This window comes from Aliiroseovarius sp. S1339, from assembly GCF_023195695.1.
GTDB lineage: Bacteria > Pseudomonadota > Alphaproteobacteria > Rhodobacterales > Rhodobacteraceae > Aliiroseovarius.
On record NZ_JALPQG010000006.1, the window covers coordinates 115344 to 170591 of the forward strand.

At 58.6% G+C, this 55248-nt stretch carries 61 protein-coding genes and 1 other RNA gene (2 of these 62 running past the window's edge); 19 read left to right on the plus strand and 43 right to left on the minus strand.

What is annotated here, in order from left to right:
- A protein-coding gene (locus MUY35_RS10485) for a hypothetical protein (protein WP_248367668.1) crosses the window boundary here: on the minus strand, positions 1 to 718 show its 5' portion. Its footprint begins 359 nt before the window's first position; 718 of the gene's 1077 nt are visible here — the first part of the coding sequence; the start codon lies at positions 716 to 718; its stop codon lies beyond the left edge, outside the window.
- A gap of 202 nt (positions 719 to 920) precedes the next feature.
- On the opposite strand from MUY35_RS10485, the gene MUY35_RS10490 reads away from it, so the two are divergent.
- A complete protein-coding gene (locus MUY35_RS10490) occupies positions 921 to 2198 on the plus strand; it encodes an acetylornithine deacetylase/succinyl-diaminopimelate desuccinylase family protein (protein ID WP_248367677.1) in 1278 nt (425 codons plus the stop codon).
- A 37-nt stretch (positions 2199 to 2235) separates the two neighbouring features.
- Here MUY35_RS10490 and panC read toward each other — a convergent pair whose 3' ends face one another.
- Positions 2236 to 3072, minus strand: a complete 837-nt coding sequence (panC, locus tag MUY35_RS10495) for a pantoate--beta-alanine ligase (RefSeq protein ID WP_248367683.1) — start codon at positions 3070 to 3072, stop codon at positions 2236 to 2238.
- The gene (gene panB, locus MUY35_RS10500; RefSeq protein ID WP_248367686.1) at positions 3069 to 3896 is read right to left on the minus strand and encodes a 3-methyl-2-oxobutanoate hydroxymethyltransferase; all 828 of its coding nucleotides are present in this window, start codon (positions 3894 to 3896) and stop codon (positions 3069 to 3071) included. Before panB ends, panC begins: the two co-directional genes overlap by 4 nt.
- A gap of 153 nt (positions 3897 to 4049) precedes the next feature.
- Here panB and MUY35_RS10505 point away from each other — a divergent pair, with 153 nt between their 5' ends.
- Positions 4050 to 5519 carry an ABC transporter substrate-binding protein gene (locus MUY35_RS10505; protein ID WP_248367688.1) on the plus strand — a complete coding sequence of 490 codons (1470 nt, stop codon included), beginning with the start codon at positions 4050 to 4052 and terminating at the stop codon, positions 5517 to 5519.
- A 46-nt stretch (positions 5520 to 5565) separates the two neighbouring features.
- Here the strand turns inward: MUY35_RS10505 and MUY35_RS10510 are convergent, their stop codons facing one another.
- From MUY35_RS10510 to MUY35_RS10520, 3 genes are all read right to left on the minus strand, one after another.
- Positions 5566 to 6474 carry a DMT family transporter gene (locus tag MUY35_RS10510; RefSeq protein WP_248367691.1) on the minus strand — a complete coding sequence of 303 codons (909 nt, stop codon included), beginning with the start codon at positions 6472 to 6474 and terminating at the stop codon, positions 5566 to 5568.
- Between the two features lie 92 nt (positions 6475 to 6566).
- Complete coding sequence (locus MUY35_RS10515) at positions 6567 to 7307, minus strand: YebC/PmpR family DNA-binding transcriptional regulator (protein ID WP_248367700.1); 741 nt, start codon at positions 7305 to 7307, stop codon at positions 6567 to 6569.
- Between the two features lie 91 nt (positions 7308 to 7398).
- Entirely contained in the window at positions 7399 to 7851 is a 453-nt protein-coding gene (locus tag MUY35_RS10520; protein ID WP_248367703.1) for an Lrp/AsnC family transcriptional regulator, read from the minus strand.
- Between the two features lie 73 nt (positions 7852 to 7924).
- Here MUY35_RS10520 and MUY35_RS10525 point away from each other — a divergent pair, with 73 nt between their 5' ends.
- Positions 7925 to 8518, plus strand: coding sequence for a LysE family translocator (locus MUY35_RS10525; protein WP_248367705.1), 594 nt, complete (start codon positions 7925 to 7927; stop codon positions 8516 to 8518).
- Between the two features lie 32 nt (positions 8519 to 8550).
- Complete coding sequence (locus MUY35_RS10530) at positions 8551 to 10332, plus strand: SLC13 family permease (protein ID WP_248367707.1); 1782 nt, start codon at positions 8551 to 8553, stop codon at positions 10330 to 10332.
- Positions 10333 to 10347: 15 nt separating this feature from the next.
- On the opposite strand, the gene MUY35_RS10535 is transcribed toward MUY35_RS10530, so the two are convergent.
- The 4 genes from MUY35_RS10535 to mgtE form a co-directional block, all read right to left on the minus strand.
- Positions 10348 to 12126, minus strand: coding sequence for an SLC13 family permease (locus MUY35_RS10535; protein ID WP_248367716.1), 1779 nt, complete (start codon positions 12124 to 12126; stop codon positions 10348 to 10350).
- 137 nt (positions 12127 to 12263) lie between these two features.
- The gene (locus MUY35_RS10540; RefSeq protein WP_248367718.1) at positions 12264 to 13088 is read right to left on the minus strand and encodes a TIGR00282 family metallophosphoesterase; all 825 of its coding nucleotides are present in this window, start codon (positions 13086 to 13088) and stop codon (positions 12264 to 12266) included.
- Between the two features lie 51 nt (positions 13089 to 13139).
- Positions 13140 to 13709, minus strand: coding sequence for a 5-formyltetrahydrofolate cyclo-ligase (locus MUY35_RS10545; RefSeq protein ID WP_248367720.1), 570 nt, complete (start codon positions 13707 to 13709; stop codon positions 13140 to 13142).
- Entirely contained in the window at positions 13709 to 15091 is a 1383-nt protein-coding gene (mgtE, locus tag MUY35_RS10550) for a magnesium transporter (RefSeq protein WP_248367734.1), read from the minus strand. The genes MUY35_RS10545 and mgtE overlap by 1 nt, the downstream gene beginning before the upstream one ends.
- Before the next feature lie 128 nt (positions 15092 to 15219).
- Between mgtE and guaD the strand changes: the two genes are divergently transcribed.
- Complete coding sequence (gene guaD / locus MUY35_RS10555; RefSeq protein ID WP_248367736.1) at positions 15220 to 16506, plus strand: guanine deaminase; 1287 nt, start codon at positions 15220 to 15222, stop codon at positions 16504 to 16506.
- On the opposite strand, the gene MUY35_RS10560 is transcribed toward guaD, so the two are convergent.
- The 4 genes from MUY35_RS10560 to MUY35_RS10575 form a co-directional block, all read right to left on the minus strand.
- Positions 16496 to 16807, minus strand: coding sequence for a 5-aminolevulinate synthase (locus MUY35_RS10560; RefSeq protein ID WP_248367738.1), 312 nt, complete (start codon positions 16805 to 16807; stop codon positions 16496 to 16498). The genes guaD and MUY35_RS10560 overlap by 11 nt on opposite strands.
- 115 nt (positions 16808 to 16922) lie before the next feature.
- Positions 16923 to 18254 carry an 8-oxoguanine deaminase gene (locus MUY35_RS10565; protein WP_248367740.1) on the minus strand — a complete coding sequence of 444 codons (1332 nt, stop codon included), beginning with the start codon at positions 18252 to 18254 and terminating at the stop codon, positions 16923 to 16925.
- Positions 18255 to 18362: 108 nt separating this feature from the next.
- A complete protein-coding gene (gene hisN, locus MUY35_RS10570; protein WP_248368209.1) occupies positions 18363 to 19169 on the minus strand; it encodes a histidinol-phosphatase in 807 nt (268 codons plus the stop codon).
- Between the two features lie 69 nt (positions 19170 to 19238).
- Complete coding sequence (locus MUY35_RS10575) at positions 19239 to 19607, minus strand: helix-turn-helix transcriptional regulator (RefSeq protein WP_248367751.1); 369 nt, start codon at positions 19605 to 19607, stop codon at positions 19239 to 19241.
- A gap of 317 nt (positions 19608 to 19924) precedes the next feature.
- Here MUY35_RS10575 and MUY35_RS10580 point away from each other — a divergent pair, with 317 nt between their 5' ends.
- Positions 19925 to 20896, plus strand: a complete 972-nt coding sequence (locus tag MUY35_RS10580) for an NADPH:quinone oxidoreductase family protein (protein ID WP_248367753.1) — start codon at positions 19925 to 19927, stop codon at positions 20894 to 20896.
- Here the strand turns inward: MUY35_RS10580 and MUY35_RS10585 are convergent.
- A complete protein-coding gene (locus MUY35_RS10585) occupies positions 20893 to 21747 on the minus strand; it encodes a LysR family transcriptional regulator (protein ID WP_248367755.1) in 855 nt (284 codons plus the stop codon). The two genes, MUY35_RS10580 and MUY35_RS10585, sit on opposite strands and share 4 nt — an antisense overlap.
- 124 nt (positions 21748 to 21871) lie before the next feature.
- Here MUY35_RS10585 and MUY35_RS10590 point away from each other — a divergent pair, with 124 nt between their 5' ends.
- From MUY35_RS10590 to MUY35_RS10600, 3 genes are all read left to right on the plus strand, one after another.
- Positions 21872 to 22081 carry a hypothetical protein gene (locus MUY35_RS10590; RefSeq protein WP_248367758.1) on the plus strand — a complete coding sequence of 70 codons (210 nt, stop codon included), beginning with the start codon at positions 21872 to 21874 and terminating at the stop codon, positions 22079 to 22081.
- 121 nt (positions 22082 to 22202) lie between these two features.
- Positions 22203 to 22976, plus strand: coding sequence for a Bax inhibitor-1/YccA family protein (locus tag MUY35_RS10595; RefSeq protein ID WP_248367760.1), 774 nt, complete (start codon positions 22203 to 22205; stop codon positions 22974 to 22976).
- Between the two features lie 65 nt (positions 22977 to 23041).
- Positions 23042 to 23743, plus strand: coding sequence for an SGNH/GDSL hydrolase family protein (locus tag MUY35_RS10600; RefSeq protein WP_248367762.1), 702 nt, complete (start codon positions 23042 to 23044; stop codon positions 23741 to 23743).
- 58 nt (positions 23744 to 23801) lie between these two features.
- Here MUY35_RS10600 and rpmG read toward each other — a convergent pair whose 3' ends face one another.
- The 6 genes from rpmG to gatC all read right to left on the minus strand — a co-directional run bounded on the left by rpmG (position 23802) and on the right by gatC (position 27763).
- Positions 23802 to 23969 (minus strand): 50S ribosomal protein L33, encoded by a 168-nt coding sequence (gene rpmG, locus MUY35_RS10605; protein WP_008034579.1) that lies wholly within the window; start codon positions 23967 to 23969, stop codon positions 23802 to 23804.
- Between the two features lie 155 nt (positions 23970 to 24124).
- Positions 24125 to 24515, minus strand: an RNA gene (rnpB, locus tag MUY35_RS10610) — RNase P RNA component class A.
- Between the two features lie 12 nt (positions 24516 to 24527).
- Positions 24528 to 25214 carry an N-acetylmuramoyl-L-alanine amidase gene (locus MUY35_RS10615; RefSeq protein ID WP_248367764.1) on the minus strand — a complete coding sequence of 229 codons (687 nt, stop codon included), beginning with the start codon at positions 25212 to 25214 and terminating at the stop codon, positions 24528 to 24530.
- The gene (locus MUY35_RS10620; protein WP_248367766.1) at positions 25215 to 25952 is read right to left on the minus strand and encodes a hypothetical protein; all 738 of its coding nucleotides are present in this window, start codon (positions 25950 to 25952) and stop codon (positions 25215 to 25217) included.
- Positions 25953 to 25994: 42 nt separating this feature from the next.
- Positions 25995 to 27476 carry an Asp-tRNA(Asn)/Glu-tRNA(Gln) amidotransferase subunit GatA gene (gene gatA, locus MUY35_RS10625; protein ID WP_248367768.1) on the minus strand — a complete coding sequence of 494 codons (1482 nt, stop codon included), beginning with the start codon at positions 27474 to 27476 and terminating at the stop codon, positions 25995 to 25997.
- A complete protein-coding gene (gene gatC / locus MUY35_RS10630) occupies positions 27476 to 27763 on the minus strand; it encodes an Asp-tRNA(Asn)/Glu-tRNA(Gln) amidotransferase subunit GatC (RefSeq protein WP_248367770.1) in 288 nt (95 codons plus the stop codon). The genes gatA and gatC overlap by 1 nt, the downstream gene beginning before the upstream one ends.
- 149 nt (positions 27764 to 27912) lie before the next feature.
- Between gatC and MUY35_RS10635 the strand changes: the two genes are divergently transcribed.
- A complete protein-coding gene (locus MUY35_RS10635; protein ID WP_248367773.1) occupies positions 27913 to 28611 on the plus strand; it encodes a metal-dependent hydrolase in 699 nt (232 codons plus the stop codon).
- 3 nt (positions 28612 to 28614) lie between these two features.
- On the opposite strand, the gene MUY35_RS10640 is transcribed toward MUY35_RS10635, so the two are convergent.
- The gene (locus tag MUY35_RS10640) at positions 28615 to 29067 is read right to left on the minus strand and encodes a nucleoside deaminase (protein WP_247033104.1); all 453 of its coding nucleotides are present in this window, start codon (positions 29065 to 29067) and stop codon (positions 28615 to 28617) included.
- A 71-nt stretch (positions 29068 to 29138) separates the two neighbouring features.
- On the opposite strand from MUY35_RS10640, the gene MUY35_RS10645 reads away from it, so the two are divergent.
- Complete coding sequence (locus MUY35_RS10645; protein WP_248367776.1) at positions 29139 to 30131, plus strand: pseudouridine synthase; 993 nt, start codon at positions 29139 to 29141, stop codon at positions 30129 to 30131.
- Between the two features lie 12 nt (positions 30132 to 30143).
- Here MUY35_RS10645 and xseA read toward each other — a convergent pair whose 3' ends face one another.
- Complete coding sequence (gene xseA, locus MUY35_RS10650) at positions 30144 to 31652, minus strand: exodeoxyribonuclease VII large subunit (RefSeq protein WP_248367781.1); 1509 nt, start codon at positions 31650 to 31652, stop codon at positions 30144 to 30146.
- An 80-nt stretch (positions 31653 to 31732) separates the two neighbouring features.
- On the opposite strand from xseA, the gene purD reads away from it, so the two are divergent.
- A complete protein-coding gene (gene purD, locus MUY35_RS10655) occupies positions 31733 to 32995 on the plus strand; it encodes a phosphoribosylamine--glycine ligase (RefSeq protein WP_248367784.1) in 1263 nt (420 codons plus the stop codon).
- A gap of 18 nt (positions 32996 to 33013) precedes the next feature.
- Here purD and MUY35_RS10660 read toward each other — a convergent pair whose 3' ends face one another.
- The 5 genes from MUY35_RS10660 to MUY35_RS10680 form a co-directional block, all read right to left on the minus strand.
- A complete protein-coding gene (locus tag MUY35_RS10660; RefSeq protein ID WP_248367786.1) occupies positions 33014 to 33772 on the minus strand; it encodes a VCBS repeat-containing protein in 759 nt (252 codons plus the stop codon).
- On the minus strand, positions 33772 to 34095 hold the full coding sequence (locus tag MUY35_RS10665; RefSeq protein WP_248367788.1) for a 2Fe-2S iron-sulfur cluster-binding protein: 324 nt from the start codon (positions 34093 to 34095) through the stop codon (positions 33772 to 33774). Before MUY35_RS10665 ends, MUY35_RS10660 begins: the two co-directional genes overlap by 1 nt.
- A 230-nt stretch (positions 34096 to 34325) precedes the next feature.
- Entirely contained in the window at positions 34326 to 34670 is a 345-nt protein-coding gene (locus tag MUY35_RS10670) for a hypothetical protein (protein WP_248367790.1), read from the minus strand.
- Between the two features lie 104 nt (positions 34671 to 34774).
- Entirely contained in the window at positions 34775 to 35644 is an 870-nt protein-coding gene (locus tag MUY35_RS10675; RefSeq protein ID WP_248367792.1) for a 50S ribosomal protein L11 methyltransferase, read from the minus strand.
- Between the two features lie 103 nt (positions 35645 to 35747).
- The gene (locus MUY35_RS10680) at positions 35748 to 36983 is read right to left on the minus strand and encodes an MFS transporter (protein WP_248367794.1); all 1236 of its coding nucleotides are present in this window, start codon (positions 36981 to 36983) and stop codon (positions 35748 to 35750) included.
- Between the two features lie 133 nt (positions 36984 to 37116).
- Here MUY35_RS10680 and MUY35_RS10685 point away from each other — a divergent pair, with 133 nt between their 5' ends.
- Positions 37117 to 38190 (plus strand): YeeE/YedE family protein, encoded by a 1074-nt coding sequence (locus tag MUY35_RS10685; RefSeq protein ID WP_248367796.1) that lies wholly within the window; start codon positions 37117 to 37119, stop codon positions 38188 to 38190.
- Positions 38191 to 38317: 127 nt separating this feature from the next.
- On the opposite strand, the gene MUY35_RS10690 is transcribed toward MUY35_RS10685, so the two are convergent.
- A complete protein-coding gene (locus MUY35_RS10690) occupies positions 38318 to 38650 on the minus strand; it encodes a metalloregulator ArsR/SmtB family transcription factor (RefSeq protein WP_248367798.1) in 333 nt (110 codons plus the stop codon).
- A 38-nt stretch (positions 38651 to 38688) separates the two neighbouring features.
- Between MUY35_RS10690 and MUY35_RS10695 the strand changes: the two genes are divergently transcribed.
- Both MUY35_RS10695 and MUY35_RS10700 read left to right on the plus strand, forming a co-directional pair.
- Positions 38689 to 39516 carry an alpha/beta hydrolase gene (locus MUY35_RS10695; RefSeq protein WP_248367800.1) on the plus strand — a complete coding sequence of 276 codons (828 nt, stop codon included), beginning with the start codon at positions 38689 to 38691 and terminating at the stop codon, positions 39514 to 39516.
- Positions 39517 to 39555: 39 nt separating this feature from the next.
- Positions 39556 to 39942, plus strand: a complete 387-nt coding sequence (locus tag MUY35_RS10700; RefSeq protein ID WP_248367803.1) for a nuclear transport factor 2 family protein — start codon at positions 39556 to 39558, stop codon at positions 39940 to 39942.
- Between the two features lie 78 nt (positions 39943 to 40020).
- Here MUY35_RS10700 and MUY35_RS10705 read toward each other — a convergent pair whose 3' ends face one another.
- Positions 40021 to 42216, minus strand: a complete 2196-nt coding sequence (locus MUY35_RS10705; RefSeq protein WP_248367806.1) for a primosomal protein N' — start codon at positions 42214 to 42216, stop codon at positions 40021 to 40023.
- 102 nt (positions 42217 to 42318) lie between these two features.
- Here MUY35_RS10705 and fsa point away from each other — a divergent pair, with 102 nt between their 5' ends.
- The 4 genes from fsa to MUY35_RS10725 all read left to right on the plus strand — a co-directional run bounded on the left by fsa (position 42319) and on the right by MUY35_RS10725 (position 45513).
- Entirely contained in the window at positions 42319 to 42972 is a 654-nt protein-coding gene (gene fsa, locus MUY35_RS10710) for a fructose-6-phosphate aldolase (protein ID WP_248367809.1), read from the plus strand.
- 140 nt (positions 42973 to 43112) lie between these two features.
- Entirely contained in the window at positions 43113 to 43820 is a 708-nt protein-coding gene (locus tag MUY35_RS10715) for a DUF484 family protein (RefSeq protein ID WP_248367813.1), read from the plus strand.
- Between the two features lie 17 nt (positions 43821 to 43837).
- Complete coding sequence (locus MUY35_RS10720; protein WP_248367816.1) at positions 43838 to 44752, plus strand: tyrosine recombinase XerC; 915 nt, start codon at positions 43838 to 43840, stop codon at positions 44750 to 44752.
- Positions 44753 to 44814: 62 nt separating this feature from the next.
- Complete coding sequence (locus MUY35_RS10725; RefSeq protein WP_248367818.1) at positions 44815 to 45513, plus strand: CDP-alcohol phosphatidyltransferase family protein; 699 nt, start codon at positions 44815 to 44817, stop codon at positions 45511 to 45513.
- 25 nt (positions 45514 to 45538) lie between these two features.
- Here the strand turns inward: MUY35_RS10725 and MUY35_RS10730 are convergent, their stop codons facing one another.
- The 13 genes from MUY35_RS10730 to ileS form a co-directional block, all read right to left on the minus strand.
- Positions 45539 to 45988, minus strand: a complete 450-nt coding sequence (locus tag MUY35_RS10730; RefSeq protein ID WP_248367820.1) for a molybdenum cofactor biosynthesis protein MoaE — start codon at positions 45986 to 45988, stop codon at positions 45539 to 45541.
- Between the two features lies 1 nt (position 45989).
- Entirely contained in the window at positions 45990 to 46238 is a 249-nt protein-coding gene (gene moaD, locus MUY35_RS10735; RefSeq protein WP_248367822.1) for a molybdopterin converting factor subunit 1, read from the minus strand.
- Entirely contained in the window at positions 46231 to 46905 is a 675-nt protein-coding gene (gene pgsA, locus MUY35_RS10740; protein WP_248367824.1) for a CDP-diacylglycerol--glycerol-3-phosphate 3-phosphatidyltransferase, read from the minus strand. The genes moaD and pgsA overlap by 8 nt, the downstream gene beginning before the upstream one ends.
- 18 nt (positions 46906 to 46923) lie before the next feature.
- Positions 46924 to 48807, minus strand: coding sequence for an excinuclease ABC subunit UvrC (gene uvrC / locus MUY35_RS10745; protein ID WP_248367827.1), 1884 nt, complete (start codon positions 48805 to 48807; stop codon positions 46924 to 46926).
- A 316-nt stretch (positions 48808 to 49123) separates the two neighbouring features.
- Positions 49124 to 49915, minus strand: coding sequence for an SDR family oxidoreductase (locus MUY35_RS10750; protein WP_248367830.1), 792 nt, complete (start codon positions 49913 to 49915; stop codon positions 49124 to 49126).
- Positions 49916 to 50902: a calcium/sodium antiporter gene (locus MUY35_RS10755; protein WP_248367833.1), complete on the minus strand. Its 987-nt coding sequence runs from the start codon at positions 50900 to 50902 to the stop codon at positions 49916 to 49918.
- 3 nt (positions 50903 to 50905) lie between these two features.
- Positions 50906 to 51070 carry a hypothetical protein gene (locus tag MUY35_RS10760; RefSeq protein ID WP_248367836.1) on the minus strand — a complete coding sequence of 55 codons (165 nt, stop codon included), beginning with the start codon at positions 51068 to 51070 and terminating at the stop codon, positions 50906 to 50908.
- Complete coding sequence (locus MUY35_RS10765) at positions 51071 to 51868, minus strand: S49 family peptidase (RefSeq protein WP_248368211.1); 798 nt, start codon at positions 51866 to 51868, stop codon at positions 51071 to 51073.
- Between the two features lie 79 nt (positions 51869 to 51947).
- A complete protein-coding gene (locus tag MUY35_RS10770) occupies positions 51948 to 52709 on the minus strand; it encodes an ABC transporter permease (RefSeq protein ID WP_248367839.1) in 762 nt (253 codons plus the stop codon).
- Entirely contained in the window at positions 52706 to 53632 is a 927-nt protein-coding gene (locus tag MUY35_RS10775) for an ABC transporter ATP-binding protein (RefSeq protein WP_248367842.1), read from the minus strand. Before MUY35_RS10775 ends, MUY35_RS10770 begins: the two co-directional genes overlap by 4 nt.
- Positions 53633 to 53694: 62 nt before the next feature.
- Complete coding sequence (locus MUY35_RS10780; RefSeq protein ID WP_248367845.1) at positions 53695 to 54153, minus strand: methylated-DNA--[protein]-cysteine S-methyltransferase; 459 nt, start codon at positions 54151 to 54153, stop codon at positions 53695 to 53697.
- Positions 54154 to 54218: 65 nt separating this feature from the next.
- Positions 54219 to 54989 (minus strand): AAA family ATPase, encoded by a 771-nt coding sequence (locus tag MUY35_RS10785; RefSeq protein ID WP_248367847.1) that lies wholly within the window; start codon positions 54987 to 54989, stop codon positions 54219 to 54221.
- 50 nt (positions 54990 to 55039) lie between these two features.
- Positions 55040 to 55248 carry the final stretch of an isoleucine--tRNA ligase gene (gene ileS / locus MUY35_RS10790; protein ID WP_248367849.1) on the minus strand. It continues 2698 nt past the right edge of the window, so the window shows 209 of its 2907 coding nt (coding positions 2699-2907); the start codon falls outside the window, past its right edge; its stop codon occupies positions 55040 to 55042.

Consider the following 55248-nt stretch of genomic DNA (forward strand, 5'->3'; position numbering starts at 1 on the left):
CGACCCAGGTCTTGCCCTTCTCGATATAGCGCTCCAACGTCTGCGACTTGGCAAGCTTCACTTGCTCTTCCTGCACCATCTCGTTGTATTGTGAGTTCAGGTCGGCCAGCTGGGTTTCCAGCTGCGTGCGCTTGGCGGCGTCCTGTTCGTTGGCAATCTTGCCCTCAAGCTCGATGATCTTGGGGTCCAAACCAAGGATCTCGGCGCGTAGGGCTTCCAGTTCGCCCACCGTCATTTCACGCTCGTCCAGCGTGGTGGTCAGGTTGGCGCCCACCTTTTCCTTTTGCTCATTGAGCATCGCCAACTGGCCTTCCAGCAGGTTCACGATGCTGTCCGACTGCGCGATCAACTCTTGCAGCTTGTCGTCTATGGACGCGGTGCGCATCCGTTCCTGCCGCATGCTTTCCGACTTCCCCTTCGAGAAGATCCCGACAAAGGATTCCCACCCGGTTTTCGACCGCATCTGGTCGAAATCCTGCGAAAAGCCCGAGGTCACATCGTCCAGCCCCATGATCAACTCGGCGATATTGGCGTTCATCGCTTCGGTATGGGCGTGCACATCTTCCAGCGTCGCGTTCTCGATATCGATCGAGATATCTTCGCCAGCCTCCGCCTTTGCACGCGCGGTTTCGATCCGCGTGGTCAGTTCAGCAATCTTGGACTGCGCTTCCTGAACCTGTGTTTGGCTTTCACGAATCTGCTTATCAAAACTGGACATACGCCCTCCTTAGTTCCACCAAATACCCCGTCTGGATCTTACCGTCCGCACGAGAAAGTTAATCACTGTTACATTAGCATTTAGGTTGAGTTTAGCGCGATTTAAAGTGCCGCAACAGCGTTTTCGCGTGCGGCATCCTTGAAATGCATCTGACGTCTTTTCCACCATTGAGATGTTTGGCGATGACGCCTAGATTTTCAACATGACCGACAAAACTGACCCGCTGCTTGCTGAGATTGCGCGCCGGCAGGATGATCTGATCACCCTGACGCAAGATCTGATCCGCATTCCTACACTGAACCCGCCGGGACGGGATTATCGGGCGATTTGCTCTTTCATCGCTGAACGCATGGGCGCGCAGGGCTGGCGTGTCGAAATGATCCGCGCCGAAGGCACGCCGGGCGACAGCGCCCAACATCCGCGTTGGAATGTGGTTTGTCGCCACATTGGGACTGCCACAGGCGACTGCGTGCACTTCAACAGCCACCACGACGTGGTCGAAGTCGGCCATGGCTGGACCAAAGACCCGTTCGGCGGCGAGTTGGAAGACGGCCGCATCTACGGGCGCGGGGCGTGCGATATGAAGGGCGGTCTGGCGGCCTCAATCATTGCGGCGGAAGCCTTCGTCGCGCTTTACCCCAACCACAAGGGCGCGGTTGAAATCAGCGCAACGGCAGACGAGGAGTCCGGCGGATATGGCGGCGTCGCCTATCTGGCCGAAAAAGGTTATTTCGACCCGGACCGCGTGCAACACGTCATCATCCCCGAACCGCTCAATAAAGACCGCATCTGCCTTGGTCATCGTGGTGTCTGGTGGGCCGAGATCGAGACCAAGGGGCGCATCGCGCATGGATCCATGCCATTCCTAGGCGACAGCGCGATCCGCCATATGGGCGCCGTGCTGGAAGAGATCGAGACGTATCTTTACCCGCTTCTCGCCACCAAACGCACCGATATGCCGGTCGTCCCCGAAGGTGCGAAACAGTCTACGCTGAACATCAATTCGATCCATGGCGGCGAGGCTGAACAAGACGTGGATTTCACCGGATTTCCCGCCCCCTGTGTCGCTGACCGCTGCCGCATCATCATCGACCGTCGCTTTCTGATCGAAGAGGATTTGAACGAGGTGAAGGCCGAGGTCCACCGGATGCTCGAAACCATCCGCGCCGAGCGTCCAAATTTCGAGTACGAGATCCGCGATATGCACGAGGTTATCCCGACGATGACCGACAAGGATGCCCCCGTGGTCACGTCCACCGCTGCCGCCATCGAGAAAGTGCTGGGCCAGCAGCCGTCCTATGTCGTCTCACCCGGCACCTATGACCAGAAACATATCGACCGGATTGGGCGGCTCAAGAATTGCATCGCCTACGGCCCCGGGATCCTTGACCTTGCCCACCAGCCCGACGAATGGGTTGGTGTCGACGACATGGTCGACAGCGCGGGTGTCATGGCCTTGGTGCTGAAAGAACTGCTTTAAACCGCAGGCGCAGCCGCTGGTGACAAAGCCCCTTGGCCTAGACCTCGATATTGTCGATCAAGCGCACATCGCCCAGCATTGCCGCGACCAGCAACCGGGCAGGTTTGCCCAGCGTCTTGAGGGGGGTCAGGTCGCGCGCATCGCGCAGCTCCAGATATTCAACCGCGTCAAATCCAGCGTTTTTTATCTGCGCCTTGGCACTGTCCAGCACCACGCGAATGTCCGCACCGCGACGGATCGCGCGCGCCGCCCGGTCCATTTCGGTCTTCAAAACGGGTGCAATCGCTCGTTGCTTCGGTGACAACCGGACATTGCGCGACGACATCGCCAAGCCGTCCTCTTCGCGGATGGTCGGGCAACCCAGCACCTCTGTCTCGATGTCCAGATCTTCGGACAAGCGGCGCACCAACAGCATCTGTTGGTAATCCTTTTCCCCGAAACAAGCGACGTCCGCGCGCGATTGGAGGAACAGCTTGGACACGACCGTCGCAACACCATCAAAGTGACCCGGGCGGTGTGCGCCTTCCAGGTCTTCAGTCAAACCTTTCACGCGCACATTGGTGGCAAACCCGTCCGGGTAAATCTGGTCCGGCGTGGGGACATACAGCGCGTCAATGCCGTAAGGGGCAAGCTTCGCGGCGTCCTCTTCTTCAGTGCGCGGATAGTTATCCAGATCGCCGGGATTGTTGAACTGTTTGGGGTTCACAAAGATGGTGACGATCACCCGGTCCGCGTGCTGTTTTGCAACCTCGACCAGTGACAGATGGCCCGCATGCAGCGCGCCCATCGTGGGCACGACGGCCACACGCTCGCCTTTGAATATCCAAGAGCGGCGCAGGGTGCGCAGGTCATCTTTCGTGCGAACAAGCTTCATGTCTTGGTAACCTCATCGGCAAACACATGCTCCGGGCCGGGGAACGTCCGCGCGCGCACCTCTTTTGCATAGGCTTCAATCGCTTTTTCGCCATCAGCCGCCAAAGTGCCATAACGCTTGGCGAATTTGGGCTTGAACGCGGTGAACAGGCCCAACATGTCATCGACCACAAGGATTTGCCCGTCACACCCGACCGAGGCACCGATTCCAATGGTTGGGATCGACAGCGCACGGGTGATTTCATCCGACAGGCTTTCTGGCACTTTTTCAAGCACGACCGAGAATGCGCCGGCGTCCTCAACGGCTTTGGCGTCCGCCAACACCCGCGCGCGATCTTCGCCGCGACCCTGCACTTTGTAGCCACCCAGCGTGTTGATCGCCTGCGGGGTCAGGCCCACATGCGCCATCACCGGGATCGACCGGCTGGTCAGAAAGCGGATCGTGTCCGCCATCGCCACGCCGCCTTCCAGCTTCACAGCCGCCGCACCGGTCACGCGCATCAGGCGGGCAGCGTTGCGAAAGGCTTGTTCGGGGCTTTCTTCATACGATCCAAACGGCATGTCGACGACCATCATGGCCTGCGTCAGCCCGCGTTTGACGGCGGCACCATGCAACTCCATCATCTCCATCGTGACACCAAGCGTATCGGGCAAGCCATGCACGACCATGCCGACGCTGTCGCCCACCAGAACGATGTCGCAATGCGCGTCCATCATCTGCGCGGTCGGCGTCGCATAAGCCGTCAAACAGACCAAGGGCGTGCCGCCTTTTCGCGCCCGAATGTCCGACGGTGTCGGCACCGTAATCTTTGCAGAAGCGCTCATGGTTTCTCCTCCCCTGATCCTCTTCTTTCGAGCACTATAATGCTGCATCGCAGAAAATCAAAGGGGAGTTGCCGCGACGGCTCCCCCTTGCGTTGAAAAAGAATCCCGCGTTTCATGGGGCTTGTCCCGCTTTTCGGGAAAGGAGGACCGACCATGACCAATCTGAAACTCACCGCCGCCGCTTGGGCGCTTATGGCGTCAACCGCGCTTGCCGGAAGCGACGCAATCACGCTTGGCATGGTGCTTGAGCCGCCAAACCTTGACCCGACCGGCGGCGCGGCTGCCGCGATTGACGAAGTGGTCTATGCCAACATTTTTGAAGGTCTGACCCGATTTGGCCCGGATGGATCGGTCCAACCCGGCCTTGCCAGCGAATGGTCGGTCAGCGACGACGGCCTGACCTATACGTTCAAACTGCGCGACGGCGTGACCTTCCATGACGGCACCACGATGGATGCGGAGGACGTCATCTTCTCGCTTGATCGCGCCCGCGCTGAGGATTCGACCAACGCCCAGAAAGCATTGTTCAAGGATATCGAGGCTGTCACTGCCCCCGACCCCCTGACGGTCGAGGTCAAACTGTCCGCCCCCAACGGCAACTTCCCGTTCAACATGGCTTGGGGTGACGCAGTAATCGTCGCGCCGGAAAGCATCGACAGCGCCGCCACTGCGCCCGTGGGCACCGGCCCTTTCACCTTCGTTGAATGGGCCAAGGGCGATCATGTGACCGTCGCGCGCAACGATGCCTATTGGGGCAACGCGCCCGCGCTGACCACGGCCACGTTCAAATTCATCTCGGACCCCAACGCCGCCTTTGCTGCGATGATGGCCGAGGACGTGGACGCCTTCCCCAACTTTCCCGCACCCGAAACCCTGTCGCAGTTCGAAGCGGACCCGCGGTTCAACGTGATCGTCGGCTCGACCGAGGGCGAGACGATCCTGTCGATGAACAACAAATCCGGCCCGTTGGCAGATGTCCGCGTGCGCAAGGCCATTGCCCACGCAATCAACCGGCAAGACATCATCGATGGGGCCATGCATGGCTATGGAACGCCCATCGGCAGCCACTTTGCCCCGCACAACCCGGACTATGTGGATTTGACCGGCAACTCTGCCTTCGACCCGGACATGGCGAAATCCCTTCTCGCGGACGCTGGGGCCGGGGGTCTTACGCTGCGTCTGATGCTACCCCCCCCCGCCTATGCTCGTCGCGGGGGCGAGATCATCGCGGCACAGCTTCGCGATGTCGGGATCAACACCGAGATTTCGAACCTCGAATGGGCGCAGTGGATCGAACAGGTGTTCAAGGGCAAGGATTTCGACCTGACCATCGTCAGCCATACCGAGCCCGCCGACATCAACATCTATGCGCGGCCTGATTATTACTTCCAGTATGACAACGCCGATTTTCAGGCGTTGATCGACAAGCTGTCGGTCACATCTGATCCGGCCATGCGCTCAGAGTTGAACAAAGACGCACAGCAGATGATCGCCGATGATTATGTGAACGGGTATCTGTTCCAACTGGCGAAGACCGGCGTCGCCAACGCGAAAATTCAGGGCCTGTGGGAAAACGCGCCCACGCAGGCCAATGACCTGACCGGGGTCAGGTGGTCGGATTAAGCCTTGATTGAAACACGAAAAAGGGCGTCCGCAGCGGCGCCCCTTTTCACGACTTCGCGGCGTTGGGGTTGGGCGTGATGCGTCGGTTCAACATCGCCTCGCGCCACGTGATGTAACTGACGGCGGCTATGATCACGCCCGCGCCTGCAACCACCCATATGTCCACCGGTTCGGCAAACAGCCACGCTCCCATCGCAGCGGCCCAGATGATCTGCACGAATGTGACAGGTTGCGTCACCGACACCGGAGCTTCGGCAAAGGCGCGGGTCATGGCATAGTGTCCGGCGGTCGCGAAAAAGGCGACCAAAACGAGCCATCCCAACTGGGTTATCGTCGGCGCGACCCAAACCACCCATGCCACAGGTGCCAAGCCAATGGTCACAGTGATTGACATCATCGCCACGACCACGGCGGCAGTGGTTTCCTGCGACAACCGCTTGGCGATCAGATACGACGCGCCAAGGAATATGGCGGTGAACACCATCGAAAGATGGCCCGGCCCAAGCTCGCGCAGACCCGGTCGCAAGATGATCAACACACCCAGAAATGCGAAGGCGACCGCGATCATGCGACGGGTCGAGAATGTCTCACCCAGAAACAGTGCGGCCCCCAACATCACATAGATCGGGTTCAGGTAGTTCATTGCCACGACTTCGGCCACGGTGATCTGCGTCATGGCATAAAACCAGCACAGCACCGCGCCGCAATGGACCAGCCCGCGCAGGGCAAACAGCCGCCAGATTTTGCGTGAAAACTGGGCGCGTCGCAACTGCCCCAGCGCTGGCAGCACAAAAGCCAATCCGAACGCGAAACGCAGAAACGCCGCCTGTGCGGAGGGCAACCCCTGCCCCACATGTTTCACCAGCGCGTTCATCAGAACAAAGAACAGCCCTGCCGCCAGCATCCACAGGATACCGTAGAGAGGGCGTTGATCTGATTGGGTCGCGAAGCTCATCCGGCGACCTGACCCGAGATTGCCGCCAAAGACAAGAGACCCCGGCGCGGGTTTCCGAGCCGGGGTCTTAATATTTCATCCGATGGGTCGGATTAGAGCTGGGCCAGAACCTCGTCGGTGGCCTCGAAATTAGTGGTGACGCGCTGCACATCGTCGTCATCCTCCAACGCATCCACTAAGTTCATCAGCTTTTGCATACCTTCCAGATCAAGCTCGGTGGTCATGTTGGGCTGCCAGATCAACTTGGTCGACTCGCTTTCGCCCAGCGCGGCTTCCAGCGCGTTCGAAACATCGTTCAGGTCGGTGTCAGCACAGACGATCCGGTGGCCGTCCTCAGAGCTTTCGCAATCTTCCGCGCCTGCCTCAATGGCGGCTTCCATCACGGTGTCTGCATCGCCAGCCTCAGCCGGGTAAGTCACTTCGCCTTTGCGATCGAACATGAACCCCACCGACCCGGTTTCCCCAAGGTTGCCGCCGTTCTTTGAGAAGGTCGAGCGCACGGTGGATGCCGTGCGGTTCTTGTTATCAGTCATTGCTTCGACGATCACGGCAACACCGTTCGGACCATAGCCCTCATACCGGATTTCGTCATAGTTCTCGGCGTCGCCACCGATGGCTTTGTTGATCGCGCGTTCAATGACGTCCTTGGGCAGAGACTGACTTTTGCCTTCTTTCACGGCCATACGCAGACGCGGATTTTTGTCAGGATCGGGATCGCCCATCTTGGCAGCTACGGTGATTTCTTTGGCGAGCTTTGAAAACAGCTTCGAGCGCAGTTTGTCCTGACGCCCCTTGCGATGCTGAATGTTTGCCCATTTTGAGTGGCCAGCCATGCGCCCTCCGATTTATTTCAAATATTGGTATGTTGCGCGGTTCAATACAGCAGGGTTTGGGGGGGCCGCAAGGGCGTTGCTGATCCCATGGTCACGCGCGTTCATCCTTGGACGATCCCATGACAACATGCGTCACGATTTGGTGCACCTGTGGCAGTGTGCCCAGCTTGTCGGTGTGAAAGCGCTTGTAGGCGATCAGGTCATCGGCCTCGACCCTCAGCAGATATTCGACCGTGCCGGTGATGTTGTGACACTCGCGCACCTCGTCATACAGCGCGACAGATCGTTCGAAACCTTCTTGCGCTGCCTTGGTGTGATCGGACAGACCGACGGTGACATAGGCGACAAAACCAACACCCATCGCGACCGGATCAAGCACAGCGCGGTAGCCTTTGATCACGCCGTGCCGCTCAAGTTCTTGCACGCGTCGCAGGCAGGCCGAGGGCGACAGGCCGACCTTATCCGCAAGTTCAGTGTTCGGCAGACGTCCGTCACGCAGCAATTCCCGCAATATCTGGCGATTTATTCGATCTATCTTCAACATTTATTGCAAATGAACCTTTCATAGCTGCAATAATGCAATCTTGCGGCGTCAAAATGCGGTAATTATTGCTTTCATGTCAATCGAACTTCTCTCGGCTTTCGTGGCCTTCGCCTTCGTATCCTCGATCACACCGGGGCCGAACAACCTGATGCTGATGGCATCGGGCGCGAATTTCGGGTTTCGCCGTTCGATCCCGCACATGTTGGGGATCGGGATCGGCTTTACCTTCATGATCGTGCTGGTGGGCGTCGGTCTGATGACGCTCTTTGACCTTTATCCGGTCAGCTACACGATCCTGAAAACCGGCAGCGTGATCTATCTGCTGTGGTTGGCATGGAAGATCGCAAATGCGGCACAACCCGGCACCGGTAAAGCCGGAGGCACGCCCATGACTTTCCTGCAAGCGGCCGCGTTCCAATGGGTCAACCCCAAGGCGTGGGCGATGGCCCTGACCGCGATCAGCGTCTATGCCCCTACTCGCGGCATATCGGCCGTCATCTTGGTCGCCATCATTTTTGGCATCGTGAACCTGCCTTCGGTTTCGGTCTGGACCATGCTAGGTCAGAAAATTCGCGTCATCCTGACCAACCCGGTACGCCTGCGGACGTTCAACGTGACGATGGCGCTGTTGTTGGTGGCGACACTTTTCCCCGTAATCTACGGGTGACGTTCCGGCCCACAGGCGGTAAGTCTTGAGCCATGACAACAGATCAAATCATCCTCTTTTCGCTTTTCGGTGCGGTGTTCGGCATGCTGCTGTGGGGCCGTTATCGCTATGACCTTGTGGCATTTACAGCCCTTATGTTGGGGGTCGTCTTGGGCGTTGTGCCAACCAAGGACGCGTTTTCGGGCTTTGGTCATCCGGCCACGCTGATCGTGGCGCTTGTGCTGGTGGTATCGGCCGGGCTGGTGCGATCTGGCGCGGTATTCCTTATCACCCGCACGATGGTTGATGCCTCGCGGTCGCTTGGGGCACATATCGCCCTTATGGGAGCCATTGGCGGCGTTCTGTCGGCGTTCATGAATAACGTGGCGGCTTTGGCTCTGCTTATGCCTGTGGATGTCCAGACCGCCCGCAAGGCTGGCCGAGAGCCGGGGTTAAGCCTGATGCCCCTGTCCTTTGCGACGATCCTTGGGGGCATGGTGACGCTGATCGGAACGCCACCCAACATCATCATCGCGTCCATTCGTGGCGAGGCGTTGGGCGAACCCTTTCATATGTTCGACTTTGCGCCGGTTGGCGGAGTGACCGCGATTGCCGGTCTGATTTTCGTTGCCCTGATCGGCTGGCGCCTGATCCCGCAGCCCGAAAACATCGAAAACGGCTCGGACCCGATGGAGGAATTCGGCCTGTATGTCGCCGAACTGGCCCTGCCCGAGGATTCGAAACATATCGGCAAGCGACTGAAAGACCTGCTTGAAACGGCGGAAAAGAATGACGTCGCGATCCTTGGCCTCGTGCGGGGCGGGAAACGCCGTTATGGCACCCAGCACGCAACCAAGCTGCAAGCGGGGGATGCGTTGGTGCTGGAAGCCCGGCCCGAGGCACTGGACGAATTTCGCGCAGCCCTAAGCCTGACATTCGCCGAAGCAGGCAACGAAGAAAAGCTGCGCGCAGAAGGCGACGGGCTGGCAAAGATCGAAATCGTGGTGCCGGAAAACGCGCGGATCGTCGGTAAAACGGCGCAATCCGTCGGACTGAACTGGCGACAACGGTCCGTCCTGCTTGGCATCTCGCGCGCGGGTAAACGGATCACCAAGCAAGTTCGCAAAACCGAAGTGCGCCCCGGCGACATCCTGCTTGTGCTTGTGCCACAGGGGTCCGAGGCCGATGTTACCGAATGGCTGGGCGGCCTGCCCTTGGCCGAACGCGGGTTGAAGGTAACGCGAGACGAAAAAGTCTGGCTCGCCATCGGCTTATTTGGCGGTGCAGTTGCCGCGGCAAGTTTCGGCCTTGTATATCTGCCCGTCGCTCTGGGACTAGTTGTCGTCGCCTACGTGTTGACCAAGATCGTGCCCCTGTCCGAGCTGTATACCCACATCGAATGGCCGGTCGTTGTGCTTCTGGGGTCGATGATCCCACTAGGCGCGGCGCTGCAAACCTCAGGTGGCACCGAATTGATCGCCGGCGCTTTGGTCGGGATTACCGAAGGCATGCCGGCGTGGGCAGTGCTGACTGTTCTGATGATCGTTACGATGACTTTGTCGGACGTGCTGAATAACACGGCCACCACCATCGTCGCCGCCCCTGTCGGCATCCAGATGGCGCAGACCCTTGGGAAGAACCCTGACCCCTTTCTGATGGCCGTCGCTGTCGCGGCAAGCTGTGCGTTCCTGACCCCTATTGGGCATAAGAACAACACACTGATCCTTGGCCCCGGCGGATACCGGTTCGGGGACTATTGGCGCATGGGTCTGCCACTTGAGGTTCTGGTCGTCGCCGTCTCGATCCCTGCCATTCTGGTGTTCTGGCCATTGTGATCCGCGCGGGATCGCCTAGAGCGGCCAGATGAATGGGATCAGAGCGGAGGCAAGAAGCCCAACCGACAAGTTCAGCGGAATACCCACCTTTAAGAAATCCGAAAACTTATACCCCCCCGGACCATAGACCAGCGTGTTCGTCTGATACCCGATGGGCGTGGCGAAACTGGCCGAGGCTGCCACCATCACAGCCACCACCAATGGCCGCGGGTCCAACCCCAACGCGTTGGCAAGACCGATTGCAATCGGCGTCACAACCACGGCGACCGCATTGTTTGACACAAGCTCGGTCAGGACAGAGGTTAGCAAGTAGATCGCCCAGATGATCAGGAACGGAGGCAGGTTGCCCAAAAGGGGCGCGACCCCTTCGGCGATCAGGCGGACAGCGCCAGAGTTTTCCAACCCGGCCCCGATGGCCAACATCGAAAAGATCAGAACAAGAAGGCGGCCATCGACCGACCCGAACGCCTCGTCCGCGTCGATGCACCGGGTCAGCAGGATCAACGCCACAGCAAGAATGGCCAGAAAGAAGATCGGGGCGACACCAAAACCCGCCAGAACCACCAACCCGACCAGCGCGCCAATGGCGATGGGCGCATGGCTGCGGCGATATTCACGCCCGGATGGTCGTGAGACATCCAGCAAGTTCATATCCTGCGCCAGCCTGTGAATATCCTCCGGCGCGCCTTCCAGCAGCAGGGTGTCACCAACGCGAACCACCAGATCGTCAAGCTGGCGCCCGATATTCTGGTTTTTCCGGTGCACGGCCAAGGGATAAACACCATAACGGCGGCGCAAACGCATCCGCCCCAACTGTTTTCCGACCATCCCGCAATCGGGGGTAATCAACACTTCAACCGTGGTCGTTTCGACCGCTGACACCTGATCAACACGTTTCAGGCTTTTGTCGCGTTGCAGGCTAAGAAGCTCGGTCATGGCTGTGCGCAGAACGACGCGGTCGCCGACCTGCAATGTCACACCTTCCAGATTGCGCCGCAGTGAAGCGTCGCCGCGGATCAAATCGACCAACCGCACGCCGTCGCGTTTGAACAGCTGCACGCCATTCACCTCGCGCCCGATCAAGTTGCTGTCCGGCGGGACAACAGCCTCGGTAAAGAATTTCTTGCGAGATCGGTCCGACAACAGCGTCGCCATGCTGTCGCGGTCTGGCAGAATCTTGGGGGCGATGAAGTAGATATAGAACATGCCCCAAGCAACCAGAGCGATGCCCAAAGGCGTGACCTCGAAGATCGTGAACGGCTCAAGCCCATTGGCGCGCGCCACACCATCGACCAGCAAGTTGGTGGATGTCCCGATCAGCGTCAGTGTGCCACCTAAAATCGCACCATAACTCAGCGGGATCAGCAATTTCGACGCCGAGCTGCCAATCTTTTTGGCAAGCTGTACAAAGACCGGAATCATCACGACCACCACCGGAGTATTGGACACGAAGGCGGACGCGACTACCACAAATCCCATCAAAGCCGACAGGGCCATGACAGGATTTTTCTCGGCCCGCCGTTCCGCAATCTGGGTAAACCAATGAAGCGCGCCGGTGCGCACCAAGCCCCCCATGACGATAAACATGGCGGCAATGGTCCACGGAGCGGGGTTGGACAGAACCGCCAGACCCTGTTCATAGTTCAGAATTCCGGTAATCAGCATGATCGCCACGCCGCCGACCGCCACGACCTCGGTCGGGAATGTCTCGCGCAGAAACATCACAAACATTCCAAAGACGACAAACAGCGACAGAACTGCCAGCATCGTATCGCCGAATTCAAAAAGACCCATCAGTTGTCCCCGTCAGGTTCATCACGACAGTCTTGCCCGGTGTGGACGCAGTCGGCAAGCGTGGTTTTTCGCAGGCTATGTGCTTTGCTGAATTAGATAGGGGGCAAGAACGGTGGCCGCACGCCCGACAGATCGGGTTAGCCGTGGTCTAACGGTGTCGATTGCGCCAGTCGTCCGCCCTCGCGGATCATCTGAACACGCGTGGCCTTGCCGGTCCGATCATCGGTTTCGATAAAAAGCCCCGACAACGTCGCCTCGCCCGCCGCGGGGGTGAACCGCGATTTTGACATACCGGTAATGAAACGGCGCATTGGTTCTTCTTTCTGCATCCCGATCACGCTGTCATAGTCGCCGCACATCCCCGCATCTGATTGAAACGCCGTGCCTTTTGGCAGAATCTGGGCGTCTGCTGTCGGGATGTGCGTGTGTGTGCCAACCACAATGCTGGCGCGCCCGTCGCACCAATGACCCATTCCCATCTTCTCGGACGTCGCTTCACAATGGATATCGACCAGCGTTGCCTGAACCGCGCCGCCAAGAGGGTGCCGCTTCAGAACCGCGTCGACGGCAGAAAACGGGTCGTCAAATGGCCGCTTCATGAAAACCTGACCCAGCGCCTGCATCACAAGGATCTTGCGCCCACGCGCATCTGTAAAGACCCGCGCGCCCGTTCCTGGACAATCTTTCGCATAGTTCAGCGGGCGGATAATCCGAGGCTCCTGTTCGCAGAATGTCAGCATCTCACGTTGGTCAAACGCATGATCACCAAGCGTGATCACGTCCGCGCCAGCCTCAAGAAACGTACGTGCGTGGGCGGCGGTCAGGCCCGCCCCGCCGGTTGCGTTTTCGCCGTTTACCACAACGAAATCCAGCTTCCACGCCTCGCGCAGCGCTTTCAGCCGCTCGGTCACAGCACGTCGGCCAGCGCGCCCCATAATGTCGCCAAGAAAAAGTATCTTCATGGCCCAAGCCCTAGGACGGAAAAGCAAAAAGGGCAAGTCAAAGCGTTTGGGTCAGACCCAATGCACGCCGCTATCAGTGACGATGGCATCCAGCCGCTGATCGGTTGGCTCTAACGGAACCGCCTCGACCTCTTGCGCACTGTATGCGTAACCGATGGCCAGAGTGGGGCGTTTGGCGCGCAGCCCTTCCAGCGTGCGGTCATAGAAGCCGCCGCCATACCCCAAACGCCCGCCTTTACGGTCAAACGCCAACAAGGGCACAATCAGAACTTCCGGGTCGACGAATTCAAGCTTTGCAGGAATGTAGGCACCAAATGCGCCCTCGGCCATCTCGCAATCTGGTGTCCATAGGGCAAAGCGCAATGGCTGGCCCAGCTTTCCAATCACCGGAACGCAAACCGGCCCATATGCAGCCATGGCCGCCATTACCGGCACGGGGGTTATTTCTGTGCGGATCGGCATGTAGCCGGACAGCACCTTGCCCTTATGCTGGGTCACAATCGACAACAGATGCGCAACACCAGCGGCAGACCGTGCCTCCCCATGCGCCTCTTTACGGCGTGCAAACGCGGCCTTGCGAGCTACCGCTTTCGTTTCCTTTAGGTCGTTCTGGTCGTTCATCAAAGAAGCATCACCGCTGCAAGTCCGAGAAAGGCAAAGAAGCCCACAACATCCGTGACCGTGGTCACAAACGCCCCCGAGGCAAGCGCGGGGTCGATATCAAGGCGTTCCAACACAACCGGAATGATAACGCCCGCCAGCCCCGCCACCACCAAATTCACGACCATCGCAATGGCGATCACGACGCCAAGTACGGGCGTTCCAAACCAAACCACGCCGACGATCCCCATGACGACCGCAAAGATAAGCCCGTTGATCAGCCCGACGGCGGCCTCACGACGGATCACCCGCCAGACGTTCGCCGAGGTCAGGTCTTTCGTGGCCAGTGATCGCACCGCGACGGTCAGCGACTGGGTACCTGCATTGCCCCCCATTGAGGCCACGATTGGCATCAACACCGCCAGCGCCACAAACTGCGCTATCACTTCCTCAAACTGCGCAATCACCAGTGAGGCCAAAATCGCCGTCACAAGGTTAACCGCCAACCACGGAAAGCGGCGTTTGGTGGTGTCTATCACACGGTCTGACAGGCTGCTTTCGCCAACCCCAGCCAGACGCATAATGTCTTCTTCATGTTCTTCATCCAGAATGACCATCGCGTCGTCGATGGTGATCACACCGACAAGGCGGTCATCTGCATCGACAACGGGCGCTGAAATCAGGTGATATTGGTTGAACGCATAGGCCACTTCGCCTTCGTCCTGCAGAACCGGGATGGTGCGGAAGCTTTCTTCCGCAATCTCGGTCATCTTGACGCTGCGCGCGCTGCCCATCAGTCGGCCCAGCGTGACATATCCGGTTGGGCGCATTCGCGGGTCGACGAGGATGACGTGATAAAACGTCTCGGGCAGGTCATCTTGATCTCGCAGGAAATCAATAGTTTGCCCAACATTCCAATATTCCGGCGCAACCACGAGTTCGCGCTGCATCAAGCGGCCAGCGGATTCCACGGGATAGGACAGTGATTGTTCGACAACGACCCGGTCGTCGTCATCCAGCGCGCCCAGAACCGCCTCGGTCTGCGGCGCGTCAAGGTCTTCGATCAGGTCGACAACGTCGTCGGTTTCCAGATCACGGACGGCTTCCGCCAGCACGTCGGGCAACATCGCGCCGACGATCTCTTCGCGCAGGCCTTCGTCAAGTTCTGACAGGATTTCGCCGTCAAGTTCTCGCCCATATAGGCGCACTAATGCGACGCGTTCTTCGTGGCCCAACTGTTCCAGAAGGTCGGCAATGTCAGCCGCGTGCACCGGTTCCAAAGCCTGAACCAGGGCGTCTGCATCTTCGGCTTCCAAGGCTGCAAGAACTGGTTGGAACACGTCCTTATCCAGTTCGTAGTCACCTTCTTCGGGCGCATCGTCGCTTAGTTGATCGTCCAGCATCACGCGGCCCTCCGGGTTGGTCAGCGCGAACATAGGACAAGGTGGACACCAATGGAACCGCAAGAAACCCATTGCCACGCTAAATCTCGGGTCATAGTCTGGCCGCTGGCTTTCAAGCGAGGCAAGAAATGGACCTTCTTCTGGGACAGACGATCAGTTTTTCGGCGGACCCGTTCAAGCGACCGTTGGCGGACTGCGTTAAGCATGAACGGTGCGGTGGCCTGGTGATCGAAAATGGCAAGATTGCGGATATCGGGACGGCAGACAATCTGCGGGCTAAATATCCGCAAGCACGCATTACGAACTATGGTGATGCGTTGATTTCGCCCGGCTTTGTCGACGCCCATGTTCACTATCCGCAGACGGCCATTATCGCCTCTTGGGGCAAGCGGCTGATCGACTGGTTGAACAGCTATACCTTTCCCGAAGAAAGCCGGTTTGGCGACGCGAACCATGCAACCGAAATCGCCGAGACCTATTTCGACCTTGTCACCGCGTCCGGCACCACGACCACGGTCAGCTATTGCACCATCCACCCCGAAAGCGTCGAGGCCTATTTCACGGCGGCTTCAAAGCGTGGATTACGGGTTCTGGGCGGCAAGACCTGCATGGATCGCAACGCGCCGGACAACCTGCAAGACACGGCCCAAAGCGCCTATGACGACAGCAAGGCGCTGCTTGAGCGTTGGCACGGACAGGATCGCTTGTCTTACGTGATCACGCCGCGGTTTGCGCCGACATCAACGCCCGAGCAGTTGGAGGCGCTTGGCGCTTTGTGGGCGGAAAACCCTGACCTTCTGATGCAAACCCATATCAGCGAACAGCATGAAGAAATCGCGTGGGTCGCCGACCTGTTCCCGGATGCGAAAGACTATCTGGACGTCTACGAACGCTTTGGTCTTTTGGGTCCCGGCGCGCTTCTGGGGCACGCCATCCACCTGACCGACCGCGAACGCGACCGCATTCGCGAAGTGGACGCCAGCTTGATCCACTGCCCGACCTCGAACATGTTCATCGGCTCTGGGCTGTTTGATATGGATGGTTTGATGGAACAGGGGCACCGTATCGGCCTTGCGACCGATACGGGCGGAGGGTCGTCCTTTTCCATGCTGCGCACAATGGCGGCAGCTTATGAGGTGGGCCAGTTGAGCGGCCATCCACTGCACCCGGCGCAGCTGTGGTGGCTGGCAACCGAAGGATCGGCGCGTGCGATCCGCATGCACGACAAGATCGGCACTCTTGCACCGGGAACCGAAGCAGACCTTGCGGTGATCGACCTGGCTTCGACACCAGCCATCGCCCAGCGCACAGCGCGCGCCGGGGATATTTGGCAAGCGATCTTCCCCACCATTATGATGGGTGATGATCGGGCGATCAAAGCCGTCTGGACCAACGGCAAATGTCTTAAAAGCTGACCAGGGCCACGCCGAACAGAACAAATACCGCTCCGGCCATTTCCTGCCGTGACAGGCCTTCGCCAATGACGAAGGCATAGGCCAGCACCAGAAGGGATTCGGTGGCGATGATCGCGATATAGGCCAGCCCAAGCTCGACCTGCCTTAACAACAGCACTTCGGACACAACAGTGCCCGCCAGAACGGCGACAAGAAGCGCAAGCGGTAACAGTGCGAAACCATACGAAAAATGTTTCATCAAAACGGTCGAGACGCCGTAACCAAGCGCCGCAGCCAGTGCTAAAAATGTTTTGTCACTCATTACGGAAAGCATGGGGGACCCATCCTTCCTGCGGTAATATCCGCATGTGAGAGGTTTAAAATAAACCTTACATTAACAGATTTTGCCGCTTCCTCAAAATGCCCCTGTCAGCACCCTAATCGCGAAGCCGCGCCGCCAGCAGATTCTGATCCTCGATCACACGCGGTAAATCAATCGTTGTAATCTGCCCTGCCCGCACGACCTGTCGCCCTTCGACAAACAGGTCGCGGACCCGACGCGGACCTGCCAAGACCAGAGCCGCTGGATCCCAACTGCCCGCGCTTTCCAACCCGGACACGTCCCAAATCGCAATATCAGCGCGTTTTCCCACGGCGATTTGCCCGCAATCGTGACGCCCCAAAACCTCGGCCCCGCCACGGGTGGCGATGCGCAACACCTCGCGCGCGCTCATCTTGTCGGCCCCAAAGGCAACGCGTTGCAGCAACATGGCATGGCGCGCTTCGTCCATCAGGCTGCCAGCATCGTTCGAGGCTGATCCGTCAACGCCCAACCCAACCTTAACGCCCGCGTCCCGCATTTGGCGCACAGGCGCGATCCCAGATCCAAGTCGGCAATTTGAACAGGGGCAATGGGCCACACCCGTGCGCGTATGTGCAAATAAATCAATCTCAGCCCCATCCAGTTTTACGCAATGGGCGTGCCAAACATCGTCCCCGACCCAGCCGAGTTCTTCGGCATATTGACCGGGGCGACAGCCAAACTGCGCCTGACTATAGGCGATATCTTCGTCATTCTCAGCCAAGTGAGTGTGCATCATCACGCCTTTGTCGCGCGCCAGCAGTGCGGCGTCCCGCATCAGGTCACGACTGACAGAAAAGGGCGAACATGGTGCCACACCGATGCGCAGCATCGCGCCCTCGGACGGGTCGTGGAAGGCGTCAATCACACGGATGCAATCCTCAAGTATCTTGCTTTCCTTTTCGACCAGCGCGTCAGGTGGCAGGCCGCCATCGCTTTCACCAATCGACATCGCGCCGCGTGTGGGGTGAAACCGCAGGCCAACCTCGCGCGCGCCTTCGATCGTGTCCTCAAGCCGGGCGCCGTTGGGATAAAGATACAGGTGATCAGAGCTCATGGTGCAGCCGGACAAGGCCAGTTCGGCCAGCCCGACCATCGCGGACACCCGCATTTCATCCGGGCCAAACCGCGACCAGATCGGATAGAGCGTCTGAAGCCAGCCGAACAACAGCGCATCCTGCCCACCCGGCACGGCCCGCGTTAATGTCTGATAGAGATGGTGGTGCGTGTTCACGAGGCCCGGCGTCACCACGGCACGGGTGGCGTCGATGACTTCACCTCGTTGTTCCAAGCCCGCGCCGATCTCGGTGATCACACCATCGGTGATCCGAATGTCTGTTGACGACAGCTCGCGGCTATCATCATCCATTGTCAAAACGGTCTTCGCATTGCTAATTAGATATTCCATGCTGTCTCCTTCCGCCCATTTCGGTGAGACAAACTTGGCGACGACAGAAAGGGCAAAGGACTCGCGCGCAGTCAGTCTGCCACGAGCATTAGCGGTCGCACAACAGTCTTAAGAAGCGACCTCAGCTTGGACTAGCGCCTGCAATGCGGCCGCATGTATTTGGGGATTAGCCGCCGCGACGGCGCGACCGCCCTGATGCACTGGACCGCCTTCCCAATTGGTGACGACGCCGCCTGCAGCTTCTATCACTGCCATCGGACCCTGAATGTCATAGGCCTGCAATCCCGCCTCGACGACCAAGTCGATCTGCCCGGCGGCCACAAGCGCATAAGCATAGCAGTCCATCCCATATCGGGTCAGTTTAACCTGCTGGGAAAGCTTGTGGAACGCCCGCCCTTCGTCCGCCGTGCCAACCTCCGGAAAGGTGGTGAACAAGATCGCCTCGGACAGATCACGCGGCGCGCATGTTTTCAGTGGCCGGGACCCGTGCGGCCCGTCAACGCGTGCCTCGCCGAAGCCGCCGATAAAGCGTTCGCCGATGTAGGGTTGGTCAATAATGCCAAGCTGGGGGCCGTGGTCGTCGCCGACCGCAATCAGAACACCCCAAGTGGGCGTTCCCGACAAAAAAGCGCGCGTGCCGTCGATCGGATCAAGCACCCATGTCAGGCCGCTTTCGCCAGTCGTTCGGCCAAATTCTTCACCATGAATGGCGTCTTGCGGGCGCAACCGGGCCAAAACTTCGCGCATCGCGCGTTCGGCGGCGCGATCGCCTTCAGTCACCGGATCAAACCCTTCGGCAAGCTTGTTGTCTGCTGTCAGATTATCGGCGCGGAAATAGGGTAAAACGGCTTTGCGCGCCGCATCAGCCAAGGCTTCTGCTGCGCGCAACAATTCTTGTTTCGTGTCTTTGTCCAGATCGGTCACTGTCACGCCTCCGCAGCAAGTTAAATGCGCGGTAGCAGGGCAACCGGTCTTGCGTCAAGCTTATGCGACGTCAGACAGAACACGGGCCAGTTCGAACAGCCGGCGGCGTTGATTGTCGGGAATGGCATAATAACTGCGCACCAGTTCCAGCGCTTCCTTATCCTGCAGAATGTCACCGGGCAGGGCATTTTGCGTATCCGCATCGGGTTTGCTTTCCAAACCTTCGAAAAAGAAACTGACCGGCACGGAAAGTGCTGCCGCAATATCCCAAAGCCTGGATGCCGAGACGCGGTTCATACCTGTTTCATACTTCTGGATCTGCTGGAATTTGATCCCAACTTTTTCAGCCAACTGCTGCTGCGTCATCCCCACCATCCAACGGCGATGACGGACCCTTTTACCAACATGGACATCCACCGGATGTTTCATTTAACCACTCCTCGTTACTAGATTGTATTACGGAACCACTGATCACGTGACGGCGAGTTCGCTCAACCTGTCTTTTTGGTTAGCTTCGCCACAGAGAATGAAAAACTAATTAATAACAACACTATAACCACTTCAAACTGCGTTTTTTGGGCCTCCACCAATACGAAAGTAGGCAATGCGGCGGCACACGCACAGGGAGATTAGCAATAAGTTTTGCATTTTGCAACTCCACAACGTTGAGGCGAGCGATTGATTCTCTACTATCTTGCTCGATTTTCTGGTCAGAACCGCCTATGGATCGGTCAAAAGGAGGCGTTATGAAAACCTTTCAAGTCACAAATTTCGACCAGCCAGCCCAATTGGCCGACGTCGCCGTCCCCACGCCAGCACAAGGTCAGGCCTTGGTCGACATTCGCGCCTGTGGATTGAATTTCGCCGATCTGTTGATGTCGCAAGGCAGGTATCAGGATACTCCAACGCCCCCCTTTTCACTGGGGATGGAGCCTGCGGGCGTCATCTCCGCGCTTGGTCCCGACACTGACGGCCCGGCGCCGGGAACGCGCGTGGTCATCTTCTCTGGCCGCGATGGTTTAGCCGAGCACGGGGTCTTTGATGCGGCACGCTGCTTGCCCCTTCCAGATAACATGAGCTTTCAGGACGCCGCCGCCTTCCAGATCGCCTATGGCACCAGCCATGTTGCGCTGGACCACAAGGCGCGCCTGCAACCCGGTGAAACCTTGGTCGTGCTGGGAGCTGCGGGCGGAGTCGGTCTGACCGCCGTGGAAATCGGCAAGATCATGGGCGCGCGCGTCATCGCCTGCGCGCGGGGGGCCGACAAGCTTGAGGTCTGTCGCCGCGCCGGGGCGGACCATCTGATCGACACCGACACGCAGGATATCCGCGACGAGATCAAGGCCCTTGGCGGCGCTGACGTGGTTTATGACGCAATCGGGGGCGCACAGTTCAATGCCGCTTTCCGCGCGTGCAATCCGGAAGCCCGCATCCTGTTGATCGGATTTGCCAGCGGCGACCTGCCCGAGGTGCGCCCAAACCACATGCTGGTGAAGAACATCACACTGATTGGCTTGTATTGGGGCGGCTATCTGACCTTCCGTCCCGAGGTTCTAACCGACAGCCTGCGCCAGTTGCTTGCGTGGTACGGAGACGGCAAGATCAAACCCCATGTCAGCCACAGCCTGCCGCTTGAGCGCGCAGGTGAAGCCCTGGACCTGTTGCGCCACCGCAAATCGACCGGAAAGGTCGTGGTGACCATGGGCCCCGCATCCTAAAGGTCGTGAAAGGCCTGACGGATCATCGACAATAGATCCTGCATCGCCTGCCCGCCCGCGCTGTTCGCCGCATACATGTTGACGCGGGTGACAGCCAATTCGGGCAAGGCCCCACCGTGGTCAATCTGTTCAAGAAACGGCTGAACCGTGCCTTCGATCACTGCGTGGACGGCCAGATCGGCTGACAAGGACGCCTCGATCGTGCGGGTCGAATCGCCATCGACCCCCATTTCCCACTGAATGTTCGCCGCGTCCAATGCCTTTTGAACCCCTTTGCGAAAAATGCAGTTTCGCTCAAACCCAAGGCGAAGCGGGCGTGAACGCCACGCTTGACCATTCGGAGCGCCCACCCACACCAACGGCAGGGCGGTCAAGGTTTCAGCACCTGCATCCTTTTCTTCCTCGGTGGTCAGGGTGATGTCGCATTCACCCCGCGCGAACATGGACTTAAGCCGTCTTGTGTAAGATGAAATGAGTTGCACGCGCATGCGCGGATATTCTGCGTGAAACTGTTTCAGCACCGTGGGGATCGCCGGATAAACGACGTCGGACGGCACGCCCAGAACAATCTCGCCTTCATAGGCTTGGTCGGTCAGGCGCGAATACACTTCATCGTTCAACCGCATCATCCGGCGGGCATAGCCCAATAGTTGCTCGCCTTCGGCGGTCAGGGACACACCGCGACCCGACCGATCCAGAAGCGTGCGCCCCAGACTTTCTTCAAGCCGTTTAAGCTGCATCGACACAGCTGATTGGGTAAGGTGCAACAACCCAGCCGCCCGTGTCACGCCGCCGGAATCCGCTACGGTGACAAAACTGCGCAAGGCTGTCAGATCAAGATTTCGCGGCATATCAATCCTTTTGATGTGTCTGCACAAAAACATTCATTTTACTTATCATTCCTGAACCAGCATAAACATCACGAAATTTGATGCAACTACTATCAATCATAAGATTCAGCGAAGGAGAGACGAGATGTCAGCAGCAATCTGTACCAATACCCCCACCACAAAGCGCTTGATCTCGCCATTGTCCTGGCTGGTTCATGCTTGGGAAACCCACCGAGAGCGCCGTGCGCTGGCCAAATTGGACGCTACCCGACTGTCAGATATTGGCCTGAGCTATCGTGATGCACAGCGCGAAGCCAGCCGCCCGGTCTGGGATATTCCGGCACATTGGCATTAATCGGCGTTCTGACGGCCCAACATGCTCTATTGCTCTTGAAATACATCCCGCCCTTGCCGATATTAAAGCCAAGGGCGGTTTCTGTTTGGACCCGCCGAATGTGGTTTTTCTGGAGGTCTAAATGGCTGAATTTGATACGGTTCGCACAGGTGTAGGCACCCGTGCCGCGATCGACGAAGGGCTTCGCGCCCATATGAACAAGGTCTATGGCTTGATGTCCGTGGGCCTTTTGATCACCGCTTTGGCCAGTTGGGCCATCGCTGGTCTTGCTGTGACCACCGATCCCACTGGCGCAACGGCTGCGATCCGCGAAGGTCAATACCTGACCGGGCTTGGTCAAGCGATCTATATGTCGCCGCTGAAATGGGTCGTTATGTTCGCCCCACTTGCCATGGTGTTTGCCTTCGGCGCGGCCATCAACCGTTTGTCCGCCGCTGGCGCGCAGCTGTTTTTCTATGCATTTGCCGTGCTGATGGGTCTGTCGATCAGCTCGATCTTTCTGGTCTTTACCGGTGTGTCAATCGTGCAAACGTTCCTGATCACCTCAATCGCATTTGCTGGGCTTAGCCTTTATGGCTACACCACCAAGCGCGATCTTGGCCCGATGGGTGCCTTCCTGATCATGGGTCTGATTGGCCTGATCGTCGCATCGATCGTCAACATCTTCATCGGCAGCACGATGATGCACTTCGCGATCTCTGTGATCGGTGTGCTGATTTTTGCTGGCCTGACGGCGTATGACACGCAGAAAATCAAGAACGACTATATCCAGCACGCCCAGTCTATGGACAGCGAATGGTTGGCGAAATCCGCGATTATGGGTGCGCTGAACCTGTATCTGGACTTCATCAACCTGTTCATGTTCCTGCTGCAGTTCTTGGGCAATCGTGAATAACCCGGACTGATATCAGAATAACGGGGCCGGTCCTTAGTGACCGGCCCTTTTTTTGGAAGGTGACCATGGCCGATCGCATTCTGAAAATCGCCCTTTCGCCCGTGCTTTTGGCGCAAGCCCTGCGCGTGCGCAAGACGGCGGCCAGCCTGCCAGAGCCGCCCGGACCACGCGCCGGTCAGATAGGTGATGGGCGACCCCTTCGCCTAGCCATTATCGGGGATTCGTCCGCCGCCGGTGTCGGCGCCACCCACCAGACCGACGCTTTGTCAGGTCACCTGACAGATCTATTGGCCGCGCATTACACACTCGACTGGTCCTTGCATGCCAAAACGGGGGCGACGACCCGATCCACGCTGGCAAGTTGGCCCGAGGGGTTGGGCACATTGGACATTGCACTTGTGGTATTGGGCGTCAACGACGTCACGCGACAAGGCCCACTGCGCAGGCTTTTGGATCGGCGGGCACAGCTTTATTCACGGCTGCAACAGGACCACGGTGCCAAACGCGTGCTGGTCACCGGCATCCCGCCCTTGGGTGATTTTCCCCTGCTGCCCAGCCCGCTGCGTCTTGTGTTGGGCCGACAAGCCCAGCGGTTTGATGCAGCCCTGATGCGGCAGGCCCAGTCATTAGGCGTCGAATACATGCCTTTCGACATGTCACTGAAACCAGAAATCATGGCGCCTGACGGGTTTCACCCCGGCCCCACCGCTTACCGTCATTTTGCAGATGCGGTGTTCAGACAAATCCAGCACGAACAGACAAGCTGACAAACGAAAAGGCCGCGCCCAACGGCACGGCCCATTCAAAAGTCGAAAGGGATCAAGCTTACTTGATCTTGCCTTCTTTATACTCAACGTGCTTGCGCACAACCGGGTCGTATTTCTTCACAACCATTTTCTCGGTCATGGTGCGAGCGTTTTTCTTGGTCACATAGAAGTGGCCAGTATCCGCAGTCGAGTTCAGGCGGATTTTGATAGTGGTCGGCTTCGCCATGTCATCAGCTCCTCATCGGGTGGGCGCACCCCGCCCGGGTAAATCTCTGGAACCCGCCTTTTAGCGCCATTGGCCCCCGAGTCAACAGCCAAATGGGTTTTTCGCACGGGTTGGCGACGGCTGCGCGAACAGCCCAGTTTACGGCCAAGAAATCTATGCGCGGATGGCCTGTAAGCCGGATTCTGTCCAGGTGTTGCCACCGTGGATGACCATTCCTCTAGGCCTGTTGTTGCCAACAGGCTCAAGCTGCCAACCCGGACCTTTGAGCCAAGACAGCCCTGGGGTTGCCCCCGCAAGATCCCTATTAGGCATTGCTCCCGGTGGGGCTTGCCGTGCCGCCCTTGTTGCCAAGCGCGCGGTGGGCTCTTACCCCACCGTTTCACCGTGGCCCGCGACATGCGCGGGCCGTCTCTTCTCTGTGGCGCTTTCCCTCGGGTTTCCCCGGCCGGGCGTTACCCGGCACCGTTGCCTTGTGGAGTCCGGACTTTCCTCGCGTCACAACAGGGGCAAGCCCCCACAGTCACCCGCGGTCATCCAGCCATCCGCGCATCATTCCACTTAGGTGCTGGGTGCGGGCGGGTCAACGGGCAAGCGTGCGGCAAGATCGGTGATGATCCCCATATCGCGAGCATCCAGTCGACCGGACGCCCAGGGACGAAACCGTTGGCGCAAGGCGTCAAGCACAGCGGCGCACCCGGCATCAATCGGATACCCGAAGGCGACGGCATGGCGCAGAAAAGTCGCCTCGTCCGGCGTGACCTCAGCAGCGGCGGGCCATATTGCCAGATTTTGGCGGGCCAGTCGGGTCCATGGAAACCGTCGCCCGGGGTCGGTCTTACGGGCAGGGGCCATATCGCTGTGTCCGATGACGCCCTCAGGTCCGATCGACCAACGCGCCATGATGTCCGGCAGCAATCTGTCAAGTTGTGTCAGCTGTGGTTCGCTGAACGGTGAGGCCCCGTCATTGTCCAGCTCAATCCCAATCGAACGTGAGTTGATGTCGCACTGCCCACGCCATGTGCCCGCCCCCGCATGCCATGCCCGCATATCTTCATCGACAAGCAGAAACACCCGCCCGTCGCGGTGTATCAGATAGTGCGCGGAGACTTCGTGTTCCGGCGAGCGGAGGCGATCAAGCGCCTCGTCCGGGTTGGGCATCGCGGTATAGTGTAAAACGATCAGCGATGGCGTAAGCCCATCCCGGCGCGGGCCGAAATTGGGCGACGGGCGGCGCGTGATCTGCATTTATTCGCCCGCGACAGTCTCGCCCGAGATGTTGAGGGTATCTCCAGGAAGGGGAACCGGATCGCCAATCGCGGGTTGATTGTCAGTGGTGATACCCACTGCCTCCAGGTCAGCTTTGCTGATGCCGGAATCTTCGGTCACAACCTCATTCGCAGCGGCGCCACGGGCCGTGCGGAAGGACGCTGGGTTCCAGCCACAGGCGAAGCCATCGCCATCCGGGTCCAGACCCAGCTTGTCGCGTTTCGGGCCGCCAGCCTCAAGAAACGCGATTTGCGCGAAGTCGGCCGATGTGTAACGTGCGCAGTTGCGATCTGCCCGCGCGGTTCCAGACAAGGCCGAGCGGGAATAGACCGACTGGCCCACTATATTGTTGGTTGAAAGCGCATATTCCACGACGGACACCGAGCTGTCACTGGGGCGTTCAGGCACAGCCACAGGATCGGCCTGAGAATAAGCCGCCTGATAACTTTCCAACCGTTGGGCATCGCTTTCGATGCTTTCACGGGACGCCACCGCACTGAAATCCTGTTCGTCCGAGATACCGGGCGCGCCAGATGTGCCGTCAGCGCTATCCAACGACTGGCTGGTGACCGAACTTCCTTCGATCAGTGCCGACAGTGGCTCGCCCGACACCGGATCAACGGGTGGTGCCACATTGGATGGCGACCGACTGTCGCGCACAGTGCTGGTACAGGCCGCAAGCGACGCAATGGCGACAAAACCCATAAGATACCGCATAGAACCCTCTTTCTCGCAGTCCGATTGGTTAACCCGCTCGGATTACCACCATTTCTGGGGCTTTGCCACAAATCCTGCGCGTGCCTCGACCTCGTGAGCGATATTCAGCAAGTCGCCCTCTTCCCACGGGCGTCCGATCAGTTGTAGCCCAAGCGGCAAGCCCTGCGCGTCCAGTCCAGCGGGTACCGAAATCCCCGGCAGCCCGGCAAGGTTCACCGTCACGGTAAACACATCGTTCAGATACATCTTCACCGGGTCAGCGTTTTCCATCTCGCCCAACCCAAACGCGGCAGACGGCGTGGCAGGTGTCAGGATGGCGTCGATGCCTTGCGCGAACACATCGTCGAAGTCCTTCTTGATCAACGCGCGGACCTTGCGGGCGCGGTTGTAATAGGCGTCATAAAAGCCCGCCGACAGCACGTAGGTGCCAACCATCACGCGGCGTTGCACCTCGTCGCCGAACCCTTCAGCGCGGGTCTTTTCATACATCTCGGTGATGCCATCACCCGCCGCGAGCTTGGCGCGGTGGCCGTATCGCACGCCGTCATAACGGGCGAGGTTCGATGACGCCTCGGCAGGTGCAATCACGTAATAGGCAGGCAACGCGTATTTCGTGTGCGGCAGCGAGATATCGACGATCTCGGCCCCTGCATCGCGCAGCATGTCGGCCCCAGTGGACCACAGCGCTTCGATCTCATCTGGCATTCCGTCCATGCGGTATTCCTTGGGGATACCGATTTTCTTGCCCTTGATGTCGCCGGTCAGCATGGCCTCGAAATTCGGCACCGGCAGGTCTGCGCTGGTCGAATCCTTTGGGTCATGGCCGCACATGGCCTCCAGCATGATCGCCGCGTCGCGCACCGATTTGGTCATCGGCCCGGCTTGATCGAGCGAGGAGGCAAACGCCACGACTCCCCAGCGCGAGCAACGCCCATAGGTGGGCTTGATCCCGGTGATACCGGTGAAAGCGGCGGGCTGACGGATCGAGCCGCCCGTGTCGGTGCCGGTGGCAGCTAGACAAAGGTTAGCGGCCACAGCGGACGCCGACCCGCCGGACGACCCGCCCGGTGTCAGTTTGCGGTCGTCGATTTTCCACGGATTCACGGCGTTGCCATACACGCTCGTTTCGTTCGACGAGCCCATCGCGAACTCGTCCATGTTCAGCTTGCCCAGCATGACGGTGCCATTGTCCAGCAGGTTCTGGCTAACGGTCGATTCGTATTCGGGGACGAAGCCTTCAAGAATGCGGCTGCCCGCCTGCGACGCCACGCCCTTGGTGCAGAACAGATCTTTAATGCCCAACGGAATGCCGCACATATCAGGTGCGTCGCCCGCTTTGATGCGTTCGTCCGCCGCCTTGGCCTGCGCGCGTGCCAGATCGGGGGTGTTATGCACAAACGCGCCCAGCGCGCCTGCGCCTTCGATCTCGGTCAGACATGCCTCGGTCAGTTCCGCCGAGGTCAGATCGCCCTTGCGCATCGCGTCACGGGCATCTGCGATTGTCAGTTTGTTCAGGTCAGCCATTATTCCACCACCTTCGGCACGGCAAAGAAGCCCTCGCGCGCATCCGGTGCATTGGCCAGGATTTTCTCGGGCATATTGCCATCCGTCACCACGTCTTCGCGACGTTTCAGGCGCATCGGCGTGACCGACGTCATTGGCTCCACGCCACTCACATCCACCTCGTTCAACTGCTCGATAAAGCCGAGGATCGCGTTGAAGTTTTCGGCAAGCTCCGGCAGGCGGTCTTCTTCCACCTTGATGCGGGCCAGATGCGCAACCTTGCGCGCGGTTTCGATGTCGATTGACATGGGTGGCTCCCGTGTGTGTTTCGCCAGATCGTTTAGCGCGCGCATGGCCCGCCCGCAAGCCATGTGCGCGGGATGTGACGCCGTCCCGCAGGTGACAGAGGCGGTTTTGCTGTTAATCTGACCCCAAACGATGAAAACGGAGGCTTTCCATGCAAATCACATTTCTTGGCCATTCGGGGTTTCGGATCGAGATTGAAGGCGCGGTGTTGCTGGTTGACCCATGGCTGGATGGCAACCCGATGTTTCCAGAGGGTCGCCGGGACGAGGCCACCGCTGGCGCGACTCACATCCTGATCACCCACGGACATGGCGACCACGCGTCTTCCACTTTGGCCATCGCGCGCGAGAAGGGCATTCCGATTGCGGCCATCCACGAGCTTGCCACTTTCTGGGGCAACGAAGATGGGATCGAGACGCTGGGCTTTGGCAAAGGCGGCACGATCGACCTGAACGGTGCGAAAGTCACCATGGTGAATGCCTCACATTCCGCCAGTTTCGATTATCTGGGCGGCGATCGGCCACTCTGCGCAGGCGCTGAGGTCGGGTTCATGATCGCAGGCGAAGGTCACGTGATCTATCTGTCCGGCGACACCGACATCATGGCGGATATGGAGTGGATGGGCGATCTGCACAAACCCGATATCGGTATCCTGTGCGCGGGTGGGCATTACACGATGGATATGGCGCGGGTGGCCTACGCGACAAAACGGTACTTCGATTTCAAGACCGTGATTCCCTGCCACTACAAGACCTTCCCCGTTCTGGCGCAGTCCGCTGATGAATTGGTCGCTGCACTGCCCGACGTGAATGTGATTGAACCAGAGGTTCTGAAGCCGATAACGATCTAAGGATCAGCGCCGGGACGCGAAGAAGTCCTTCAAGATCTGTTCTGCCTCATCTGCGCCTATGCCATCATAGACTTCGGGCACATGGTGGCATTGCGAATGCGTGAAGATGCGCGCGCCATGTGCCACGCCGCCTGATTTCGGGTCCGCCGCGCCGTAATAGACCCGCCGGATGCGCGCAGCCGACATGGCGGTCGCACACATCGCGCAAGGCTCCAGCGTCACGTAAAGGTCGTGGTCAGGCAACCGTTCCGACCCGGCCTGAGCGCAGCCTTCGCGGATCACCAACACTTCGGCGTGGGCCGTAGGGTCGTTCAACTCGCGCGTCCGGTTGCCTGCCGCAGCGATCACCTTGCCGTCCGGCGACACCAGCACCGCTCCCACGGGCACCTCACCGCGCGCGGCGGCAGCACGGGCTTCTGCCATTGCGGCATCCATATGGCTTTTAAAACGGCTCATGCCCCCTTTTGCCTTGGCGCCGACCGCTTGCCAAGGCTTCCCCTTTGCCCCGCCCCGCGCTATGCGAAGGCATGACAGACAAAAAACGCCCCCCCGTTTCCAAATCGGCCCGCAAGCCCGCCCCGAAAAAGCCGGACGCCGCGACGGCTGATCCGTCCAAAGGCGACCGCATCGCCAAGGTGCTGGCCCGCGCCGGTGTCGCCAGCCGTCGCGAGGCTGAACGGATGATCGAAGCGGGCCGCGTAACCGTGAACGGAAAAGTGATCGACAGCCCCGCGCTGAACGTCACCGCCAAGGACACGATCCTGTTTGACGAAGCCCCTTTGGCAGAACCGGAACCGCCGCGCATGTGGTTGTATTACAAACCCATTGGCCTGGTGACGACCGAGCGGGATGAGAAGGGGCGCGACACGGTATTCAAAAACCTGCCCGACGACCTGCCCCGCGTGGTCAGCGTCGGGCGGCTCGACATCAATTCCGAAGGCCTGCTGCTTCTGACCAACGATGGCGAGGTGAAGCGCAAGCTGGAACTACCCTCGACCGGGTGGTCACGCAAATACCGCGTGCGGGTGAACGGGCGACCCACCGAGGACACACTGGCGCCGGTGCGCAAGGGTTTGACGATTGATGGCGAGCGGTTCCAGCCGATGGCCGTGTCGCTGGACCGGCAACAAGGCGCGAACGCGTGGCTGACCGTGACCCTCCGCGAAGGGAAGAACCGCGAGGTGCGCCGCGCGATGGAAGCGGTCGGGCTGACCGTCAACCGTCTGCTGCGCGTCAGCTACGGCCCTTTCCAACTGGGCGAATTGAAACCCGGAGAGGTGGAGGAAATCCGCCAACGCGTTGTGCGCGACCAGCTTGGGATGGAAGACGCAAAGCCGGCGCCCGTGCGGACGCGCAAAGAGATCCCGCGTGGCAAGCATGGAAGCAAACCGGGGGCCAAGCCTGCATTCAAAGGTGGGCGGCCCGGAGGGAAACCAGGTCAACGTCCAGCGGGAAAAGGCCCCGGCGGCAAAGGTCCGGGCGGCAAGCCCCAGGGTCGTCCCGGTTCGCGCAACAAGTAGCATGGTTACCGGCTAGAACAGCGATCCTTGATCGGGGGCGTCCTTTTTGGGCTTGGGCTTTGTTGCAGGTTTGATCGGCTTCACCGCCGATGTCCCTGCCCCATCCAGCGCCAATCGACCATCCGCGAACTCGATCTCAAGCGCTTTGGCTTTTGCGGCAGCGGCTTGGCTGGTCACCACATCTCCGTCGCCCCGCACAACCGCATACCCACGCTTCAACGTCTCGGTATAGCCCAGCGTTTGGCGCATTCGTTCAAGGCTGGTCAGCCGATCCTCGTGCCGCTTTGTATTTGCCAAGAAGGCCCGATCCAATCGCGCAGACAGTCCGGTGATCTCAACCGTTCGGCGTTTGTTGGCGTCTGTGATGCGGTCGGGGTCCAAGCGTGCGCCTGCCATGTTTAGCCGGTCCCGCATCGGGGCCAGTCGAGCGGTCAGAACGCGCGGGCGCAGACCTGCGGACGCCTCTGTCAGCTTCACGCGACCGGATTGTGCAACATGACGCAGGGCTGAGGGCAGTTTGTGGCTGGCCGTGTCGAGCCGCTGGCGCGGGTTGTCCAACAGCGCCTCGGGGCGCGGCAAGGCACGCGACAGGTCGCGCAGGCGCTGGCCGCGTTGCGTCAATGCTTGCTCCAGTGAGCGTGTCAGTCGGGTGCCCTGCTCCTCGGTCCAAGCCAGCAGCTCCATGCGAACCGGCACGGCGTGTTCCGCGGCCGCCGTTGGCGTGGGTGCGCGCAGGTCCGAGACGAAGTCGATCAGGGTCGTGTCCGTTTCGTGCCCCACCGCCGAGATCAGGGGAATATCCGACGCAGCAGCGGCGCGGGCGACGATTTCCTCGTTGAAGCCCCACAGATCCTCGATCGAGCCACCACCGCGCGCAACGATCAGCAGGTCAGGACGCGGCAGCGCGCCACCCGGTTGCATGCGGTTGAACCCCTCGATCGCAGCGGCGACCTGAGGCGCACACGCCTCGCCCTGCACGGCGACGGGCCAGATCAGCACTTTGCGCGGGAAACGGTCCCGCAGGCGGTGCAAGATATCGCGGATCACCGCACCGGACGGTGATGTGACAACGCCAATCACTTCGGGCAGGAAAGGCAGCTTTTTCTTGCGTTCGGGCGCGAAAAGTCCCTCTGCCGCCAGCGTTTTCTTGCGCTTTTCCAACATTGCCATCAACGCGCCTTCGCCCGCGACGACGACATCATCGACGTTCAACTGGTATTTCGACTGGCTGCCAAAAGTGGTCAGCTTGCCGGTGACGATGACCTCCATGCCTTCTTCGGGCTTGATCGACAGGCGGCTGACCTGACCTTTCCAGCTAACAGCCGCCAGAACAGATCGGTCGTCCTTCACGTCGAAATACAGATGACCGGACCGCGCCAGCATGACCCGCCCAACTTCGCCCCGCACGCGGACACGCCCAAATGCCCCCTCGATTGTTTTCTTCAGCGCGCCGGAGATTTCCGAGACGGTGAACTCCGGTGCGTTTTCGCCGGGCTGTGGATCGTCGATCAGGTCGGACATGGGCCGGTGTCTCTTTCCTTGTGATTTCAGCGCCCCGACCTTAGAACGCCGATGACAGAAGGCCAAGCGGGGGAAGAGCCATGAACATCCTTATTCTGGGCAGCGGCGGGCGTGAACATGCGCTGGCGTGGGCTGTGATGCAAAACCCGAAATGCGACCGGCTGATCGTGGCCCCCGGAAATGCAGGCATGGCGCAGATCGCGGAGTGTGCATCGCTGGACATCGAAGACGGTGACGCGGTGGTGACCTTTGCGCAGCAAAACACCATTGATTTCGTGATCATCGGGCCGGAAGCGCCCTTGGCCAAAGGCGTGGCCGACCGTCTGCGCGAGGCGGGCGTCAGTGTCTTCGGCCCCTCAGCCGAGGCCGCGAAGCTTGAGGCATCCAAGTCCTTCACGAAAGAGGTCTGCGATGCCGCGGGCGCGCCAACCGCTGCCTATGGTCATTTCACCGACGCAGATGCCGCCAAGGCCTATATTCGCGAACAGGGCGCACCGATTGTCGTCAAGGCTGACGGTCTGGCAGCCGGCAAAGGCGTGATCGTCGCGATGGACGAGCAGACGGCGCTGGACGCCATCGACGACATGTTCGGCGGCGCATTTGGCGGGGCTGGCGCGGAAGTCGTGATCGAAGAATTCATGGAGGGCGAAGAGGCATCTTACTTCATCCTCTGCGACGGCAAGACCGCCCTGCCCATCGGCACGGCCCAAGACCACAAACGCGTGGGCGATGGCGACACAGGGCTGAACACCGGCGGCATGGGTGCCTATTCCCCTGCCCCCGTTCTGACAGACGACATTGCCGCCCGCGCCATGCGCGAGATCATTGAACCCACCGTGGCCGAAATGGCCAAGCGTGGCACACCCTATCAAGGGGTGCTTTATGCGGGGTTCATGATCAAGGACAGGCAGGCACGGCTGGTCGAATACAACGCGCGCTTTGGTGACCCGGAATGTCAGGTCCTGATGATGCGGCTGGGCGCGCAGGCGTTGGACCTGATGCTGGCCTGTGCCGAGGGGCGGCTGGATGAGGCCCAAGTGAACTGGGCGGATGATCATGCGATCACCGTGGTGATGGCAGCCAATGGCTATCCCGGCGCTTACCAGAAAGGGTCAATCATCAACGGGTTGAACGATCTGCCGGAAGACTCGAAAAATATGATCTTCCATGCGGGCACCACCGAAGTGGACGGCAAGATCACAGCCACCGGCGGGCGCGTTCTGAATATCACCGCACGCGGCGACAGCCTGCAAGAGGCCCGCGACCGTGCTTATGCGATGATCGACAAGATTGATTGGCCGGGCGGGTTTAATCGGTCAGATATTGGGTGGCGGGCGCTATAGGTTGCGCGACACAATCGCTTAGTATTCACAGCCCATAACCGGATCAAACGATTCAAGATCGTGGAATTGCGCGACCCGCGTGATGATATGTCCGCCGGCGCTGGTCCGCGTGTTGGTCACGTATTTCAGGTCTCCCGACAAAGTGACGATCATATCGCCATCACCGCAGTTGCGCACTCCGCCTATGATGAAATCATCACCGATACGGTGATTGGTCAGGTTGGGGACCGAGGCAAGTTCGATCAACCGATCACCTTCCAGCACGACAATTTTCAGTTCCTTTTTCAGATGGGGTCGATCCACATAGGCGATCAACTGCCGCTTATCCCGCAAGAAGTCCCCAACCCCCGCAGGTGCAAGCCAACGGTTGCGCTGCCCGATATGATCGGTCTGCGCGACCAGTCCATTTTCATCAAACACAGCCAATGCGGCGCCCTTGTCTGCATGGGTCAGAACCACAATGACTTCTCGATCACCGTCTTGATCGAGGTCATGCAAACGCGGGGCAAGGTCTTCAAACACCATGTGATCCGGTAAACGGATCAACTTTCGCTCGCCTGATGAAAGCGAGAGCTCTATTGCGCCCCATTCAATCGCATCGCCAAGCACGCCGTGCGCATAGCGATCCGTCGGCTCTGTATAACGGGCGTCAGTGATGGTCTGCCCCAACGCGGCAGTCGCGCCGCAAAGCACCGCCACCATGCACAACAGATGCACAGCGCCGCGCGTGACTGGTCGCAACAAGAACGAAGGCAGACGCGGCGCGCCCGATACCATCAGATTTGTTTTTCAGGCATATGAACGACAAGACCATCCAGATCTTCGGTCACCTTTAGCTGACAGGTCAGACGCGAGCGTTCTGCGTCGGGCTCATAGGCGAAATCGAGCATATCTTCTTCCATCGCATCCTTGGCCGGGACTTTCTCAACCCAAGCCGCATCCACATAGACGTGGCAGGTCGAACAGGCGCAAGCGCCGCCGCAATCCGCCTCGATCCCCGGGATGTTATTGTCGCGCGCGCCTTCCATGACGGACAGACCGTTTGCAACCTCTACGACGTGCTGTTTTCCGTTGTGCTCGATATAGGTAATCTTTGCCATCTGGCCTCTCCAATTCATGCTCGCGTCTTTTTAGACAAGGCAGATAGGCGAGGCAAAGGGGATTTACGAGGTCGGGCGCAGAAAGGACGCTAAAAAAACGTGACGCTGTGTGGACCTAACACCGCCGGAGGGCAGTTCTGCACACGAAAGCGACCCGGCAACGTCTCTTCGCTGCGGGTTAGCCATCGTCTTTGCCTGGTGGTGATTGTATCCGTTTGGAAAATGCCCAATCAGAACGGGTTGGTGATCAGCTCGGCAATGGCAATCGTCACCGGATCGTCCTGCATGATCCATGCGCCTGCCTGTTCAATCGTCGACCCTTTGGCCAAGGTCTGCACGCGGTCGGTGTAATTCACCGCCCCGACTTGGCTGAACAGAAATGCCTTGAACACCATGAAGCCGATCAGTGTTATCATCAGCCCCTTGATCGGAAACCCGCGCCGCATCTGGCGTCTGGTGGGCACCAACAGCCCATCACGTTCAACCAGTTGAACATAGCCTTGTGACAAGCGGCGGTGCTGGCGACTAATTCCCCGCACCCTTTTTTGAAAGTCATGAACTTGTGCATCAGTCACTGTCAGTACCCTCCCTCAAAATAAAAAACTCAAATACACCCACTTCAGAATATGGCAAAAAAGTGTTTGTGGCTAGGAATCTGTCGAATTTTGGGACAAAAAAGCTATTCTTTTTGAAGAACTAGCGTTGTCCAGTCAACAATCTCGGTGCGTTCGACCAGATTGATCCCGTTTTCGGCATAAACAGAGATCACCTCGTCCGCCTGTGGGTTCAAAATGCCCGACAGAATCGCATAACCTTTGGTTGAAAGGTTTGTCGCCATATCCGGAGCAAGGCCGATCAGCGGGCCTTTCAGGATGTTTGCGAAGACAAGGTCGAACGGGGCGGCAGCCTGCAAATCGGGGGCATTGAAGCCCGCAGCCTCGACGCAATGGACCCGTTCATCAAGATGATTGGCAGCTACATTTACTTTGGCAACATCTACTGCAACCTCGTCGATATCGCTGGCCAGAACCGGATTGGGCCAGATACGCGCAGCGGCCATCGCCAGAACGGCGGTTCCACAGCCAATATCGACCACGTTTTTGCCGACAAATCCCTGATCGGCCAAATTATCCAGCGCTTGCAGGCAACCCAGTGTGGTGCCGTGATGGCCGGTGCCGAAGGCCATCGCCGCCTCGATCAGCAACGCAATCTTGCCATCCGGCACCTGATCCGCGTCGTGGCTGCCATGTACGAAGAAGCGGCCTGCCTCAACGGGTGACAATTCGCGCCGAACATGGGCGACCCAATCGACCTCGGGCAGTTGCGATACGGTAAAGTCTTTCGCTTTGTGCAGGGTGGACAGCAGCGCCAATCCGGCTGTGTCGGGTTTTTCGACGAAGTATCCTCCAACTTCCCACATCCCGCTGCCATCCTCGATTTCGAACACGCCGATACCCGTGGGTTCCGGTGTCAGGCTTTCCATTGCGGCGCCAAGCGCATCGGCTGCGTCTTGACCTTCCAGAGTGGTGAGAGCGGTCCAGGTGGGCATGAAGCATCCTTTCAGATATCAGACACGGCCTAGCGAGCGGCACTTGTCGGGTCAACCGATTCAGGGTTTGGCAACAGCTTGCTCGGTCGTGTTTTTTGGCGACCTATCGTGCGATCTGCGGAAGTGGGCCCGAAAACACCGTCTCGTTTCCCTTCTCTGGGTGGCGCGGAATTAGAAGCGACAGGGTCAGAGAAATGCACGCCATCGCCGAAGCCAGCCCGAAAACCGCCCCCGGCGACACAACCCATAGATAGCCCAGCAACGCCGGCAGGAAGACAGCCGCGATGTGGTTGATGGTGAACGCCACCGCTGCGGTCGGCGCGATATCTTGCGGGTCCGCAATTTTCTGGAAATAGGTTTTCAGCGCAAAGGCCAGCGCAAAAAATAAGTGGTCCAGCACATAAAGAGCCGACGCGAGGGCCACGCCCCAACTGAAGTAATAAATCCCGCCATAGGCTAGGAACACGCAGATCAGCCCGGTGTATTCAAACACCAACGCGCGCCGCTCACCCCATTTCGCAACGGCTTTACCCATCAGCGGCGCAAAGAAAATGTTGGCGACATAGTTGATCAGGAACAGCGCCGTGACCTCGTGCACCTCGAACCCGAAGCGTTCGACCATCATGAAGGCGGCAAACACCGTGAAAATCTGGCGCCGCGCACCGGACATGAATTGCAGCGCATAATACAGCCAATAGCGACGCCGCAGCACAAACTGCTTCAGTTGCGGCTCGGGGCTTTCAAACTGCGGATAGGCAAAGAAACAAAACACCGCGATGGCCAGCGTCGTGCCGCCAGCGATCATGTAGACAAGATTATAGCTCAGATCGAAAGTTTTCCACGTCAGAACAAGCAGCCCATAGCTGACCAACGCTGCAGCCGAACCGATGGACATGATCCACCCCAGCATCTGCGGCGCGCGTTTCTTGTCGATCCATTGCAATTGAAGCGACTGGTTCACTGTCTCGAAATAGTGGAACCCGATGGACGACAGCATGGTGATGGTCAGGATGCCGCCGAAGCTGGGAAACCACGCGGTTATCGCGGTGGCCGCGCCCAGCATGCCAAGCGCCACGATCCCCAACACCTGTTCGCGAAACAGCATCAAAAGGGCGATAACACCGATGGCCAGGAACCCCGGTATCTCGCGCACGGTATGCAGCCAGCCAATTTCGACCCCGGTGAAGCCTGCGGCCTCGATCACGAAGTTGTTTAAAAGGGCCGACCAGGTGAAAAATGCAATCGGCATCCCCGCCGCCATCAACATCAAAAGAAAGATGGGGCGACGCCAGAACGGCAAGCTGCGCGCCTGGTCAAGGGTTAGGATCTGGTGTCTCATCGCCCCGCATTACGCCCCTTTCTGATCCTTGGCGAGATCAAAACGCATTCGCCAAATCAGATGTGTTTATGATATATGTCAAGGTGCGCATGCCCCCAACACGGCAAAATGCCCCGCAATTAAAGGAGCCCGCATGGACATCGTCCCCCTGATTGACCGCATAGGCGAAGAACCAACTGCCGCGTTGTTCGGGCTTATCACTGGTATTGTCTTTGGCGTGGCAGCCCAGCGGTCGCGCTTCTGCCTGCGCGCCGCTACGGTCGAGTTCGCCCGCCGGATGATGGACAGTTCTGTGGCTGTGTGGCTTCTGACGTTCTCGACCGCGCTGGTCTGGGTTCAGGGCGCGTCGCTTCTGGGCCTGATGCGACCCGAAGATGCACGGATGATGGCTGTGACCGGCAGCTGGTCGGGCGCCGTCATTGGCGGGCTTTTGTTCGGCGTCGGCATGGTGTTGGCGCGGGGCTGTTCGGGGCGGTTGCTGGTTCTGGCCGCGACGGGAAACTTGCGGTCTGTGGTCTCTGGCCTGATCTTCGCCGTGGTGGCACAGATGAGCCTGCATGGCTGGCTATCGCCCACCCGCGACTATCTTGCCCGCCTGTGGATGACCGATGGCGGGGTAAACGTGAACCTTCTGACCGCAGTCGGCGTTCCGGAATGGTCAGGTCTGGCGCTTGGCGCTTTGACAGCCATCCTCGCAATCTACATCGCGCAGCGAGCGGGCATGGGGTCCAAACGGCTGGTGTTCGCCTCGGGAGTCGGATTTTCCGTCGCGTTGGGTTGGGTGCTGACCTATCAGCTGTCCTTGGCCGCGTTTGAGCCGGTGACGGTCACATCGGCCACGTTCTCGGGTCCTTCTGCCAACACGTTAATGTTCTTTCTGATCCCCGATCCCGTGCTTGAATTTGACGTGGGCCTTGTGCCGGGCGTCGTCATTGGCGCTTTCGCCGCCAGTTGGTTTGCCGGTGACTTCGAATTCCAAGGGTTTGAGAATGAGGCCATCATGCGTCGCTCAATGTTCGGTGCCGTCCTGATGGGGTTTGGCGCAATGCTCGCTGGCGGCTGTGCCATCGGGGCTGGCGTGACCGGAGGGTCAATCTTCGTCGCCACCGCATGGTTGGCGCTATTGTGCATGTGGATTGGTGCGGTGGTGACCGACGCGTTGGTGGATCAGTCCAAAGGCAGAGGTGCAGCGCTACCGGCGCAGTGATGTGTTGATAATGCGGTAAACAATCGAACGTCGGCTTTGAGCCCATAGTACCGAATGCTGCACTTTGCCCGAACGACAGCTTTATGTTTCACCCCCAATAGGTTTGTGCGAACCTGAGCCACTTCGGTCAGCCTTCAATTGGCTGCGAAAGCTCGCAGTGGAGCCAAGCTAAGTAATCCGAGATAGCCTCTTCATCCCGTTTGCAATAAGACCATTTCTGATGTCTTCGAACGGTGATGAAGCCCGCCTGCTTAAGAATATCTAAATGCTTGCTTGCGGTTGGTTGCGCCACACCAAGTTCTTCCGCGATCATCGTCATACAAACGCCAAATTCAACGGCATCGGCAGACCATTGGTGGCCAAAGTGTCTATTGGGCTCAGACAGAAGCCGCAAAACCTGCATTCGGACCTCACTGGCCATCGCTTTTATTTGCATTGATCTATCCATGATCTTCATCATATCGTTACTTAGCTAAATGACAATGTGATTCTGAAAAAATGCTTGTACTACCTGAAACATTTTACTTCGAGGGGAGCGCCGTCAGGTGGGGACGGTTAGGGGCTGGTCCACCGCTTGTCCTCATTCATGGCACGCCGTTTTCGTCTCAAGTATGGCGCAGGATTTTACCGCACCTGAAAGGTACGCGGTCCGTCTACTTCTATGACCTTTTAGGCTACGGGCTGTCGGAACAGAAAGATGGCCAGGACGTATCGCTTGGTGTGCAAAACCGTCTACTGACTGCGTTGTGCAATGAATGGGGCCTCGATCGACCAGATGTTGTTGCGCATGATTTTGGGGGTGCAACGGCGTTACGTGCCTACTTTTTAAATGGGCTACGCTTTGGGTCTTTGACGATTTTTAATGCTGTGGCGCTGGCCCCTTGGGGATCGCCGTTCGTCCAGCATGTTCGGCAACATCAAGCCGCTTTTGCAGGTATGCCTGGTTACATGCACCGTGCGCTTTTGGCGGCCTATTTGCAGACCGCAGCACATACCATGTTGTCGGATGAGACCATTGAAATCTACAGCAGGCCTTGGGTTGGAGCAGTGGGGCAACCAGCGTTCTACCGGCAGATCGCTCAAATGGACCAAGCGCATACAGATGAGGTCGAACGCCAATACTGCCAGCTGGATTGCCCGGTGCATGTCCTGTGGGGCGATGAAGACACGTGGATACCCTCTGAAAAAGGAGACGCATTGGCTGCGTTGATCTCGGACAAATCCTGCACACCAATCAAGGGAGCAGGTCATCTGGTCCAAGAGGACCGGCCAGAGGCAATTGTCGCCGCGATCTTAAGTCAAATTGGAACTAACAACCCTAGCTGAATTGCAGACCCAAAAAATGGTGTGCGAAGGAGTAAATCTATGATGCGCGACCCCGAGTTATTCGAAATGGTGCAATGCTATATTGATGGCCTTTTCCATTGCGACACGGTGAAACTCAACAGAGCATTCCACCCGAAGGCATCGCTCTTCGACGGTGAAAAAGGCGACATTTTTGCAGAGCCAAGTGATATCTTTATCCACGATATTGGTGAGCTTGAACCAACCTCCCCCGCCAACTTGGGGCAGGATCCTGACAGCGAAATCTTGTTCGTTGATTGGTTGTCAAACGTGAGTGCGGTAGTGAAATTACGTATCAGAGCGCGCAAGAACGTCTACCTTGATCATCTTGGTTTTGTGAAAGGCGCCGAAGGCTGGAGAATCGTTTCCAAAATTTGGCACCTTGAGACGACGGTTGGCGAAATCTAATCGGCAACCGGACATTCACTAAATTGCGCCGAGAGACCGGTTTGTCCCGCACACCGGACATCCGACCTACTGAGCACTTCAGTAGAAACTCTGCGGATCAATATCCACTGCCACGCGCATGTCGCCTTTGATGTTGAACTGCCCAAGCCACTTTTTCAGCGCCGCCTGAATGGGCGCACCTTTGTCGGCTTTCACCAAAAGCCGCACGCGGTGACGCCCCCGGATACGCGCGATGGGCGCGGGGGCGGGTCCATAAAGTTGCGCGCCGATTTGGGTCAGCGGCTCGGACCGTCGCGCCATTTCTGCCCCCAGATCAAAGACCGCCTGAATGTCTGGTGCAGACAAGACAATCCCAGCCATACGCCCGTAGGGGGGCACACCTGCGGCTTGCCGTTCGCCTGCTTCCGCGCGCCAGAACTTTTCTTCTTCACCGGCCAGAATCGCTCGGATTACCGGGTGTTCGGGCTGGAAGGTTTGCAGCAGAGCCACGCCCGGCACCTCGGCACGCCCTGCCCGACCCGCCACCTGCCGGATCAGTTGAAACGTGCGTTCAGCAGCGCGCAGGTCGGAGCCTTGCAGGCCCAGATCCGCGTCGATGACCCCGACCAATGTGAGCTTGGGGAAGTTGTGCCCCTTGGCGACCAATTGCGTGCCGATAATGATGTCCGCGCCGCCCGCCGCGATCAGTTCGATCTGTTCCTTCAACGCGCGGGCCGACCCAAACAGGTCTGACGACAACACCGCCACGCGGGCATCGGGGAAGCTTTCGCGCACCTCCTCAGCCAGCCGTTCCACACCCGGCCCGACAGGGGCGAGTTTCCCTTCAACTTCGCATTCCGGGCAGGCCTCTGGCATCGGCTTCGTCTCGCCGCATTGGTGGCAGACAAGCCGTTTTTGGAACCGGTGCTCGACCATGCGCGCGTCGCAATGATCGCAACCGATCTGGTGTCCACAGGCCCGGCAGATCGTGACAGGCGCATAGCCACGGCGGTTGATGAAGAGCAGCGATTGCTCGCCCTTCGCAATGCGCAGGGTCACGGCCGCTTTCAGCGTGGGCGAGATCCAGCTTTGCGACGGCAGGTCCTCCTGCCGCATATCAATCGCGCGCATGTCCGGCATGACAGCGGGGCCATAGCGGCTGGTCAGCTCGATCCGGTTATATTTGCCCGCTTCGCAATTGGCCCAAGTTTCGAGCGAGGGCGTGGCAGAGGCCAGCACCACCTGCGCGTCACAGATCGACGCCCGCATCACCGCCATGTCGCGGGCCGAATAAAGCACCCCGTCTTCCTGTTTGTAGGAACTATCATGCTCCTCATCCACGATCACCAATCCAAGGTCACGGAATGGCAGATAGAGCGCAGACCGGGCGCCCACCACAAGCGATGCCTCGCCCTGTCCAACCATGCGCCAGCAGCGGCGGCGTTCAGTCATGGTGACGCCGGAATGCCATTCGGCGGGACGCGCGCCGAAGCGTTCCTCGACCCGTTTCAGGAACTCAGCGGTCAGGGCGATCTCGGGCAGCAACACCAGTGCCTGACGCCCTTTGCGCAGGCAGGCAGCGACGGCTTCCAAATAGACCTCGGTCTTGCCTGCGCCTGTGACCCCACGCAGAAGCGTCGTGCCGTAGCGCCCCCCGCGCACGCCATCGGTCAATTGTTTGGCGGCGACCGCCTGTTCCTCGGTCAGGTCTTTGCTGGGCAAGTCGGGATCAAGACGCGGGTAGGGCATGTCGCGCGGGGTATCTTCTTCGCGAATGGCCCCCAGCTTCACCAGCCCCTTGACGACCGACCCGCTGACCCCCGCCAGATCCGCCAGTTCTTTTTGGGTGAACCCCACGCCGGGCTGATCCCTCAGCACGTCCATCACCTTGGCGCGCGCATCCGTCAGGCGGTTGGGGCGATGACCCGACGCCTTCAACACCTTACGCATCGACAGCGGATCGCTGAGCCCCGGCGCGCGGGTTGCCAGACGCAGCATCTGGCTCATCGGGGTCAGGGTATAGTCACCAACGCGGGTCAGAAACTCTGACATCTCTATCCGCATTGGGGCCACGTCCAGCACGCGAATGACCGCGCGCAGCTTTGAAGCATCAAATCCCCCTTCGCCCGGTCCCCAGACAACGCCGAGCACCTTGCGTGGGCCAAGCGGCACCTCGACAAACGCGCCTTGCACGCAGCCACCTTCGGGCGCCCGGTAGGTCAGGATGCGATCCAAGGGCTGCGCGGTCAGAACGCCGACGCGTGCGCCTTCCTGAAAGTGCTGAATGTCGCTCATTTGCCCGTTATCCTCGTGGTCGCGCGCACCATAAGGGCTTTCTGCCCGCGCGCCCATGGGGTATGAGAGCGCAAACCTAATTCAGCATCGGGAGCCGCGCACATGAAATTCTTCACTGATACCGCCGATATCGCCGCCATCAAGGAACTGAACGGCCTTGGCATGGTGGACGGCGTGACAACCAACCCCTCGATCATCAAGAAATCGGGCCGCGACATCTTGGACGTGACGAAAGAAATCTGCGACATCGTGGATGGACCTGTGTCTGCCGAAGTCACCGCCATCGACGCCGACACCATGATCGCAGAAGGCCGCAAACTGGCCAAGATCGCCGACAACATCGCGGTGAAAGTGCCGCTGACCTGGGATGGCCTGAAGGCCTGTAAGGTGCTGACCGGCGAAGGCACGATGGTCAACGTGACGCTGTGCTTCTCGGCCAACCAAGCGCTGCTGGCGGCCAAGGCAGGTGCAACCTTTATTTCGCCGTTCATCGGCCGCTTGGACGATATCAATCTGGACGGCATAGAGCTGATCGAGGACATTCGCACCATCTATGACAATTACGGGTTCGAGACGCAGATTTTGGCGGCCTCTATCCGGTCGGTCAACCACATGAAAGACTGCGCGCTGGCGGGTGCCGATGTGGCAACTGCGCCGCCATCAGTTATCGAAGCGATGGCCAAACATGTGCTGACAGACAAGGGGCTGGACGCCTTTCTGGCCGACATTAAAGCCGCAGGTATCAAGATTCTGTAAGCGATTTTCGATATCGCCACTGTTACGAGGGGGCCACGGCCCCCTCTTTCTATTTGGGCAAATGCCAAAAAATTGCCCATGCGAGCTGAAGCATCGTGTATGTTTGGTCAAAACGACAAAAACAATACTTGAGGCAGCAGATGAGCGTACCAGCTACGATTGACGACGACTTGCGCGCGCACTTGATCGCGCAACCCGAAACCATTTTGGATGATCAGGACATCATGCGCGCGTTGATCGCCGCAAATGAACGCAGCATGGGTGCGAATATTGTCGACATGCGCGGCATCGCGATGGAGCGGCTTGAGACCCGACTGGACCGGCTGGAGGACACGCACAAGTCCGTAATCGCCGCCGCTTATGACAATATCTCGGGTATGAACCTGATCCACCGCGCGGTGCTCAGAATGCTCGACCCTGCGGATTTCGAACTGTTCATGAACGACCTCGGCGGCGAAGTGGCCGAAATTTTGCGCGTCGATTGCGTCCGCCTTGTGCTGGAAACCGAGTACGGCCAGAAAAACAGCGCCATCGGACGCCTTGGCCCGGTCCTGTCGATTGCTGAGCCCGGCTTCGTTGACGAATATCTGGGCATGAGCCCTGATCAATCCGCGCGTCAGGTTTTCCTGCGCCAAATTCAAGAACAAGAAGAAACCATCTATGGCGATACCGGCTTCTGGGTCCGGTCCGAGGCCTGCATCCGCCTTGATCTGGGCGAAGGTCGCCTGCCCGGCATGCTGGTTCTGGGTGTCGAGGACGCACAGCAGTTCAAACCGGGGCAAGGCACGGACCTTCTGGCCTTCTTTGGTGGCGTCTTTGAACGTGCGATGCGCCGCTGGTTGTCGTGACCGCCAAAGACACATTGATGATTTCCGAAGGCGCGCGCGACGCGCTTTCAGAATGGCTTGACCACATCCGCGCACTGGACGGCGCGTCAGCGAATACTTTGGCGGCCTATCAGACCGATTTGACCGGGTTTCTGGCATTTATGGCCGGGCATTTGGGTGGGTCGGCGGGTCGGGGCGGGCTTGCAGCTGTTTCGCTGTCCGACATGCGCGCATGGATGGCGCATGAACGCGGACGCGGCGTCGGCGCGCGATCATTGGCGCGGTCACTATCGGCAGTCAAAAGCTTCTATCGCTGGCTCAGCGAACGCGACGAATTCGACGCCACTGCCGTTCTGTCCACTCGCAGCCCGAAATTCAGCAAGAAACTGCCCCGCCCATTGGCACCGGATGCGGCAAAGGCCGTCATCGAGGCTGCCGGGATGCAATCCCAACATGGCTGGGTCGGCGCGCGGGATATTGCGGTCGCCACACTTCTTTACGGCTGCGGCTTGCGCATTTCCGAAGCGCTTGGCCTTACATGCGCCGACGCCCCACTGGCCGACGCGCTGCGCATCAAAGGAAAAGGTGGCAAGGAACGGGTTGTTCCCGTGCTGCCCGCCGCGCGCGACGCGGTTGAAGCCTATCGCCGCCTTAGTCCGCACTCTGAAACGCCCGACGCACCCCTGTTTCGCGGGGTGAGGGGTGGCGCGCTTAACCCGCGCATAATCCAGAAAGCCATGGAGCAGGTGCGCCTGCAACTGGGTCTTCCAGCGACGGCCACACCCCATGCCATGCGGCACAGTTTCGCCACGCATCTTCTGGCCGCAGGCGGCGATCTGCGCGCCATTCAGGAACTGTTGGGTCACGCCAGCCTGTCCACAACGCAAGCCTATACCTCGGTCGACACATCACGACTGCTTGAAGTTTATCAGTCCGCGCACCCCCGCGCATGACCCTTACCGGGCCGCAACTCTTTACCCTTTCCACCAAAGTTAAATTCCGGCACAAAGCGCGCATGAAATTGTCGACCAAAGCTCTTCTTGTTCATCTGTTCACCGCAACCGGCGCTGTAATCGCCATGTTGGCCATGCTAGCCGCAGTGGACGAAAAATGGAGCCTTATGTTCCTGTGGCTCGTGGTGGCCTTCGTGGTTGATGGCATCGACGGGCCACTGGCGCGACGTTACCACGTCAAAGTCAACGCGCCGCAATATGACGGCGTCCTGATGGACATGATTATTGACTATCTGACCTATGTCTTCATCCCAGCCTACGCACTGTTCAAATCCGGCCTGATGCCGGGATGGACCGGTTGGTTCGCGATCGTCGTGATCACCTTCGCCAGCGCAATCTATTTCGCAGACACAAGAATGAAGACCAAGGACAACAGTTTTTCTGGCTTTCCCGGATGCTGGAATATGCTGGTGATCGTCTTGTTTGCGACAGAACCAAACTTCTGGGTCATGGTCATTCTGGTCGCCGCACTGGCGATCGCGATGTTCCTGCCGCTCAAATTCATTCACCCCGTCCGGACCGAGCGCTGGCGGATGATCAGCCTGCCCTGCGCCCTTGCGTGGACATTCTTTGCGGGATGGGCGGCGTGGGTCGATTTCCACCCGGAAAGCTGGGCGCATTGGGGGTTGGTTGTGACGTCGATTTACCTGTTGAGCGCCGGAATTGCGCAGCAAGTGCTGCCCGAACGCCGCGCAGCCTGAAGCTGGCCTGCGCAAGTCGCTAAGCCTATTTCGTCCAGCGTTTCAATGCGTCTTCATCATCGACCTTGGCCGCCACCCAGTCTGTGGCACCGTCACGCGCAAATTCTTTCTTCCAGAACGGCGCGCGGGATTTCAGATAATCCATAAGGAACTCTGCCGCCTCAAACGCCGCCACGCGGTGTTTGGAGGCTGTTGCGACCATCATGATTTGTTCGCCGGGGCGCAACGGGCCGTGGCGGTGGATCACAAGGCAGTCAGCCAGCAACCAGCGTTCGCATGCGTCGTCGACGATGGCGGCAATCGCCTTTTCGGTCATGCCGGGGTAATGCTCAATCTCCATCCGCTCCAGGGTGCCGTCGTCATCGCGCACAATGCCGGTGAAGGTCACGACGGCGCCTAGATCATTTCGGCCTTGCGCAAATTCTGACAGCTCTGCGCCGGGATCAAGCATATCAGTCTGGACCCTGACTTTCATGTCAGCCGCCTGTCATTGGGGGGAAAAACGCAACCTCGCGCACGCCTTTCAGCGGTGCGTCGAAATCAGCAAGCTCCTGATCTAACGCCACACGCAGCGCGGACAAATCGGCAAAGGCCGCGGCATAACGCGGCTCTCGCGCGCGCAGTTCATCCACCAGTTCAGACACGGTCGATGCTGTTGTTTCGACCTTCTCGCGCGGCTCGCCAATGCGTTCACGCACCCAAGCGAAATACATGACCTCAACCATGATCGGGATCCTCTCTCAGAAATGGCAGGGCTTTGCGGAAATAGTCCCAGCCAGTCACAACTGTCAGGGCACCGGCCATCCACAACAGCGTGATGCCTATCCATGCCGACCAGCGGCCAGCGGCCTCGTAAAACAACAGCCCGATGTCATCTGCAATGGTGCCATTAAAGATGCCATCGACAGTCGCCTGATCCATACCCTGCATCCGGTCCAAAAGACTGTGCTGGAATATGCCTGTCGAAAACAAAATGGCAATCGCAACCATCTGCAACGTGGTTTTCCATTTCGCCAGATTGGTCACCTTCAACGCGCGCGCTTTGTCGCCCAATGTCTCGCGCAGGCCCGACACGAACACCTCGCGATAGATGATCAGCGCCGATGGCAACAGGATCCACGGCGTCACGCCCGCATAGCCATTGATCACCAGCAGCGCGATCAGAACCATCGCCTTGTCGGCGATCGGATCCATCGCCGCGCCGAACAGGCTTTCCAGCTTCCATGCGCGCGCAAGATAGCCATCAAGGTAATCCGTGATCGAGGCGACGATGAACAGGATCATCGCATACCAATCCGCCCAGGGGCGTGCGAAGTAGAGAAACATGACCGGCAACAAAGGCGCGGCAACAAGTCGGGCAACGGTCAGGATATTGGGTAAGTTCCATTTCATGGGTTTCTCCTTACCCCGTCAGCCCTTGTCATGGAAGAAGCCATAGATGGTTTCCGCAAGTGTTTCGGAAATACCATCGACAGCTTTAAGGTCGTCAAGTCCCGCGCGGCTGACCGCCTTGGCCGAACCGAAATGTTGCAACAGCGCGCGCTTGCGGGTCGCGCCGACGCCCGGCACCTCGTCCAACGGCGTGGCCCCTTGCGCTTTGGCGCGTTTGGCACGGTGCGTGCCAATGGCGAAGCGGTGCGCCTCGTCTCGCAGACGTTGGATGAAATAAAGGACCGGGTCATTCCGTTTCAACGCGAAGGGGCGCTTTTTCCGTCGGTAAAATTCTTCTTTTCCCTGATCGCGGTCGATGCCTTTGGCGACGCCAACCATCGGAATGTCGGTCACGCCCAGTTCTTCCATGATCTGGTGCACCGCACTGACCTGCCCGGCACCACCGTCGATCAACAGAAGATCGGGCCAGTTTTCGCCTTCGCGGTTCGGATCTTCCTTCAACAGTCGTTTGAAGCGGCGGGTCAGAACCTCTTTCATCATGCCAAAATCGTCACCGGGGGTCAGGTCGTCACCCTTGATGTTGAACTTGCGATACTGGCTTTTCAGATACCCGTCAGCGCCCGCCACAATCATAGCTCCAACCGCATGAGCCCCTTGAATGTGCGAATTGTCATAGACCTCGATCCGTTTGGGCGGTGCGCCCAGATCGAACGCTTGCGCGACACCATCCAGCAGGCGTGCCTGCGTGGCGGTTTCGGCCATCTTGCGGCCCAGACTTTCGCGGGCGTTACGCTGGGCGTTGGCCACAAGCTCTGACTTCTCGCCGCGCAAGGGCACCGATATTTCGACCTTGCGACCCAGCCGTTCCGTCAGCGCCTCGGCCATCAGGTCTTGTTCATCCAGAGGGTCAGACAGAAGAATCAGACGCGGCGGTTCTTTCTGGTCATAAAACTGCCCCACAAAGGCTTGCAGAACCTCGCCCGGCCCGGCCCCCGCCCCTGTGCGCGGATAGAAGTCGCGGTTGCCCCAGTTCTGGTTGGCGCGGATGAAAAACACCTGAACGCAGGCCTGCCCGCCATCCATATACAGCGCGATGACGTCGGCCTCGGTCACGCCGCGCGGATTGACGCCCTGCGTCTGCTGCACTTGCGTTAGCGCGCGGATACGGTCGCGCAGGACGGCGGCTTTTTCAAACTCCATCCCTTCGGAAGCGGCTTGCATATCAGCGGCTAGGTTTTCCTGCATTTTGGTGGTGCGACCTGACAGAAAATCCTCGGCGTCGCGCACCAATTTGGCATAGCCTTCCGCGTCGATTTTCCCCACGCAAGGCCCCGAGCACCGTTTGATCTGATATTGCAGACATGGGCGCGAGCGCGCGTCAAACGTCGCATCAGTGCAATTGCGCAGCAAAAACACCTTCTGCAACTGGTTCAGCGTCCGGTTCACCGCATCCGCACTGGCGAAGGGACCATAATACGACCCCTTCTGTTTGCGCGCACCGCGATGTTTTTTGATCTGTGGAAAGTCGTGACCCGTCACCAGAATGTTGGGAAAGCTTTTGTCGTCACGCAGCAGCACGTTAAAATGAGGTTTCAGCTGCTTGATCAGGTTCTGTTCCAGCAGCAGCGCTTCGGTTTCTGTTTGTGTGGTCAGAAACATCATTGACGCAGTTTGGCTGATCATCCGCGCAATGCGTGCAGTGTGGCCCGTCGGCTTGGCATAGTTCGACACACGCTTCTTCAGACTGCGCGCCTTACCCACATATAAGACACGCCCTTTGACATCGAGCATCCGGTAAACACCGGGCGAATTGTCGAGCGTTTTCAGATAGGATTGAATGACGTCATGTCCAACGGGCACCGCTGGTTTGCCATCCTCGTTCTGCGTGCTTTCACTATTCATTCACCCACCGCTCCGATTCTCTGCTCGCCTGCAACCTTAGCGCGCTGGATACAAGAGGGAACCTGCCCACAGTTTCTGTGGATAACTCTGAGGACATGTTTTGACCATCCTGAAAAATCCCTTGTATTCAGCCCGCTTCGTCATAGTGCCTATTTTTTAGGCAGTGTTATAAGGTGTTGAAAAGTAAAGAAAGAAATATGACGCCCTCGTAAATAGATGAAATCATTGCGAAATATATATTCTTTCCGTTACGGCAACTTCACAGGTGCACAACTTTCCGGCCAGAAAGATATAGCCTTTCCACTTGGACATGTTTTCAGGGGTGTTCCACGCCGCGAATATCGGGGGTTTCCCATGCCAGATGCTGCCCGCCATCCACGGCGATCATCTGCCCTGTAACAGCCGGGGCAGTCAGGAAAAAAGCAAGCGCGGCGGTGATGTCGTCAACATTCGCGCCGCGTTGCAAAAGCGACGCAGCCCGCTGCCCGTCGAAATGAGCCTGTGATTGGCGCGCACCGATCAGCGTGGTGCCCGGCGCGATCCCGTTCACCCGCACATCCGGGGCCAAAGCCTGCGCGGCGGTTCGGGTCAGCGTCCACAATGCGTTCTTGGCAAGGCTGTAGGTCATGAACTCTGGCGTGGGTTTCTGCACGCGTTGGTCCAACATGTTCACGACAAGCGCTTGCGACAGTGTTTCGCTGTTCTGGTCCAGATTGGCCTTCGGTGCCTGCGCGGCGAAGGCTTGCATCAGAAAGAACGGCGCACGCAGGTTTGACGACATGTGCCTGTCCCAGCTATCCTGCGTCGCGGTGGCCATGTTGTCGTAGTCAAAGATTGAGGCGTTGTTTACCAGCACAGTCAGCGGCCCGCCCAGCGCCTCAGCGGCGCGCGGCACAAGGGCGTCGACCTGTGACATGTCCAGAAGATCCGCCTGCAAGGCCACCGCGTGGCACCCCATCGCTTGAATGGCGCTAACCGTTTCGTCAGCGCCGTCCGCCGAGGTGGCGTAATGCACCACCACATCATGCCCTGACCGCGCCAGCTCCAGCGCCATGGCGCGACCAAGCCGCGCCCCTGCCCCTGTGACCAATGCGCGTGGCTGAGCCATTCAGGACACCATCAGTACATACATGACATAGACGACATAAAGCGTCGACAGCACGACGCCCCAAACGCGGCCCATATGCCATTTCAGAAATACAAAGGGGGCCAGAAGAACAGACGCACCCAGCATCACCCAAAGATCGAACCGCAAGATCTCGGCATCGACCGGAATCGGACCAACCAAAGACGCGATCCCGATGATGGCCAGAAGATTGAACATGTTCGACCCGATGACGTTGCCCAGAGCGACCTCGGCCTGATTGCGCAGGGCGGCCATCACAGTGGTCGCAAGTTCCGGCAAGGACGTGCCCAACGCCACAAGCGTCAGGCCGATCACCGTTTCAGAGACGCCAAAATGACGGGCAATATTGGTCGAGGCATCGACAAGAAGATCGGCGCCCAGCGGCAGGCCAATCAGACCAAGCACAAGGAACAAGATGACCTTCCACCACGGCATATCGGGGTCGGCACCTTCGACTTCCTCCTCACCATCACAGCTGGCGTCATCGGCGACAGCAAAACTGGCAGCAGCATTGACAGTGCGCCGGTGTGACATCGCCACGCGAAAGGCCGAGCTAAGCATCAAGCCAAGCGCAGCCAGCAGAACCAAGCCGTGCACCCACGTGATCACACCGCCCATGCACAGCGCGATAAACAGAACTGTGGCACCCAGCATCTGAAGATAGCTTTTCTTGGTGTCACAGGTCGCCGTGGATAGGCCCGAAATCAGCGCGGGGATGCCCAACACCAGCAGAATGTTGGCGGTATTTGACCCGACAACGTTCCCCATCGCCAGGCCCGGCACACCCCTGGCAATCGCCTGAACCGAGATCAGCAACTCGGGTGCAGATGTGCCAAAGGCCACAATGGTCAGCGATACAATCAGCGCCGGAACACCAAGGCGCAGCGACAGGTTCACCGCCCCACGCACAAGGCTGTCGCCAGCCAGCAGCAAGATTACAAGGCCAAGCGCGGCATAGATCAGATCCAAGACTCAGCCCTTCCCGTTACAGTCGCAGGCGGCTTTTCCCAGCCGGTAACGCCCACAGCGCGGGCATTTCATCGCCTCGATGCGCTGTTGGCCGGGATATCGCAATTTACCAAACATTGCCAACACACCCATGCCGACAAGAAACAGGACGACAATCTTGATGACCATTTAAAGCCCAAAGCGCGCGTATTCTGCCCGCTCCTCTATCGCCGTGATCGCGTCTGACCCCAACTGCAATCCAAACCGGCTGATGAACGGGCGGCGCGGGCCGTGGACGCGGAAGCGCGCCTTGTCGCCGAATTTCTCTTTCATCTTGGGCACTACATGGCCAATTCCGTCGATAAGACCCAGCTCAAACGCTTCGTCGCCTAACCAAATATCTCCGTTAAACAAATCAGCGCCTCTTTCCAACTTGCCTTTACGGCGTGTAGCCACTTGTGTCTTGAAAGCTGAGTGAATGTCTTCCTGCAACGCCTTCAGCCGCTTGATGTCGGAGGGCCTTTCCGGCTGGAACGGGTCCAGCATGGATTTCGACTTGCCCGCCGTGTAAACACGCCGTTCAACGCCGATCTTCTCGATCAAGCCCGTCAGACCAAAACTGGCCGAGATGACACCGATGGACCCGAGGATCGAGCTTTCATCGGCATAAATCTCATCCGCTGCGGTCGCGAGCCAATAGCCGCCTGAGGCCGCCACATCCTCGACAAACGCAAAAACAGGCAGTTCTTTTTCTGCAGCAAGACGGCGGATGCGCGCGGTGATCAGGCTGGATTGAACGGGGCTGCCACCGGGCGAATTGATCACCAACGCGACGGCTTGCGGCTTTCCCCTGTGAAACGCCCGCTCGATCACCGGGGCAAGGGTCGCGTCGTTTAATTGACCGCGGGCACCAGATGCGATCACGCCTGACAGGCGGATCACCGCAACCAGAGGTGGCTTCTTGATGAACGGAATGTATGTCGTCATGGCTGTCATTTAGACCGCGCTCCTAAAGCAGGCAAGAGTATGGGGAATACGTTTTCCCGGTGTTGCAGATGGCCCATGATCAACTGCGCAAACGATATCCGGTGCGGAATATCCAACCGATTGTCGCAAGGCATGTGGTCATGAAAACCGCAATGGCAAGGATGGACCAGCCCAGTGATACATCCGCAATTCCGAAAAACGCCCATCTGAACCCAGAGATCAGATAAACGACCGGGTTGAACAAGGTGATCGTCTGCCACATGGGCGGTAGCATCGAGATCGAATAGAACGACCCGCCCAAAAAGACCAAGGGTGTGATGACCAGCAGGGGCACCAGTTGCAGTTGTTCGAAATTCTGCGCCCAGATCCCGATGATGAAACCAAAAAGAGCAAAGCTGATGCAGGTCAGCACAAGGAACGTCATCATCCAGACAGGGTGTTGGATGGTCAGGTCGACAAAGAAATGCGCGGTCAACAGTATGATCAAACCGATCATCAGGGCCTTCGTCGCCGCCGCCCCGACATATCCCAGGACGATTTCGAAGAACGAGATCGGGGCCGAAAGAAGTTCGTAAACCGTGCCGATGAACTTTGGAAAGTAGATACCGAACGCCGCGTTCGTCGTGCTTTGGGTCAACACCGTCAGCATAATCAGACCCGGCACGATGAAAGCGCCGTAGCTGACACCTTCCACCTGATCAATGCGCGACCCGATGGCAGCGCCGAAGACGATGAAATAAAGCGATGTGGACAGAACCGGCGACACGATCGACTGCATCAGCGTGCGGAAGGTCCGGGCCATCTCGAACCGGTAAATCGCGGCGATTGCGTGCCAGTTCATGCGGCATCCTCCTTCACCAGATCAACGAAGATATCTTCAAGCGAACTTTGGCGCGTTGACAGGTCGGTCATCTGCAGCCCGGCTTTGCGCAGATCGGCCAGCAGCCCGGTGATACCGGTGCTGTCACCATGCGTGTCATAGGAATAGACCAGTTCGCCGCCATCCGAAATGGTCAATGCATACTGCGCAAGCCCGTCCGGAATCGCGTCAACCGGCGGTTCACATTCGATGATCAACTCTTTGCGACCAAGCCGTTTGATCAGCGCGTCTTTATCTTCGATCAGAAGGATTTCACCCTTCGAGATCACCCCGATCCGATCCGCCATCGCCTCGGCTTCCTCAATATAATGGGTGGTCAGGATCACCGTCACGCCGGTCTGTTTCAGCTTGGCCACGATGTCCCACATATCTTTGCGCAACTCGACATCAACGCCAGCCGTGGGTTCATCCAAAAACAGGATATTTGGGTCGTGACACAGCGCCTTTGCGATCAGAACGCGTCGCTTCATGCCGCCGGACAGCGTCATGATCCGGCTGTCCTTCTTGTCATGTAGGCTGAGCAGTTTCAGAATCTCTTCGATCCGGGCATCATCACGCGGCCGTCCGAACAAACCGCGAGAGAAGCGGACCGTGTTCATCACAGTCTCAAACGGTTCCAGATTGATTTCCTGCGGCACCAGACCAATCATATCACGCGCGGCGCGATAGTCTTTTACGTGATCAAAGCCGCCCACGGTGATCGTGCCCGAACTTGTCGTCGAAATTCCGCAAATTATTGAAATAAGTGTTGTTTTCCCGGCACCATTGGGTCCCAAAAGGGCCAGAATCTCACCTTCTTCGATCTCTAGATCGATACCCTTCAGCGCTTGGAAACCACCCTCATAGGTTTTGGTCACGCCGCTGACATTCAGGATCGTCGTCATTCTGTCCCCCTGTTTTGCCGCCGGCTGTTTGTTGTTCAACAACGCATTGCGGACCAAGTCTTTCAGATAAGCAACCCAGCAGCGCCTTCAAGGCGCAACAGCTGAACTTTTGTCTCGACCCCGCCCGCACCGGAAAATCCAACCAGCTTGCCCCCTGCGCCCATCACGCGATGGCAGGGGATGATGATCGGAATCGGATTGGCACCACACGCATTACCGACCGCTTGGGCTGAGTTTCCGGTCAGCTTTGCAATGTCGCCATAGGTCAGGGTTTCGCCATACGGAATGGCCGACATGACGTCGCACACCGTGCGCTGAAAATTCGAACCGTTTACATAGGTGGGCAGGTCGAAGCGTTTCAAACTTCCGCCAAAATAGGCCGTGAGCTGCGCGTGCGCTTCTTGCAGCAAAGGCGTGTCCGCATTGTCGGTGGCGCGCCCCCAACCAAGCCGCACTATGGCCTCATCGTCCTCGTGGATGACCAAAGGTCCGACAGGAGAATGGAATGACATCTGAAGCATACCGCACACTGGCCCAGCCAAGCGGTGCTCGCAATCCGAATTCTGCGCCTAGCAGGCCGCAGACCCTAAGAAATGGCGTCCCAATCCCCTTCAAGCGCCGCTTTCAAGAACGCTTCCGGGTCCTGTGCGAAGGACTGGTAAAGCTTGAAATGCTCAGTTTCGCGGTAAGAGCACGCGACGATGCCGCGATGGGTCATCCGCCGCAAATCTGCGCCGGGTGTTGCCATCAGGATGGGCGAATGAGTCGCCAGAACCACTTGGGAACTGCCCGTCTGCTGCACATTCATCAAGAACTGCAACAACTCGACTTGTCTGCGTGGCGACAGCGCGCTTTCAGGTTCGTCGAACAAGTAAATTCCCTGTCGTTCCATACGTTCCCCGAAAAAGCGCAGGAAGCCCTCGCCATGGGAATAGGAAAGGAAATCGGCGTTCGGACTGCCCAAAGCATCAAGCCTGCGCGCCATCGAAAAGAATGTCTCAGCACGAAAAAACCAACCGTTGGTGACCTTAGGCAGCCAGCTTCCACGCATCACGCGCCCCAGTGCGGCCCCGTTCACCTCAAGCCCGCCATCATCGGATGCCGCGCCAACAGACCGGTTGCCGCCCGTATCGCTAAACCCGCAAACCTCTGCGATGGCTTCGATCAGGGTTGATTTTCCCGACCCATTCTCACCGCAAAAGATCGTGACCGGATTGTCGAATTCCAACTCAAAATCATCCGACACCCACGGCAAGCTGAAGGGATATCCTTCCGGCAGCGGCAAGGCATCAAGCCGCACCCAGAGCCGTTTCAGATAAGGCGACGGGAGCTTGGTTTCGCGCGTTCGTTTCGCCATCGGCTCCTCCGAATTTGGAAAGGGCGAGCCATTGGCCCGCCCCCGCTGTCTTAACCAAGCGCTTCGTCACAGCGTTCGCAGGTGCCTGCATGGCCGTGTTTGCCCACATCCGGCAGGATTTTCCAGCAACGCTGGCATTTCTCGCCCGACGCTTTTTCAAACACCACGCCCACACCTTCGATTTCCGGCAGACGGAAAGCCTCGGATGGCAGCGGGTCGTTGGTCAGCGACACCGCCGAGGTGATCGCGATATCGGCAA

Bases quoted from the DNA above. Each gene is read 5' to 3' on its own strand.
- MUY35_RS10660 (WP_248367786.1), bottom strand. From the start codon at position 33,772: ATGGTATCGGGCGCGCCGCGTCTGCCTTCGTTCTTGTTGCGACCAGTC.
- MUY35_RS10505 (WP_248367688.1), top strand. From the start codon at position 4,050: ATGACCAATCTGAAACTCACCGCCGCCGCTTGGGCGCTTATGGCGTCA.
- MUY35_RS10600 (WP_248367762.1), top strand. From the start codon at position 23,042: ATGGCCGATCGCATTCTGAAAATCGCCCTTTCGCCCGTGCTTTTGGCG.
- MUY35_RS10760 (WP_248367836.1), bottom strand. From the start codon at position 51,070: ATGGTCATCAAGATTGTCGTCCTGTTTCTTGTCGGCATGGGTGTGTTG.
- gatC (WP_248367770.1), bottom strand. From the start codon at position 27,763: ATGTCAATCGACATCGAAACCGCGCGCAAGGTTGCGCATCTGGCCCGC.
- MUY35_RS10725 (WP_248367818.1), top strand. From the start codon at position 44,815: ATGAAATTGTCGACCAAAGCTCTTCTTGTTCATCTGTTCACCGCAACC.
- MUY35_RS10560 (WP_248367738.1), bottom strand. From the start codon at position 16,807: ATGAGTGACAAAACATTTTTAGCACTGGCTGCGGCGCTTGGTTACGGC.
- MUY35_RS10590 (WP_248367758.1), top strand. From the start codon at position 21,872: ATGTCAGCAGCAATCTGTACCAATACCCCCACCACAAAGCGCTTGATC.
- MUY35_RS10730 (WP_248367820.1), bottom strand. From the start codon at position 45,988: ATGAAAGTCAGGGTCCAGACTGATATGCTTGATCCCGGCGCAGAGCTG.
- MUY35_RS10520 (WP_248367703.1), bottom strand. From the start codon at position 7,851: ATGTTGAAGATAGATCGAATAAATCGCCAGATATTGCGGGAATTGCTG.
- MUY35_RS10515 (WP_248367700.1), bottom strand. From the start codon at position 7,307: ATGGCTGGCCACTCAAAATGGGCAAACATTCAGCATCGCAAGGGGCGT.
- mgtE (WP_248367734.1), bottom strand. From the start codon at position 15,091: ATGCTGGACGATCAACTAAGCGACGATGCGCCCGAAGAAGGTGACTAC.
- MUY35_RS10680 (WP_248367794.1), bottom strand. From the start codon at position 36,983: ATGAGACACCAGATCCTAACCCTTGACCAGGCGCGCAGCTTGCCGTTC.
- MUY35_RS10780 (WP_248367845.1), bottom strand. From the start codon at position 54,153: ATGCTTCAGATGTCATTCCATTCTCCTGTCGGACCTTTGGTCATCCAC.
- purD (WP_248367784.1), top strand. From the start codon at position 31,733: ATGAACATCCTTATTCTGGGCAGCGGCGGGCGTGAACATGCGCTGGCG.
- MUY35_RS10615 (WP_248367764.1), bottom strand. From the start codon at position 25,214: ATGCAGATCACGCGCCGCCCGTCGCCCAATTTCGGCCCGCGCCGGGAT.
- MUY35_RS10770 (WP_248367839.1), bottom strand. From the start codon at position 52,709: ATGAACTGGCACGCAATCGCCGCGATTTACCGGTTCGAGATGGCCCGG.
- MUY35_RS10490 (WP_248367677.1), top strand. From the start codon at position 921: ATGACCGACAAAACTGACCCGCTGCTTGCTGAGATTGCGCGCCGGCAG.
- MUY35_RS10530 (WP_248367707.1), top strand. From the start codon at position 8,551: ATGACAACAGATCAAATCATCCTCTTTTCGCTTTTCGGTGCGGTGTTC.
- MUY35_RS10785 (WP_248367847.1), bottom strand. From the start codon at position 54,989: ATGGCGAAACGAACGCGCGAAACCAAGCTCCCGTCGCCTTATCTGAAA.
- MUY35_RS10525 (WP_248367705.1), top strand. From the start codon at position 7,925: ATGTCAATCGAACTTCTCTCGGCTTTCGTGGCCTTCGCCTTCGTATCC.
- MUY35_RS10565 (WP_248367740.1), bottom strand. From the start codon at position 18,254: ATGGAATATCTAATTAGCAATGCGAAGACCGTTTTGACAATGGATGAT.
- MUY35_RS10685 (WP_248367796.1), top strand. From the start codon at position 37,117: ATGGACATCGTCCCCCTGATTGACCGCATAGGCGAAGAACCAACTGCC.
- MUY35_RS10705 (WP_248367806.1), bottom strand. From the start codon at position 42,216: ATGAGCGACATTCAGCACTTTCAGGAAGGCGCACGCGTCGGCGTTCTG.
- panC (WP_248367683.1), bottom strand. From the start codon at position 3,072: ATGAAGCTTGTTCGCACGAAAGATGACCTGCGCACCCTGCGCCGCTCT.
- MUY35_RS10580 (WP_248367753.1), top strand. From the start codon at position 19,925: ATGAAAACCTTTCAAGTCACAAATTTCGACCAGCCAGCCCAATTGGCC.
- MUY35_RS10675 (WP_248367792.1), bottom strand. From the start codon at position 35,644: ATGCCCACCTGGACCGCTCTCACCACTCTGGAAGGTCAAGACGCAGCC.
- panB (WP_248367686.1), bottom strand. From the start codon at position 3,896: ATGAGCGCTTCTGCAAAGATTACGGTGCCGACACCGTCGGACATTCGG.
- MUY35_RS10585 (WP_248367755.1), bottom strand. From the start codon at position 21,747: ATGCCGCGAAATCTTGATCTGACAGCCTTGCGCAGTTTTGTCACCGTA.
- fsa (WP_248367809.1), top strand. From the start codon at position 42,319: ATGAAATTCTTCACTGATACCGCCGATATCGCCGCCATCAAGGAACTG.
- MUY35_RS10640 (WP_247033104.1), bottom strand. From the start codon at position 29,067: ATGAGCCGTTTTAAAAGCCATATGGATGCCGCAATGGCAGAAGCCCGT.
- MUY35_RS10645 (WP_248367776.1), top strand. From the start codon at position 29,139: ATGACAGACAAAAAACGCCCCCCCGTTTCCAAATCGGCCCGCAAGCCC.
- MUY35_RS10535 (WP_248367716.1), bottom strand. From the start codon at position 12,126: ATGGGTCTTTTTGAATTCGGCGATACGATGCTGGCAGTTCTGTCGCTG.
- MUY35_RS10765 (WP_248368211.1), bottom strand. From the start codon at position 51,868: ATGACGACATACATTCCGTTCATCAAGAAGCCACCTCTGGTTGCGGTG.
- guaD (WP_248367736.1), top strand. From the start codon at position 15,220: ATGGACCTTCTTCTGGGACAGACGATCAGTTTTTCGGCGGACCCGTTC.
- MUY35_RS10510 (WP_248367691.1), bottom strand. From the start codon at position 6,474: ATGAGCTTCGCGACCCAATCAGATCAACGCCCTCTCTACGGTATCCTG.
- MUY35_RS10540 (WP_248367718.1), bottom strand. From the start codon at position 13,088: ATGAAGATACTTTTTCTTGGCGACATTATGGGGCGCGCTGGCCGACGT.
- moaD (WP_248367822.1), bottom strand. From the start codon at position 46,238: ATGGTTGAGGTCATGTATTTCGCTTGGGTGCGTGAACGCATTGGCGAG.
- MUY35_RS10750 (WP_248367830.1), bottom strand. From the start codon at position 49,915: ATGGCTCAGCCACGCGCATTGGTCACAGGGGCAGGGGCGCGGCTTGGT.
- MUY35_RS10690 (WP_248367798.1), bottom strand. From the start codon at position 38,650: ATGATGAAGATCATGGATAGATCAATGCAAATAAAAGCGATGGCCAGT.
- MUY35_RS10715 (WP_248367813.1), top strand. From the start codon at position 43,113: ATGAGCGTACCAGCTACGATTGACGACGACTTGCGCGCGCACTTGATC.
- MUY35_RS10575 (WP_248367751.1), bottom strand. From the start codon at position 19,607: ATGAAACATCCGGTGGATGTCCATGTTGGTAAAAGGGTCCGTCATCGC.
- MUY35_RS10545 (WP_248367720.1), bottom strand. From the start codon at position 13,709: ATGAACGACCAGAACGACCTAAAGGAAACGAAAGCGGTAGCTCGCAAG.
- MUY35_RS10720 (WP_248367816.1), top strand. From the start codon at position 43,838: ATGATTTCCGAAGGCGCGCGCGACGCGCTTTCAGAATGGCTTGACCAC.
- rpmG (WP_008034579.1), bottom strand. From the start codon at position 23,969: ATGGCGAAGCCGACCACTATCAAAATCCGCCTGAACTCGACTGCGGAT.
- MUY35_RS10665 (WP_248367788.1), bottom strand. From the start codon at position 34,095: ATGGCAAAGATTACCTATATCGAGCACAACGGAAAACAGCACGTCGTA.
- MUY35_RS10620 (WP_248367766.1), bottom strand. From the start codon at position 25,952: ATGCGGTATCTTATGGGTTTTGTCGCCATTGCGTCGCTTGCGGCCTGT.
- uvrC (WP_248367827.1), bottom strand. From the start codon at position 48,807: ATGAATAGTGAAAGCACGCAGAACGAGGATGGCAAACCAGCGGTGCCC.
- gatA (WP_248367768.1), bottom strand. From the start codon at position 27,476: ATGGCTGACCTGAACAAACTGACAATCGCAGATGCCCGTGACGCGATG.
- MUY35_RS10695 (WP_248367800.1), top strand. From the start codon at position 38,689: ATGCTTGTACTACCTGAAACATTTTACTTCGAGGGGAGCGCCGTCAGG.
- pgsA (WP_248367824.1), bottom strand. From the start codon at position 46,905: ATGAAATGGAACTTACCCAATATCCTGACCGTTGCCCGACTTGTTGCC.
- xseA (WP_248367781.1), bottom strand. From the start codon at position 31,652: ATGTCCGACCTGATCGACGATCCACAGCCCGGCGAAAACGCACCGGAG.
- MUY35_RS10700 (WP_248367803.1), top strand. From the start codon at position 39,556: ATGATGCGCGACCCCGAGTTATTCGAAATGGTGCAATGCTATATTGAT.
- MUY35_RS10635 (WP_248367773.1), top strand. From the start codon at position 27,913: ATGCAAATCACATTTCTTGGCCATTCGGGGTTTCGGATCGAGATTGAA.
- MUY35_RS10595 (WP_248367760.1), top strand. From the start codon at position 22,203: ATGGCTGAATTTGATACGGTTCGCACAGGTGTAGGCACCCGTGCCGCG.
- MUY35_RS10775 (WP_248367842.1), bottom strand. From the start codon at position 53,632: ATGACGACGATCCTGAATGTCAGCGGCGTGACCAAAACCTATGAGGGT.